Here is a 53,237-nt window from a genome sequence, read left to right as displayed (position 1 = left end):
CAGCAGGAAGCTCAGGCAGAGAATGACAATGGTCGGGTGGTCGTTAACAAAGCGCGTCAGCGCCTTGCTGGCCATCACCATCAGCGCAATGGCAATAATGACGGCGGCCATCATGACGGGCAGATGATCGACCATCCCCACGGCGGTGATGACTGAATCCAGCGAGAAGACGGCGTCCAGCACCACGATTTGCGCCACCACCGCCCAGAACTTCGCCCCACGGCGTTGGGTGGGGTTCTCGCTGTCCTTGCCTTCCAGCCTTTCGTTGAGTTCGACAGTGGCTTTGAAGATCAGGAAAAATCCCCCAAACAGCATGATCAGATCGCGGGCGCTGAAGCCAAAGCCGTGGACGGTAAACAGCGGGCGGGTGAGGGTCACCAGCCAGGAGATAGAGGCCAACAGCAGCAGGCGCATGACCATCGCCATTAACAGACCGGTGATGCGGGCGCGGTCGCGCTGAGCAGGGGGCAGTTTTTCGGCGAGAATGGCGATAAAGACCAGGTTATCGATACCGAGCACAAGTTCCAGCACCACCAGGGTGACCAGACCGGCCCATATTGATGGATCTGCTATCCATTCCATAGTGAGCGTAATACCTTTCGTTATATGACAATTGTCACATTTCGATCATGGATACTGCGCCAGAAAAATGCAATGCCGGCCAGGCATTTATCTGCATAGATTTTCCTTATCTGGCCGGTAATAAACCCTGCATTCTGTGCGTTAATATCGGAATAACTCCGAATCAATAAAAATAAGAAATATCGCAGGGTCAATGGTGTTATTTAATAATGTCAATATAAAGCTATTCCTAAAAACACGGAAATGCGACCGTTAATATTATTCTTAAAAGCCACGCCTTCGTTGATGATTCCTTGCCTGCTTTTCAGATAGCTGCAACAATTCTTTCAGCATCAAATAGCGGTCGTTTTTGGTGCTATTTCTGTGTCGGTTTAATGACCTGAAAAATGTATATCGTGTTCGGATTAATCCTGCCCGTTATATTTTCTCATTAAACCCTGTCAAAGAGGGTGCTTGCCCCTAACTAGCTGTTTAAACAGTAGATTGGTAACTGAAAGCCAAGGGCGGTAGCGTGCCTGAAAGCGTGTTAATCAGCCTCGATTATTCTGTCAATAGCCTGAGAGCGAATAAGCTTCTTTTAGGACTGATGCCAGTTATATTTCTCTTTTATTGACTGCATGCTAAAAGTAATACGCCTTCGCACTTATTTAAATGCACAGGATAATTACTCTGCCATAGTGATAAATAATCAATGATGAAATCCAAAATGAAATTGATGCCATTATTGGTCTCTGTGACCTTGATGAGTGGTTGTACGATCTTCCCCGGCAGCAATATCTCAACTTCCGGTAAGGATGTGATTAAACAGCAGGATGCTGATTTTGACATCAACCGCATGGTTAACGTTTATCCCATGACCCCGCAGCTGGTTGAACAATTACGCCCTCGCCCGATTGTCGCACGGCCGAATGTCGATCTCGACCAGGAGATCGCCAACTACCAGTACCGCGTCGGGCCCGGGGACGTGATTAACGTCACCGTCTGGGATCACCCGGAGCTGACCACCCCGGCGGGGCAGTATCGTAGCTCCAGCGATACCGGTAACTGGGTTCAGGCAGATGGCACCATGTTCTATCCCTATGTCGGCAAACTTCGCGTGGCGGGCAAAACGCTCGCACAGATCCGTAGTGATATTACCGGCCGTTTAGCGCAGTACATCGCTGACCCGCAGGTGGACGTTAATATCGCCGCATTCCGTTCGCAGAAAGTCTATGTCTCCGGCCAGGTGAATAAATCCGGCCAACAGCCGATCACCAACGTGCCGCTGACGGTGCTTGACGCCATCAACTCCGCGGGCGGGCTCACTGATGGCGCCGACTGGCGCAATGTGGTGCTGACCCATAAAGGCAAAGAGGAGCGTATCTCCCTGCAGGCGCTGATGCAGAACGGCGATCTGAGCCAGAACCGTCTGCTCTATCCGGGCGACATCCTGTTCGTGCCGCGCAATGACGACCTGAAAGTGTTCGTGATGGGTGAAGTGAAGAAACAGAGCACCCTCAAGATGGACCTGAGCGGTATGACCCTGACCGAAGCGCTGGGCAACGCGGAAGGGCTGGATATGAGCACCTCCGACGCCAGCGGTATCTTCGTGATCCGTCCGATTACAGGAAACAATGCGAAGGGCAAGATTGCCAACGTCTACCAGCTGGATATGTCTGATGCCACCTCACTGGTGATGGCGACCGGCTTCCGCCTCCAGCCGTATGACGTGGTCTATGTCACCACCGCGCCGATAACGCGCTGGAACCGTGTGATGAACCAGCTGATGCCGACCATCAACAATATCCATACCATGACCGACACGGTACATCAGTACCACAACTGGTGATAACGATGTTTAACAAAATTCTGGTGGTTTGTGTGGGGAATATCTGCCGTTCCCCTACCGCTGAGCGGCTACTTAAGCAGTACCAACCGCAGCTCACCGTGGCGTCAGCCGGGTTGGGCGCGCTGGTGGGCAAAGGGGCCGATGAGCGTGCAAGTCAGGTTGCGGCAGAGCATCAGCTTTCACTCGACGGGCATTGCGCCCGTCAGGTGACGGCCAGCCTGTGCCGGGACTACGACCTGATCCTCGCGATGGAAAAACGCCACATTCATGCCCTGTGCGATATCGCACCGGAGATGCGCGGCAAAGTGATGCTGTTTGGTCACTGGGACAACGAGCGTGAGATCCCCGACCCGTACCGCAAAAGCCATGAAGCGTTTGAGGCGGTTTACACCTTACTCGACCAGTCTGCCCGCCAGTGGGCAGAGGCACTGAACGTTCAGCAGGGATAATAATGACAGCAAACGTAAAACCTTCTGCCGCCCCGAGTGCGGGCAGTGATGAAATTGATATTGGTCGTCTGATCGGAACCGTGGTCGAGGCGCGCTGGTGGGTGATTGGCATCACCGCGCTCTTTGCCGTTGCGGCGGTGATTTACACCTTTTTTGCCACCCCGATCTACAGCGCCGACGCGCTGGTACAAATAGAGCAAAACACCGGCAATTCGCTGGTGCAGGACATCGGTTCGGCGCTGGCAAACAAGCCGCCCGCCTCACAGGCGGAAATTGAGCTGATCCAGTCCCGCCTGGTGCTGGGAAAAACCGTGGACGATCTGGATCTCGACATCGGCGTCACTAAAAACACCTTCCCGGTGTTTGGTGCGGGCTGGGACCGGTTGATGGGCCGTCAGAATGATACGGTTAAAGTGACCACCTTCCAGCTTCCTGCCGGGGGTGCCAGCCAGGAGTTTACCCTTGAAGTGCTGGGGAAAGATCAGTATCAGCTTACCAGCGACGCCGGGTTTAGCGCCCGCGGCAAGGTGGGGGAGATGCTGAATAAAGATGGCGTCAGCATGATGGTCAGCGACATCCATGCCCAGAGCGGCAGCGAGTTCACCGTCAGCAAATTCTCAATGCTCGGGATGATCAATAATCTGCAGGGCAACCTGTCGGTCACCGAAACCGGAAAGGATACCGGGGTGCTGAGACTGACCTTTACCGGCGAGGATAAGGACAAGATCCGCGACATTCTCAACAGCATTACCCGCAACTACCAGGCGCAGAACGTGAAGCGTAAGTCGGAAGAGGCGTCAAAAAGCCTCGACTTCCTCGCGAAACAGCTCCCGGAAGTGCGCGCCCATCTGGATCAGGCCGAGAACAAGCTCAACGCTTTCCGTCAGGATAAAGACTCCGTCGACCTGCCGCTCGAAGCGAAGTCGGTGCTGGATTCGATGGTCAATATCGACGCCCAGATCAACGAGCTGACCTTTAAAGAGGCGGAAATTTCCAAACTCTACACCAAACGCCATCCGGCCTACCGTACGCTGCTGGAAAAACGCCAGACGCTGGAAGAGGAAAAAGCCAAACTCAATAACCGCGTCACCGCGATGCCAAAGACTCAGCAGGAGATCCTGCGTCTGACCCGCGACGTGGAGTCTGGCCAGCAGGTCTATATGCAGCTGCTGAACAAACAGCAGGAGCTGAAGATCACCGAGGCGAGCACCGTTGGCGATGTGCGTATTGTCGACCCGGCCATCACCCAGCCGGGCGTGCTGAAGCCGAAGAAGGCGCTGATTATTCTCGGCAGCATTATTCTCGGTCTGATGCTCTCCATCGTCGGCGTACTGCTGCGCTCCCTGTTTAACCGTGGGATCGAAAGCCCGCAGGTTCTGGAGGAGCACGGCATCAACGTCTACGCCAGCATCCCGCTGTCGGAGTGGCAGAAATCGCGTGACAGCGTCAAAACGTCCAATGGCATCAAACGTTACAAGCAGAGCCAGCTGCTGGCAGTCGGCAATCCGACGGATCTGGCTATCGAGGCTATCCGCAGCCTGCGCACCAGCCTGCACTTCGCCATGATGCAGGCCAGCAACAACGTATTGATGCTCAGCGGGGTCAGCCCCTCCATCGGCAAGACCTTTGTCTGCGCCAACCTGGCGGCGGTAGTCAGCCAGACCAACAAGCGCGTGCTGCTGATCGACTGCGATATGCGTAAGGGCTATACCCACGAGCTGCTCGGCACGAACAACGTAAACGGTCTGTCGGACATCCTGCTGGGCAAGGGCGATATCAGCCAGTGCGCGAAGCCGACCTCCATCCCTAACTTTGACCTGGTCACGCGCGGACAGGTGCCGCCGAACCCATCGGAACTGCTGATGAGCGAACGCTTTACCCAGCTGGTGAAGTGGGCCAGTGAAAACTATGACCTGGTGCTGATCGACACCCCGCCAATCCTCGCGGTAACGGATGCGGCAATTGTCGGTCGCCATGCGGGCACCACGCTGATGGTGGCGCGCTACGCGGTGAACACCCTGAAAGAGGTCGAAACCAGCCTCAGCCGCTTCGAACAGAACGGCATTGCGGTGAAAGGGGTGATCCTCAACTCCATCTTCCGCCGCGCCACCGGGTATCAAGATTACGGGTATTACGAGTACGAATATAAGTCGGACAGCAAGTAATGAGCCATTCGGGGAACACCATGACACCACGTCCTTTGATTTCCATTTATATGCCGACATGGAACCGTCAGCAGCTGGCGATCCGTGCGATAAAATCGGTATTACGCCAGGATTATGACCACTGGGAATTAATCATCGTCGATGACTGCTCCTCCTCGTACGAGCAGCTCCAGAAGTTTGTCGCTGACCTGGACGACCCGCGGGTGATCTACACCCATAACGCCATTAACTCCGGCGCCTGCGCGGTCCGCAATCAGGCTATTTTGCAGGCCTCTGGCCAGTATCTGACCGGTATTGACGATGACGACGAGTGGACGCCAAACCGGCTGTCTACCTTCCTGGCGCATCAGCATCACCTGGTTACCCACGCCTTTTTGTACGCCAACGACTATGTTTGCGAGGGGGAGGTCTACTCTCAGCCCGCCAGCCTGCCGTTGTACCCAAAATCGCCGTACTCCCGCCGCCTGTTCTACAAGCGCAACATTATCGGCAATCAGGTCTTTACCTGGGCGTGGCGCTTCAAGGAGTGCCTGTTCGATACGTCACTGGCCGCCGCCCAGGATTACGACATCTTCCTGCGGATGGTGGTGGAGTATGGCGAGCCGTGGAAGGTAGAAGAAGCCACCCAGATCCTGCACATCAATCATGGTGAAATGCAGATCACCTCGTCGCCGAAGAAGTTTTCCGGCTACTTCCACTTCTACCGCAAGCACCGGGATAAGTTCGACCGCGCCAGCCGCAAGTATCAGCTCTTTACGCTGTATCAGATCCGCAATAAGCGGATGAACTGGCGCACCCTGTTGACGCTGATTTCGGTTCGTAACGGTAAGCGTCTGGCCGACGGACTGCGGGGGAAATAATGGTGCTGGAAGATTGTCGCGCAAACAGCTGGAGCTTGCGCCCCTGCTGCATGGTTCTGGCCTACCGGGTGGCCCATTTTTGCTCGGTGTGGCGCAAAAAAAACGTCCTTAACAATCTCTGGGCGGCGCCGGTTCTGGTGCTTTACCGCCTCATCACCGAGTGCATTTTCGGCTACGAAATCCAGGCTGCGGCCACCATCGGCCGCCGCTTCACCATTCACCACGGCTATGCCGTGGTGATCAATAAATTCGTGGTCGCCGGGGATGATTTTACCATCCGCCACGGGGTGACCCTCGGTAACCGCGGCCCGGACAGCCTGGCCTGTCCGGTCATCGGCAATAACGTTGAGCTGGGTGCCAACGTGGTGATGATCGGTGATATCACCGTCGGTAATAACGTCACCGTGGGGGCAGGAAGCGTAGTGCTGGACAGCATCCCCGACAACGCGCTGGTGGTGGGCGAGAAGGCCCGCGTGAAGGTGATCAAATGAACATTCTGCAATTTAATGTCCGTCTCGCCGAGGGCGGGGCGGCGGGAGTGGCGCTGGATCTGCACCAGCGCGCGCTGCAAAAAGGACTTCAGTCGCGCTTTATCTACGGCTACGGCAAGGGCGGTAAAAAAAGCGTCAGCCACGATCGCTATCCGCAGGTGGTGAAACATACCCCGCGCCTGACCTCGGTGGCCAATATTGCCCTGTTCCGTCTGTTTAACCGCGATCTCTTTGGCAATCTTAACCGCCTCTATCGCACCGTTACCCGCACGCCGGGCCCGGTAGTGCTCCATTTTCACGTCCTGCACAGCTACTGGCTGAAACTGGAAGAGGTCGTGGCGTTTTGCCAGAAGGTGCAGGCGCACAAACCCGACACCACGTTCGTCTGGACCCTGCACGATCACTGGAGCGTCACTGGCCGTTGCGCCTTTACCGACGGCTGCGAAGGCTGGAAAACGAACTGCCAGAAGTGCCCGTCGCTCAGCAATTATCCGCCGGTGAAGGTGGATCGCGCCCATAAGCTGGTAGATGGCAAGCGTCAGCTGTTCCGTGACATGCTGGCGCTGGGCTGTCAGTTCATCTCTCCCAGCCAGCACGTGGCCGATGCCTTTAACAGCCTGTACGGGGCAGGGCGCTGCCGGATCATCAATAACGGTATCGACGTGGCGACAGAGGCGATTCTGGCAGAGCTGACCCCGGTCGCCGTTACCGCCGGCAAGCCGAAAATTGCCGTCGTCGCTCACGATCTGCGCTACGACGGCAAAACCAACCAGCAGCTGGTGCGGGATATGATGGCGCTTGGCGACAAGATCGAGCTGCATACCTTCGGCAAATTCTCGCCGTTTGAAGGGCCGAACGTGGTGAACCACGGCTTCGAAACCGACAAACGCAAACTGATGAGCGCCCTGAACGGGATGGATGCGCTGGTGTTCAGCTCCAGGGTGGATAACTACCCGCTGATCCTGTGCGAAGCGCTCTCCATCGGAGTACCGGTGATCGCCACCCACAGCGACGCCGCGCGGGAAGTACTGGAAAAATCGGGGGGCAAAACCTTCAGCGAAGAGGAAGTGCTGCCTCTGGTGCAGCTGGCGAAAGCGGATATCGCCCAGGCGGTATTTGGCACCTCCCTTGAGGCATTCCGCACCCGCAGCCGCCAGGCCTACAGTGGACAACAGATGCTGGAGGAGTATGTCTCGTTCTATCAGAATCTGTAGCTATCTGCTGCTGCCGCTCATCTACCTGCTGGTCAACGTCAAGATTGCCCAGCTGGGAGAGAGCTTCCCCATCACTATCGTGACCTTTTTACCGCTGCTGCTGTTGCTGTTTGTCGACAAAATCAGCGTGAAAAAGCTGATGATAGCGCTGGGGCTGGGGGCGGGGCTGACGGCCTTCAACTACATTTTTGGTCAGTCGCTGGATGCCAGTAAATACGTTACTTCCACCATGCTGTTTGTTTATATCGTCATCATTATCGGCATGGTGTGGAGTATCCGCTTTAAAACCGTCTCGCCGCACAATTATCGGAAGATCCTCAGGTTCTTTTATCTGGTCATTGGAATCATTGTCACCCTCGCCGCACTGGAGATGGCGCAAATTATTCTGACCGGTGGCAGTAGCCTGATGGAAATAATTTCGAAATATCTTATTTACAGTAATAGCTATGTACTGAATTTCATTAAATTTGGCGGCAAACGTACCACAGCGCTCTATTTTGAACCGGCATTCTTCGCTCTGGCGTTAATCTCAATTTGGCTCAGCATCAAACAGTTTGGTATCAAAACGCCCAAGAGCGATGCTATGATTCTTACAGGAATCGTTCTGTCAGGATCGTTCTCCGGGGTTATGACGTTTATTCTGTTTTACCTTCTGGAGTGGGCGTTCCAGTATCTGAATAAAGAGGCGATCAGGAAAAAGTTACCTTTAGCGATCATTTCATTGTCCGTCTTTTTAGTCGGGGTGGTATTTGCCTTTCCGTATATTTCCGAGCGTCTGGGTGATTTGGGCACCGAAGGATCATCCTCTTATTACCGTATTATCGGTCCGCTGGTGATGGTGGGGTACTCTTTAACCCATATTGACGGTGTAGTCAGATTTGGCTCACTTTATGAATATGTCGCATCATTCGGAATCTTTAACGGTGCGGACGTCGGAAAAACAATAGACAATGGCTTGTATCTGCTGATTATTTATTTTTCATGGTTCGCAGTATTATTAACGGCGTGGTATCTGTTTAAAGTTTTCAAAATGATGATCAGCGCCTTTGGTGATAATCAGAATTTTCGCGTACAGCTTTACCTCTTTACGCCAGTATCGCTGTTTTTTACCGGGTCAATATTTAGCCCAGAGTATGCATTTTTGATTGTATGCCCGTTTATTTTGCGCAAGGCGCTTAATATTACGCATTCATAACGAGGTGGTTTATGTTACTAAGCGTTATTACTGTCGCCTTTCGTAACTACGAGGGCGTGGTAAAAACCTGGCGGTCGCTGCGTAATCTGGCAGGCGATCCCAGCCTCAACTTTGAATGGATTGTGGTGGATGGTGGTTCGAACGACGGCACCGCAGAATTCCTCGAAAAACTGAATGGTGAGTATAACTTACGCTACATCAGCGAGAAAGATCGCGGTATCTACGATGCCATGAATAAAGGTATCGACATGGCGCAGGGGCGCTATGCCATCTTCCTTAATTCTGGCGATATTTTTCATGACGACGTAGCGCAGTTTGTCCGTCAACTCGTTCGAGTCCAGGATAACGCCATGTACATGGGCGATGCGTTACTTGATTTCGGTGATGGAAATAAAGTACGCCGTACGGCGAAACCGGGCTGGTATATTTATCACAGCCTGCCGGCCAGCCATCAGGCGATTTTCTTCCCGCTGAGCGGGTTAAAAACGTACCCGTACGATCTGCAGTACCGCGTTTCATCGGATTACGCACTGGCCGCTCGGCTGTATAAAGCCGGATATCCTTTTAAACGTCTGCCAGGTCTGGTTTCTGAATTTTCGATGGGCGGCGTGTCAACGTCGAATAATCTGGAATTATGCCAGGATGCCCGCAAGGTGCAGCGCGACATATTACGCGTGCCGGGCGTATGGGCGGAATTATCTTATTTATTGCGCCTTAAAACCACGGGTAAAACCAAAGCCTTATATAACAAAGTCTGAATATAAGGAAAAAGTATGCAGGAATTAAGCGGCTTCTCTGTGCCAAAAGGATTCCGTGGCGCAGGGGGGATTAAAGTGCAGTTATGGTGGGCGGTACAGGCGACATTATTTGCCTGGTCCCCACAAATTATGTATCGCTGGCGCGCATTTTTATTACGCAGCTTCGGTGCAAAAATCGGAAAAAACGTAGTGATTCGCCCGTCGGTAAAAATTACTTACCCATGGAAATTAACCCTTGGGGATAACGCCTGGGTTGGTGACGGCGCGGTGTTATATACGCTGGGTGAAATTTCGATTGGCGCGAATGCAGTGGTATCTCAGAAATGCTACCTCTGTACCGGCAGCCACGATTATATGAGTCAACATTTTGATATTAACGCGCAGCCAATCACCATTGGCGAGAAATGCTGGCTGGCGACCGACGTATTTGTCGCCCCCGGCGTCTCCATTGGCAATGGCACCGTTATTGGTGCGCGCAGCAGTGTTTTTAAGTCGCTACCGGCAAACAAACTTTGCCGTGGCAATCCCGCAGTGGTGATACGCGAACGCGTTGAAACTGAATAACTTCTGATAAGTCTGGAGAAAATAAACATGTCTAAAGTCGCTCTCATCACCGGCGTAACCGGACAGGATGGTTCTTATCTGGCGGAACTCCTGCTGGAAAAAGGCTACGAAGTGCACGGAATCAAACGTCGTGCCTCCTCTTTTAACACCGAGCGCGTGGATCATATCTATCAGGATCCGCACGCGGCGAACCCGAAATTCCATCTGCACTACGGCGATCTGACCGATACCTCCAACCTGACCCGTATTCTGCAGGAAGTCCAGCCGGATGAAGTCTATAACCTGGGCGCGATGAGCCACGTGGCCGTCTCCTTCGAATCCCCGGAATATACCGCTGACGTGGATGCCATCGGCACCCTGCGTCTGCTGGAAGCGATTCGTTTCCTCGGTCTTGAGAAGAAAACCCGTTTCTATCAGGCCTCCACCTCCGAGCTCTACGGCCTGGTGCAGGAGATCCCACAGAAAGAGACGACGCCGTTCTACCCGCGCTCCCCGTATGCAGTGGCAAAAATGTACGCCTACTGGATCACCGTTAACTACCGTGAATCCTACGGCATGTACGCCTGCAACGGCATCCTGTTCAACCACGAGTCTCCGCGCCGTGGCGAGACCTTCGTGACCCGTAAGATCACCCGCGCGATCGCCAACATCGCCCAAGGCCTGGAGAAGAAGCTCCACCTCGGCAATATGGACTCCCTGCGTGACTGGGGCCATGCCAAAGACTACGTAAAAATGCAGTGGATGATGCTGCAGCAGGAAAAACCGGAAGACTTCGTTATCGCCACCGGCGTGCAGTACTCCGTGCGTCAGTTCGTTGAGATGGCCGCTGCTCAGCTGGGCATCAAGCTGCGCTTCGAAGGCACCGGCGTGGACGAGAAAGGCATTGTGGTCTCCGTCACCGGCCACGACGCACCGGGCGTACAGCCGGGCGACGTGATTGTGGAAGTTGACCCGCGCTACTTCCGTCCTGCCGAGGTAGAAACCCTGCTGGGCGACCCGACCAAGGCGCACGAAAAACTGGGCTGGAAACCAGAAACCACGCTGCAGGAGATGGTCTCCGAGATGGTGGCAAAAGATCTCGAAGCGGCGAAAAAACACTCCTTGCTTAAATCCCACGGCTACGAGGTTGCCATCGCGCTGGAGTCCTGAGAATGACCAAACAACGTATTTTTGTTGCCGGACATCGCGGGATGGTGGGTTCGGCGATTGTTCGCCAGCTGGAGCAGCGTGGCAACGTCGAGCTGGTGCTGCGCACCCGTGACGAGCTTAACCTGCTGGATGCGCAAGCAGTCGAGGCTTTCTTTGCTGAACAGCGCATCGACCAGGTCTATCTGGCGGCGGCAAAAGTGGGTGGGATTGTCGCCAACAATACCTACCCGGCGGATTTCATCTACGAGAACATGATGATCGAGAGCAATATCATTCACGCGGCGCACCTGCACAACGTGAACAAGCTGCTGTTCCTCGGCTCATCCTGTATCTACCCGAAGATGGCGAAGCAGCCTATTGCCGAGAGCGAGCTGCTGCAGGGCACGCTTGAGGCAACCAACGAGCCCTACGCGATTGCCAAGATTGCCGGGATCAAGCTGTGCGAGTCCTACAACCGCCAGTATGGCCGCGACTATCGTTCGGTGATGCCGACCAACCTGTACGGCCCGAACGATAACTTCCACCCGAGCAACTCCCATGTGATCCCGGCGCTGCTGCGCCGGTTCCATGAAGCCACCGTCAGCAACGCACCGGAAGTGGTGGTGTGGGGCAGCGGTACGCCGATGCGCGAATTCCTGCACGTGGATGATATGGCTGCCGCCAGCATTCATGTGATGGAGCTGGCCCGCGAGGTGTGGCAGGAGAATACCGAGCCGATGCTGTCGCATATCAACGTTGGCACCGGGGTGGACTGCACTATCCGCGAACTGGCTGAAACCATCGCTGAGGTGGTGGGGTACAAGGGCCGCGTGGCCTTCGATGCCACTAAACCCGACGGCACCCCGCGCAAGCTGCTGGACGTGACCCGTCTGCACCAGCTGGGCTGGTTCCACGAGGTGACGCTGGCCCAGGGGCTGGCCAGCACCTATCAGTGGTTCCTGGAAAATCAGCACCGCTTCCGGGGGTAACTATGTTTTTAAGTCAGGAAGATTTTGCCACGGTAGTGCGTTCCACGCCGCTGATCTCCATCGATCTGATTGTGGAGAACGAGCGTGGCGAGTTCCTGCTCGGACAGCGCACCAATCGTCCGGCACAGGGCTACTGGTTCGTGCCAGGTGGGCGGGTGCAGAAAGATGAGACGCTGGAAAATGCCTTTGCGCGTCTGACGCAGGCGGAGCTGGGGCTCCGTCTGCCGATGACGGCAGGGCAGTTCTACGGGGTCTGGCAGCACTTCTATGACGACAACTTTTCCGGCACCGATTTCACCACCCACTATGTGGTGCTCGGTTTTCGCCTGAAGGTCAATCAGGCAGAGCTGCATCTGCCTGATGCGCAGCATGACGACTATCGCTGGCTGACGCCCGACGCGCTGCTGGCCAGCGATAACGTCCATGACAACAGCCGGGCCTATTTTCTGAAGCAGGCCGGAGTGCCGGGTTTATGAAAATTCTCGTATACGGCATTAACTACTCGCCGGAGCTGACCGGGATCGGTAAGTACACCGGCGAGATGGTGGAGTGGATGGCCCGCCAGGGTCATGAGGTGCGGGTCATTACCGCACCACCTTATTACCCGGAGTGGCAGGTGGACGAGCACTATTCCAGCTGGCGCTACCGCCGCGAAGAGGGGGCCGCGACCGTCTGGCGCTGTCCGCTTTACGTGCCAAAGCAGCCCTCGACCTTAAAGCGGTTGATTCATCTGGGCAGCTTTGCCCTGAGCAGTTTCTTCCCGCTGATGGCGCAACGTCGCTGGAAGCCGGATCGCATTATCGGCGTGGTGCCGACCCTGTTTTGCACCCCAGGTATGCGCCTGCTGGGCAAGCTCTCAGGCGCCCGCACCCTGCTGCACATTCAGGATTACGAAGTGGACGCCATGCTGGGCCTGGGAATGGCCGGGAAAGGCAAGGGCGGCAAAGTGGCGAAACTGGCCAGCGCCTTCGAGCGCAGCAGCCTGCATAACGTCGATTACGTCTCGACCATCTCCCGCTCGATGATGAACAAAGCGCAGGAGAAGGGCGTGGCAGCGGAGAAGGTGATCTTCTTTCCAAACTGGTCGGAAGTGGCCCGTTTTCGCGATGTGACTGCTGTTGAGGCGGCGGCCCTGCGCGAGCAGCTGGGTCTGCCAGAAGCCAAAAAAATCATTCTCTATTCGGGCAACATCGGTGAGAAGCAGGGGCTTGAGAACGTTATTGATGCCGCTGAGCAGCTCCGCGACCAGCCCTGGCAGTTTGTGATTGTCGGCCAGGGGGGTGGCAAAGCGCGGCTGCAAAAGATGGCCCAGGAACGTGGCCTGCAGAACATCACTTTCCTGCCGCTGCAGCCCTACGAGGCCTTACCGGCGCTGCTGAAGATGGCCGATTGCCATCTGGTTGTGCAAAAGCGCGGCGCGGCGGATGCCGTTCTGCCCTCCAAGCTGACCAACATTCTGGCGGTGGGCGGCAACGCGGTGATCACCGCCGAGGCCCATACCGAGCTGGGCCAGCTGTGCGACACCCTGCCGGGGATCGCGGTGTGCGTCGAGCCGGAGTCGGTATCCGCCCTGGTGGGCGGGATCGAACAGGCGCTGAATATGCCCAAAGAGAACGCCATCGCGCGTGACTATGCCGAACGCACGCTCGAGAAAGAGAACGTGCTGAACCAGTTTATTGCAGATATTCGGGGATAAATCATGAATAAGAATACGTTGTACCCGGTTGTGATGGCGGGTGGCTCAGGTAGCCGGTTATGGCCACTCTCCCGCGTGCTCTATCCGAAACAGTTCCTCTGCCTGAAAGGGGAGCTCACCATGCTGCAGACCACGGTAAACCGTCTTAATGGCGTCGATTGCGAAAGCCCGGTGGTGATCTGTAATGAACAGCACCGCTTTATCGTCGCCGAGCAGCTGCGACAGCTGAACAAGCTCACCGAAAATATCATTCTTGAACCGGCCGGACGCAATACCGCCCCGGCCATCGCTCTCGCCGCGCTGGCGGCGAAGCGCAGCAGCCCGGATTGCGATCCGCTGATGCTGGTGCTGGCGGCGGATCACGTCATCCAGCAGGAAGAGGCGTTCCGCGATGCGGTGCGTGCCGCCATCCCTTATGCCGAAAGCGGCAAGCTGGTCACCTTCGGCATCGTGCCGGACCTGCCGGAGACCGGCTATGGCTATATCCGTCGCGGTAACGTCACGCCGGGGGAGGGCGACAGCCTGGCCTTTGACGTCGCGCAGTTCGTTGAGAAACCGAATCTGGAAACCGCGCAGGCCTACGTCGCCAGCGGCGAGTACTACTGGAACAGCGGTATGTTCCTGTTCCGCGCCGGACGCTATCTGGAAGAGCTGCAAAAGTATCGCCCGGACATCCTGGAAGCCTGCGAACGCGCAATGGCCTCCGTCGACCCGGATCTGGACTTTATCCGCGTGGACGAAGCCGCGTTCCTTGCCTGCCCGGAGGAGTCGGTGGATTACGCGGTAATGGAACGTACCGCCGATGCGGTGGTGGTGCCGATGGATGCGGGCTGGAGCGACGTCGGCTCCTGGTCATCCCTGTGGGAGATCAGCGCGCACACGCCGGAAGGTAACGTCCATCACGGGGATGTGATCAGCCATAAAACCGAGAACAGCTATGTCTATGCCGAATCGGGCCTGGTCACCACCGTCGGCGTTAAAGATCTGGTTGTAGTACAGACCAAAGACGCGGTGCTGATTGCCGATCGCAACGCGGTGCAGGACGTCAAAAAAGTGGTGGAGCAGATCAAGGCCGATGGCCGCCATGAGCACCACATTCACCGCGAAGTCTATCGTCCGTGGGGCAAATATGACTCCATCGACGAAGGTGACCGTTATCAGGTGAAACGCATCACCGTTAAACCGGGCGAGGGGCTGTCGGTGCAGATGCATCATCACCGGGCGGAACACTGGGTAGTGGTGGCAGGTACCGCCAAAGTCACTATCGACAATGTTGAAACCCTGCTCGGTGAAAACGAATCGATTTATATCCCGCTGGGGGCGACGCACTGCCTGGAAAACCCTGGGAAAATCCCTCTCGATCTGATTGAAGTGCGCTCCGGCTCCTATCTGGAAGAGGACGATATCGTCCGATTTGAGGACAGATACGGCAGGGTGTAGCACTCACGCATTTTGCCCGGTGGCGCTGCGCTTACCGGGCCTACGAAAACAAAAAAATCAAATTGGCCTGTATATCGGGCGGGCCAACTGTTGCCTGAAAAAGGGGTAATGATGCAAAAGTTAACCTGTTTTAAAGCCTACGACATTCGCGGCAAGCTCGGTGAAGAGCTGAATGAGGACATTGCGTGGCGCATTGGCCGCGCGTATGGCGAATATTTAAAGCCGAAAACCATCGTGCTGGGCGGCGACGTCCGTTTGACCAGCGAAGCGTTAAAACTGGCGCTGGCTAAAGGGTTGCAGGACGCGGGTGTGGATGTGCTGGATATCGGCCTTTCCGGTACCGAAGAGATCTATTTTGCCACCTTCCATTTAGGCGTGGACGGCGGGATCGAAGTGACCGCCAGTCATAATCCGATGGACTATAACGGCATGAAGTTGGTGCGCGAGGGTGCGCGCCCGATCAGCGGCGATACCGGCCTGCGCGACGTACAGCGTCTGGCGGAAGCCAACGACTTCCCACCGGTGAACGAGTCAACGCGCGGGAGCTATAAGAAAATCGATCTGCGTGATGCTTACATCGATCACCTGCTGGGCTACATCAATGTGGCGAACCTCAAACCGCTGAAGCTGGTCATCAACTCCGGCAACGGCGCCGCAGGCCCGGTGGTGGATGCCCTGGAAGCGCGCTTTAAGACGCTTAACGTGCCGGTCACCTTCGTCAAATTGCACAACACCCCGGACGGCACCTTCCCGAACGGTATTCCAAACCCGCTGCTGCCGGAGTGCCGCGACGATACCCGCAATGCAGTGATTGAACATGGCGCGGATATGGGCATCGCCTTTGACGGCGACTTCGACCGCTGCTTCCTGTTCGACGAAAAGGGGCAGTTTATCGAGGGCTACTATATCGTCGGCCTGCTGGCGGAAGCCTTCCTTGAGAAAAACCCCGGCTCGCGCATCATTCATGACCCGCGCCTCTCCTGGAATACGGTGGATGTGGTCTCCGCGGCAGGCGGCACACCGGTGATGTCCAAAACCGGTCACGCCTTTATCAAAGAGCGGATGCGCGAAGAAGACGCGATTTATGGCGGCGAGATGAGCGCCCATCACTACTTCCGCGATTTTGCCTACTGCGACAGCGGGATGATCCCGTGGCTGCTGGTGACCGAGCTGCTGTGCCTGAAGGGCCAGTCGCTGGGTGAACTGGTGCGCGACCGCATGGCGGCCTTCCCGGCGAGCGGCGAGATCAACAGCACGCTGGCGGCACCTGCCGAGGCGATTGCCCGGGTGGAGCATCACTTTGCCCTGCACGCGCTGGAGATCGACCGTACAGACGGTATCAGCATGACCTTCCCGCAGTGGCGCTTCAACCTGCGCTCGTCCAACACCGAGCCGGTGGTGCGCCTGAACGTAGAATCCCGTGCCGATGCGGCGCTGATGGCGGCGCGAACACAGGACATTATGGCGCTGTTGAATCAGTAACCTTTCCCCCTCTCCCGTTGGGGGAGGGGGCCCTGAAACAGGAACAACGATGACAAATCTAAAAAAGCGCGAGCGAGCCAAAACGAATGCATCGTTAATCTCTATGGTGCAGCGTTTTTCTGATATCACCATCATGTTCGGTGGGTTGTGGATGGTGTGTAAAATCAGCGGGCTGCCGTTCCTCTACATGCATCTGCTGATGGCGCTGATCGCGCTGGTCGTCTTCCAGATGATCGGCGGCATGACCGACTTCTACCGTTCATGGCGGGGCGTCAAAATCACCACCGAGCTGCAACTGCTGTTGCAGAACTGGACCTTAAGCCTGGTCTTCAGCTTCGGGCTGGTGGCCTTCAACAACGACTTCGATAATCGCTTTGCTACCTATTTTGCCTGGTATCTGCTAACCAGCGTGGGGATGGTGGTCTGTCGCTCTCTGATCCGCTTTGGCGCGGGCTGGCTGCGTAACCGGGGTTACAACACCCGCCGGGTGGCGGTAGCCGGGAGCCTGCCGGCCGGACTGGCGCTGCTTGACGGTTTTCGCAAAGAGCCGTGGCTGGGCTTTGACGTGGTGGGCGTTTATCACGACGCGCAGCCGGGTGGCGTCTCTTCGGACTGGGCCGGTAACTATTCGCAGCTGATTGACGATGCCAAAGCGGGCAAGATCCATAACGTCTACATTGCCATGCCGATGAGCGACGAGGCCCGTATCAAAACCCTGATGCGTAAGCTGGCAGACACCACCTGCTCGGTGATCCTCATCCCGGACGTGTTCACCTTTAACATTCTGCATTCCCGTATCGAAGAGGTGAACGGCGTACCGGTAGTGCCCCTGTATGACACGCCGCTCTCTGGCCTCAACCGGGTGCTGAAGCGCGTGGAGGACATCGTGCTGTCATCCCTGATCCTGCTGCTGATCTCCCCGGTGCTGTGCGCCATTGCGCTGGCGGTGAAGCTCACGTCAAAGGGGCCGGTGATCTTCCGCCAGACCCGTTACGGTATGGATGGTAAGCCGATCATGGTGTGGAAATTCCGCTCCATGAAGGTGATGGAAAACGACAACGTGGTGACCCAGGCGACGCAAAACGATCCGCGCGTCACCCGCGTGGGTAACTTCCTGCGCCGCACCTCGCTTGATGAACTGCCGCAGTTTATCAATGTGTTTACCGGTGGGATGTCCATTGTCGGCCCACGCCCGCACGCGGTAGCGCATAACGAGCAGTATCGTCAGCTTATCGAAGGTTACATGCTGCGCCACAAGGTGAAGCCGGGTATCACCGGCTGGGCGCAGATCAACGGCTGGCGCGGCGAAACTGACACCCTGGAGAAAATGGAAAAACGCATTGAGTTCGACCTCGAGTACATCCGCGAGTGGAGCCTCTGGTTCGATATCAAGATCGTCTTTCTGACCATCTTCAAGGGCTTTGTGAACAAAGCGGCGTACTGACATGAGCTTACGTGAAAAAACCCTCAGCGGGGCAAAGTGGTCGGCTATCGCGACGGTGATCATCATCGGCCTTGGGCTGGTGCAGATGACGGTGCTGGCGCGCATTATCGATAGCCACCAGTTTGGCCTGTTGACCGTCTCGCTGGTGATCATCGCCCTCGCCGATACACTGTCTGATTTCGGCATCGCCAACTCGATTATTCAGCGCAAAGAGATTAGCCAGCTGGAGCTAACCACCCTCTACTGGCTTAATGTCGGCCTCGGTATTCTCGTGTTCGTGTCGCTGTTCCTGCTGAGCGATCTTATTGCCCGGGTATTGAATAACCCTGAGCTGGCGCCCCTGATGCGCGCGCTGTCGTTCGCGTTTGTGGTGATCCCTCACGGACAGCAGTTCCGCGCGCTGATGCAAAAGGAGCTTGAGTTCAGCAAGATCGGCATGATCGAGACCAGCTCGGTGCTGGCCGGATTTACTTTTACCGTGATCAGCGCCCACTTCTGGCCGCTGGCGTTAACCGCCATCCTCGGCTACCTGGTCAACTCTGTCGTGCGCACGCTGCTGTTCGGCTACTTCGGGCGCAAAATCTACCGTCCGGGCTTCCACTTCTCGCTCGCATCGGTGTCCTCCAACCTGCGCTTCGGCGCCTGGCTGACCGCCGACAGCATCATCAACTATGTGAATACCAACCTCTCTACCCTGGTGCTGGCGCGTATTCTCGGTGCCAGCGTCGCCGGGGGCTATAACCTGGCGTACAACGTGGCGGTCGTTCCGCCAATGAAGCTCAACCCGATCATCACCCGGGTGCTGTTTCCGGCGTTCGCCAAAATTCAGGATGACACCGACAAACTCAGGCTCAACTTCTACAAGCTGCTGTCGGTGGTGGGGATCATTAACTTCCCGACCCTGCTGGGGCTGATGGTGGTCTCCGGCAATCTGGTGCCGCTGGTATTCGGTGAGAAGTGGTTGAGCATAGTTCCGATCCTGCAACTGCTGTGCGTGGTGGGGCTGTTGCGCTCCGTCGGCAACCCGATCGGATCGCTGCTGATGGCAAAAGCCCGCGTCGATATCAGCTTTAAATTCAACGTCTTCAAAACCTTTCTGTTTATTCCGGCGATCGTTATCGGCGGCCATCTGGCAGGCGCGATGGGCGTCACGCTGGGCTTCCTGCTGGTGCAGATCGTCAACACCATCCTGAGCTACTTCGTGATGATTAAGCCGGTGCTGGGCTCCAGCTACCGCCAGTACATCCTGAGCCTCTGGCTGCCGTTTTACCTCTCACTGCCAACCCTTGCCGTGAGCTATGGCTTAGGGCTGGCCCTGCAAGGCCATCTGCCGCTGGCGGCGTTGCTGGCGGTGCAGGTCGCCGCGGGCGCCCTGGCCTTCGCGGTGATGATTGTGCTGTCGCGGAACGCGCTGGTGGTGGAGATCAAGCGCCAGTTCTGCCGCAACGAAAAGATGAAAACGCTGCTTCGCGCAGGTTAATTATTTCCTCCCCCTCTCCGTTGGGGAGGGGAATTTTTTAAGAGGTTATTATGAAATTATTGATTCTGGGCAACCATACCTGTGGCAACCGCGGTGACAGCGCCATTCTGCGCGGCCTGCTGGATGCGATTTACACCCTCTTCCCTGAGACAGAAGTGGATGTGATGAGCCGTTATCCGGTCAGCTCCTCCTGGCTACTGAACCGCCCGGTGATGGGCGATCCGCTCTACAGCCAGATGAAGCAGCATAACAGCGCCGCGGGCGTGATGGGCCGGGTGAAAAAGGTGCTGCGCCGCCGCTATCAGCACCAGGTGCTGCTGTCACGTGTGACCGACACCGGCAAGCTGCGTAATATTGCCATTGCCCAGGGCTTTACCGATTTTGTCCGTCTGCTCTCCGGCTACGACGCCATTATTCAGGTGGGCGGATCCTTTTTTGTCGACCTTTACGGCGTGCCGCAGTTTGAGCATGCGCTCTGCACCTTTATGGCGAAAAAGCCGCTGTTTATGGTCGGTCACAGCGTCGGTCCGTTCCAGGATCCCCAGTTCAATCAGCTGGCAAACTACGTGTTTGGTCACTGTGACGCGCTAATCCTGCGCGAGTCGGTGAGCCTGAATCTGATGCAGCGTAGCGAGATCGACACAAGCAAGGTAGAGCAGGGAGTGGATACCGCCTGGCTGGTGGATCATCAGGAGGCGAATTTTACCCCCAGCTATGCCGTGCAGCACTGGCTGAACGTGGCGGCGCAGCAGAAGACCGTCGCCATTACCCTGCGCGAGCTGGCGCCGTTTGATAAGCGTCTTGGCACCACCCAGGCGGCCTATGAGAAAGCCTTTGCTGAGGTGGTCAACCGGGTGCTGGACAGCGGCTATCAGGTGCTGGCGCTCTCTACCTGTACCGGCATCGACAGCTACAACAAAGATGACCGGATGGTGGCGCTGAATCTGCGCCAGCACGTCAGCGATCCGTCCCGCTACCACGTGGTGATGGACGAACTTAACGATCTGGAGATGGGCAAGCTGCTGGGGGCGTGCGATCTGACCGTAGGCACCCGTCTGCATTCGGCCATTATCTCTATGAACTTCGGCACCCCGGCCATCGCGATTAACTACGAACACAAGTCTGCCGGGATCATGCAGCAGCTGGGCATGCCGGAGATGGCGGTGGATATTCGTCATCTGCTGGATGGCTCCCTGGGGGCAATGGTCGGCGATACCCTCGGCCAGCTGCCAGCCATCAACGAACGCCTGGCGGTAGCGGTGAAAGCCGAACGTGAAAACGGCATCAAAATGGTGAAATCGGTACTGGATCGGGTAGGGGAGGGCAAATGAAGGTTGGTTTCTTCTTACTGAAATTCCCGCTCTCCTCTGAAACGTTTGTGCTTAACCAGATCACCGCCTTTATCGATATGGGATATGACGTGGAGATTATCGCCCTGCAAAAGGGCGATACGCAAAATACCCACGCCGCATGGACGCAGTATGACCTCGCCAGCAAAACCCGCTGGCTGCAGGATGAGCCCCAGGGCCGGCTTGCGAAACTGCGTTACCGCGCCCGCCAGACTCTGCGCGGGCTGCACCGCCCTGGCACCTGGAAGGCGCTGAATATCTCCCGCTATGGCGCCGAGTCGCGCAATCTGATCCTCTCCGCCATTTGCGGCCAGACGCAGCGTCCCTGGCGTGCGGATGTGTTTATCGCCCACTTCGGTCCGGCAGGCGTGACGGCGGCCAAGCTGCGCGAGCTGGGCGTTATTGAGGGGAAAATCGCCACCGTCTTTCACGGCATTGATATCTCCAGCCGTGAGGTGCTGAACCACTATACACCTGAATACCAGCGGCTCTTTCAGCGCGGCGACATGATGCTGCCCATCAGCGAACTGTGGGCCGGGCGGCTCAAAACCATGGGCTGTCCGCCGGAGAAAATCACCGTTTCGCGCATGGGCGTGGATATGCAGCGCTTTACCCAGCGGCCGGTTAAAACGCCGGGAAGCCCACTGCAAATCATCTCTGTTGCACGTCTGACGGAGAAAAAAGGGCTACACGTGGCAATCGAAGCCTGCCGCCAGCTGAAAGCGCGTGGGGTGGATTTTCGCTACCGTATTCTGGGCATTGGCCCCTGGGAGCGCCGGCTGCGCACCCTGATCGAACAGTATGAGCTGGAGGCGCATGTCGAGATGCCAGGGTTCAAGCCCAGCCATGAGGTCAAAGCCATGCTCGATGCCGCCGATATCTTTTTACTTCCCTCCGTTACCGGCGCAGACGGTGATATGGAGGGGATCCCGGTTGCGCTGATGGAAGCCATGGCGGTGGGCATACCGGTTCTGTCCACGGTGCATAGCGGTATTCCTGAACTGATCGAACCAGGCCATTCCGGCTGGCTGGTGGAGGAGAACAATCCGGAGGCGCTGGCTAACCAGCTTGAACAGTTTGCCGCGATTGCCCATCAGGAGCTCTCGCCTGTGCTGCACAATGCGCGCAAAAAGGTGGAGACCGATTTCAATCAACACCTTATCAACCGACAGTTAGCCACTCTGCTACACACGCTTTAAACGGAGGCGATATGCCGAAAGAGATGACGCGACGCGCGTTTGTCACCACCTGTTCCGTGCTGGCGGCCGCGCCGCTGGTCGGCGTTCGGGCCGCCAAAAACGCTGCCACAGTGGAGATCAGCCGGTATGACCTTCGTGACGGAATTGCCGCATTTAAGAAGGCCTTTAACGAGGGTGATACCGTCGTGGTACCTGCGGACGTCACCTGCGAGAACATCAACGCCGCCATTTTTATTCCCGAGGGCAAAACCCTGCGCATTCTCGGTGCGATGACCGGCAATGGCCGCGGGCGGCTGGTATTGCAGGATGGCAGCAAGGTAATCGGGGAAGGGAAGGGGCGCAGCGAAAACATCACCCTCGACGTGCGCGGTTCTGACTGCGTGATCCAGGGCCTGGCGATGAGCGGCTATGGCCCGGTGACCCAGATCTACATTGGCGGTAAACAAAAGCGGGTGATGCGTAATCTGCTGATCGACAACCTGCGGGTCACTAAAGCCAACTATGCAATCCTGCGCCAGGGGTTTCATAACCAGATGGATGGCGTAAAGATTACCAACTGTCATTTCAGCTACCTGCAGGGTGACGCCATCGAATGGAACGTGGCGATTAATGACAAAAACATCCTCATCTCAGACCACGTGATCGACCATATCGACTGCACTAACGGGAAAATTAACTGGGGTATCGGCATCGGTCTGGCGGGCAGCACCTACGACAATAACTACCCTGAAGACCAGACGGTAAAGAACTTTGTGGTGGCCAATATTACCGGGAGCAATTGCCGTCAGCTGGTGCACGTTGAAAACGGCAAACACTTTATCATACGTAATGTTAAGGCCCGCAATATCACCCCGGACTTTAGTAAGAAAGCGGGTATTGATAACGCAACGGTCGCGATATATGGCTGCGATAATTTTGTCATCGATAATGTTGAGATGACCGACAGCGCCGGGATGTTAATTGGTTACGGCGTGATTAAAGGCGACTATTTGTCGATACCGCAGAATTTCCGCCTCAACAATATTCATCTGGATAACCAGAAACTTGCACGAAAATTGCGCGGAATACAGATCTCCTCCGGCAATAAAACCTCGTTCGTAGCCCTCACCAACCTTGAGATGAGGCGCGCTTCTCTGGAGTTCCATAATAAACCTCAGCATCTTTTTATGCGTAATATCAACGTGATGCAGGATGCAGACAGGGGCCCAGCCCTGAAGCTGAATTTTGATCTGCGCAAAGATGTGCGCGGCAAGTTTATGGCGCGGGACGAAACGCTGCTCTCGCTGGCGAACATTAACGCGGTTAATGAAAAGGGGCAAAGTTCGGTCGATATCGACCGAATTGACCATCATACGCTCAATACGGAACGGCTGAATTTTAACCTGCCGAAGCGCTAAATATTAACCAGCCGGCATTTTGCGAGGATTCCTGGAATTAAAGCGCGACTATTCGGATTGCATCCGCTGAAATTTACGCTGTAATTGCGTAACATCGTCTCCAGATTTGTAGCAATTCGTGCTGGCGAAACCAGGCTAAAGGGCTATAATTCGGCAACCATTTTAAGGTGGAAGAAATATGATTAATTTGAAAGCAGTCATTCCGGTAGCCGGTCTGGGCATGCATATGCTCCCGGCCACAAAAGCCATTCCTAAAGAGATGCTGCCGATCGTTGACAAGCCGATGATTCAGTACATCGTCGACGAGATTGTTGCTGCAGGGATCAAAGAAATCGTTCTGGTTACGCACTCCTCCAAGAATGCGGTGGAAAACCACTTCGACACCTCCTACGAACTTGAAGCCCTCCTGGAGCAGCGCGTTAAGCGTCAACTGCTGGCGGAAGTGCAGTCCATCTGCCCACCGGGCGTGACCATTATGAACGTTCGCCAGGCGCAGCCGCTGGGGCTGGGCCACTCTATTCTGTGCGCGCGTCCTGTAGTGGGGGATAACCCGTTCGTGGTCGTCCTGCCCGATATCATTCTGGACAATGCTTCTGCCGATCCGCTGCGCTATAACCTGGCGGCCATGGTGGCGCGTTTCAACGAGACGGGCCGTAGCCAGGTGCTGGCGAAGCGCATGAAAGGCGATCTGTCTGAATACTCCGTTATTCAGACCAAAGAGCCGCTGGATACCGAAGGTAAAGTCAGCCGTATCGTTGAATTTATCGAGAAGCCGGATCAACCTCAGACGCTGGATTCCGATCTGATGGCCGTCGGCCGCTATGTGCTGAACGCGGAAATCTGGGCTGAACTGGAACGTACCGAGCCAGGCGCCTGGGATCGTATTCAGCTGACGGATGCTATTGCTGAACTGGCGAAGAAGCAGTCTGTAGACGCTATGCTGATGACCGGCGACAGCTACGACTGCGGCAAGAAACTGGGATACATGCAGGCCTTTGTTCAATATGGCTTGCGTAATCTGAAAGAAGGGCAGAAGTTCCGCGAAAGCATGATGAAACTCTTAACTAACAGCTAATAGTTGTTCGTCGTTATCTGAACGGCAGTGGTTCATTCCGGGCTAACCCTGGCCAGGCGAATGACACTGCCGTTTCTTTTTTTTTAATAAATTCCTAATTTTCAGTAAGTTAACATCTGGCTTTTTGTTTCATTAGCCCTATTTTTCCCTTGTTTCTGTCAGCGTTTAAGACGACAATTATTAATTGATTTGCGCGCTACCCTGTTGCCATTATGCTGGGCTCTGGCGGCAAAAAACCTCTATTAAGACCACGTTCAGTGCACTGGTAGCTGTTAAGCCAGGGGCGGTAGCGTGTCTGCTTTCTGAATTTCTACTATGAAAATTTTCAGAAACCCAATAACTCTATGAATCATTTAACGGAAATTAACGCGTGAAAATTCTTGTTACTGGTGGTGCCGGTTTTATCGGCTCTGCGGTTGTCAGACATATTATTCAGAACACCCAGGATTCAGTGGTTAATGTCGATAAATTGACCTACGCCGGTAACCTGGAATCTCTGGCTGACGTGAGCGACAGCCCGCGTTACGCTTTTGAACATGCGGACATTTGCGACAAAGCGGCGATGGAGCGTATTTTTGCCGAGCACAAGCCTGATGCGGTAATGCATCTGGCGGCTGAGAGCCACGTTGACCGCTCCATTACCGGCCCGGCTGCGTTTATCGAGACTAATATCGTCGGTACCTACGTGCTGCTGGAGGCGGCCCGTGCTTACTGGTCTACGCTTGGCGAAGAGGCGAAAAGAGCTTTCCGCTTCCATCACATCTCCACGGATGAAGTTTACGGCGATCTGCCGCATCCGGATGAGCATTCTGCCTCGACAGCACTGCCATTATTTACTGAAACGACGGCGTATGCCCCGAGCAGTCCTTATTCGGCTTCAAAGGCATCCAGCGATCACCTCGTTCGCGCCTGGTTACGCACCTACGGATTCCCGACCATCGTGACTAACTGCTCTAATAACTATGGTCCGTATCACTTCCCGGAAAAACTGATCCCGCTGGTTATCCTCAATGCGCTTGATGGCAAAGCGCTGCCGATTTATGGCAAAGGCGATCAGATCCGCGACTGGCTCTATGTTGAGGATCACGCTCGCGCGCTCTACACCGTGGTGACCCAGGGTAAACCGGGCGAAACCTACAACATCGGCGGTCATAACGAGAAGCAGAACCTGGATGTGGTGCATACCATCTGCGATTTGCTGGATGAGATCGTGCCTAAAGAGGGCTCGTATCGCGATCAGATCACCTACGTGACTGACCGTCCGGGTCATGACCGTCGTTACGCCATCGATGCCGATAAGATTAGCCAGACGTTGGGCTGGAAGCCGCAGGAGACTTTTGAGAGCGGCATCCGCAAAACGGTGCAGTGGTATCTGGCGAACAGCCAGTGGGTTGAGAACGTGAAAAGCGGCAACTATCAATCCTGGATTGAACAGAACTATGGAGAACGGCAGTAATGAATATCCTTCTGTTCGGCAAAACAGGGCAGGTGGGTTGGGAGCTACAGCGCTCGCTAGCGCCCCTGGGTAATCTGATTGCCCTGGATGTTCGCTCCACCGAGTATTGCGGGGATTTCAGCGATCCTGAAGGGGTGGCTGAGACCGTCCGTCGCATTAAGCCTGATGTCATCGTGAATGCGGCTGCCCATACCGCCGTAGATAAAGCCGAGTCAGAGGCAGAATTTGCGCAGTTGCTGAATGCTACAAGCGTTGAAGCCATTGCCAAAGAAGCCGCCAAAATCGGTGCCTGGGTTGTGCACTATTCCACCGATTATGTTTTCCCGGGCAACGGCGAAAAACCATGGCGGGAGACAGATGCCACTGCGCCGCTGAATGTCTATGGCGAAACCAAACTGGCTGGTGAGAAAGCTTTGCAGGAAAATTGTGCCCGACACTTAATTTTCCGTACCAGTTGGGTATATGCCGGCAAAGGAAATAACTTCGCGAAAACCATGCTGCGTTTTGCAAAAGAACGCGCAGAAATGTCGGTTATCAACGATCAGTTTGGCGCACCGACAGGCGCGGAATTGCTGGCCGACTCTACGGCGCATGCGATCCGTGTGGCGATGAAACAACCCGAAGTTGCAGGCCTTTACCACCTTGTTGCGAGCGGTGTGACCACCTGGCACGACTATGCTGCACTGGTGTTCGACGAAGCACGTAAGGCAGGTATTGAACTGGCGATTACTAAGCTTAACGCGGTGCCTACCAGTGCTTACCCAACTCCTGCTCGCCGACCAAATAATTCTCGTCTGAATACTGAGAAATTCCAGCAGAACTTCGACTTGGTATTACCTGCATGGGAAACCGGTGTGAAACGAATGCTGGCTGAGCTATTTACGACCACTGCGGTCTGACTTTTAATTAAATGCCCGTTTACGGGCATTTTGCACATTAAAGAGATGATGAAATGAAAACGCGTAAAGGGATTATTTTAGCCGGTGGCTCAGGAACCCGACTGTACCCGGTGACGATGGCTGTCAGCAAACAGCTGTTGCCTATCTACGACAAACCCATGATTTACTACCCGCTGACGACGCTTATGCTGGCGGGTATTCGTGACATCCTGATTATCAGTACTCCCCAGGACACGCCACGGTTTGAGCAGCTGCTCGGTGATGGTAGCCAGTGGGGGCTTAACCTGCAGTATAAAGTCCAGCCGAGTCCGGATGGGCTGGCCCAGGCGTTTATCCTTGGTGAAGAGTTCATTGGCGATGATGACTGTGCGCTGGTACTGGGCGACAATATCTTCTATGGTCACGACCTGCCGAAACTTATGGATACAGCCGTTAATAAAGAGAGCGGTGCAACCGTCTTTGCTTACCATGTTAACGATCCTGAGCGTTATGGCGTCGTTGAGTTTGATAAACAGGGCACGGCCGTTAGCCTGGAAGAAAAACCCGCTGAACCAAAAAGTAACTACGCCGTGACCGGTCTTTATTTTTATGACAACAGCGTGGTTGAAATGGCAAAGAGCCTGAAACCGTCGCCACGTGGGGAACTTGAAATCACTGATATTAACCGTCTGTATATGGAGCAGGGCAATCTGTCCGTTGCCATGATGGGACGCGGTTTTGCCTGGCTGGATACCGGTACACATCAGAGCCTCATTGAGGCCAGTAACTTTATTGCGACCATTGAAGAGCGTCAGGGACTGAAGGTAGCGTGCCCGGAAGAGATTGCTTATCGCAAAGGGTTTATTGATGCGGAGCAGGTGAGGGTGCTGGCAAAACCGCTTGCGAAGAATGCTTATGGTCAGTATTTGTTGAAGATGCTAAAAGGCTACTGATATTTAAAGTCAGATTATTTCACACCAACCCCGAATGATGACAATCGAGGCGGGGGATTAATGCATCATATTTTGCTTATAGTTATTAAAAGGGGCTAAAAGCCCCTTTATTTATTAAGATGAGATAATGTAAACGGAATGGGATTAATTAAAAATAGTGTCTGGAATTTAGCAGGTTATGTTGTACCTACTGCTATAGCTATCCCGGCCATGGGTTATCTTGCTCGGGTACTAGGGGTTGAACTTTTTGGTGTTTACACTTTAGCAATTGCCATTGTAGGTTATGCAGGCATATTTGATATTGGTTTGACTCGCGCAATTGTCCGAGAAATTGCGGTGTATCGGGGCGATATCGATGAACGTAAAAAAATAATTTCTACAGCAACAATATTTTTATTTTTATTTAGCGTTTTTGGCGCAATTCTCATATCACTTTTCACGCCAAATATTATTTCTCTCTTGAATATCACAGCATCCAATCATACTGATGTTCAAAATTCCATTCGCGTCCTGGTCTGGACTATACCCGCTTTTCTGCTTAATCAGTTATGGATGTCTATACTTGAAGGCGATGAACGTTTTGCAATATTAAATATACAAAGAAGTTTCGGTAGTTCTATAATTGCTGGCTTACCGGCTTTGTTTGTATTGGTTTCACCATCGCTATTCTCTGCAATCCTTGGCTTAGCAGTTGGTAGATTATTGTCATTAATAATTGCATTTGTGATTGTTCGGAATGAAATCATTAATGCCGGTTTTATATTTTATAGAGAAACATTCAGACGAATGATTTTCTTCGGAGGATGGATCACTGTTAGCAACATCATAAGCCCGGTGATGGTGTACTTCGACCGGTTCGTTATATCAGGCTCATTGGGTGCTGATAAGGTCGGTTATTACACCGCTCCCTCTGAAATCGTATCGCGTTTAGGTCTCCTTCCCGGAGCGCTTTCCAGAGCCGTTTTTCCTAAGCTGAGCGCAGCAAAAACGTATGATGAGTTGAAAAAAAATATCAGATTCGCCTATCTGATAATGGGGCTGGGATGTTTACCATTAGTTCTTATCCTGATCTTCCTGGCTAAACTGATTATGCAGCTTTGGCTCGGCGATGAGTATGCCCTCCATTCACAGGCCATTTTCCAGATTTTGTTAGTGGGCTTTTTCTTTAACTCTATCGCTCAAATTCCTTTCACCGTCATACAGTCTCTGGGTAAAGCGAAATATACCGCTTTTTTACACTGCATTGAGGTAATACCCTATTTGGCCCTGCTGTATTTTTGTGTGAATGCATATGGCGTGCTTGGTGCTGCTTATGCGTGGACAATTCGCGTATTTGTAGATTGCATTTTACTTATTATTGTTTCCCGGGAATGTATAAATAAACATAGAGGGAAGATATGAGTTACGAAGTTATTCTTGCGACTTACAATGGTGAGCGCTATATCAGAGAGCAGGTTGTAAGTATCCTTGCACAATCCATAAAACCTTCCCGGATTATTATACGAGATGATGGATCGACTGATAGTACCCTCGCCATACTTGAGGCGTTAAAAACAGAAACGGATATTAAAATTGATATCATCCATGATGGGCTCAATTTAGGCTATATCAAGAATTTTGAAAAATTAACGGAGCACGTCACATCTGAGATTGTGTTTTTTTCAGATCAAGATGATATTTGGGTCGAAAACAAAGCAGAAACACTACTGGCGGTTTTCTCAAATCAAAGTTATGCCAATGTTGTTTTCTCTGATGCCTGGCTGATAAACAATGCCATGGAGAGGCTGGGGACGCTCTGGCAGCATGTGAACTTTACGCCAGCCAACGGCGATATAGCATTAGAAAAAATTCTCATAAATAATGTTGTTACCGGCGCCACTATGGCTGTACGAAAGGTTTTCCTTAATTCCGTTATGCCTTTCCCGGAAAAAATTCCGCATGACTATTGGCTCGCAAGCAATGCATGTGCGCTTGGGTCATTAGTCCCGGTCGAAGACAAATTGATACTGTATCGTCAGCACGAAAATAATCAAATTGGTGCAAAAAAGAGTACTTTTGCAGGGAAGTTAAAAGCTGCGTTTGATAGAAAAAAAAGAGATAAGCGCATCGCCCATTATCGGGAGATCTATGATTTAACTCATGCACTACGTAAATCACAGCAGACCTCACAGATGAGAGAAATATCTGAATACATCCTAAATTATCTGGGCTGTGTTAATACAATTTACAGAGGCAGTATCTTTGCTGGCGGGGAAAGAAAAGGTCTTGTGTCAGCATTATTGAGTTCTAGTTATATGAAATACTCAACTAAAAAATCAATTATAAGGGATTTACTTGATGGATTATTTATTAGATTGAATTTTTCATAATGTTATATTGAGTCCAGGATGAGATTTGAGTAAATAAAATGAATAATATAAACGAAATTTGCGCTATTATAGTAGCCTATAACCCGGTGCTCTCCGATTTAACACAAACCATTATGTCTTTAAAAAATCAGGCATGTGATATTGTGGTCGTGGATAATAGCCCTTACGAAACAGAAGAGCTTAAGGAAATGGGGGTTGAGTACCGCTGGTTGCAAGGTAATAAGGGAATTGCTTTAGCGCAGAACATCGGTATTGAATATTGTATTGAAAATGGATATGAAAATGTCATTTTCTTTGATCAGGATAGCAAAATTCCTGATACTTTTATCCATGATATGCTCAAATTTGCCGTGGAAAATAACGCGCTTATATCAGCCCCAGTTTTTTATGATGAGGCTCGCGGCTTTGAATATGCGATAACGCACATTAAAAAGAACGGCTTTCGTGAAAAGCTTTATTCTCGTGGCGAGAAAAAAACTTTCACTTCATCTGTGGTTATTTCATCCGGTTCAATGGTTAAAACCTCACTCTTCGACCAGGTGGGCATGATGGATGACTCATTATTTATCGATTATGTTGATACAGAGTGGTGTCTTCGCTGTTTCGATAAAAACCATTTGGTGTATATAAACCCGAATGCTGTCATGATTCATTCTATCGGTAATTCATCTTTTTCGGTCTTTGGATTTACTGTACCCGTCCACTCGGCGGCAAGACGATATTATCGTGTGAGAAATGCAATTCGTTTGCTACGTTACCCTCATGTTCCTAAACTGCTCGCGCTTCGCGAAATTACGTTTTGCGTTGTGCATAGTGTCATTTTAATTATTCATGAAAATGACAAGAAAAACTACTTCAAATCCTTTGTCTCTGGCGTTTGGGATGGTATCCGAAATGTAGCAGGTGAAAATCCTCGCACGTCTAATAAAGAACATAAGTAATTTTGAGAATTTATAATGAATAAAGTGGCAGTTTTACTTGCAGTTTATAATGGTAGGACCTGGATTGATGAACAATTAGAATCTATCTTAGTTCAAACTGGGGTTATCGTTGATGTTTTTATCAGTATTGACCTCTCAAATGATGGTTCATGGGAATATCTGACGGAAAAATATAATAACTTCAAAAATATCTTTTTTTTGCCTTATGGTGATAAATATGGTTCGGCTGGAAAGAACTTCTACCGTTTGGTAATGGATGTGAATTTTGACGGTTATGACTATATTTCCTTTGCCGATCAGGACGATATTTGGTATGAAAATAAACTCCAGCGCGCAATTAATGCTATTGCGAGTAAACAAGTAGATGCCTATTCGAGTAATGTACTTGCTTTTTGGGAAGATGGCAGGACATGTTTGATTGATAAAGCGCAGCCTCAGACTTTATTTGATTATTACTTCGAAGCAGCAGGCCCCGGTTGTACGTATGTTTTTTCCAATAAATTGGGAACTGCATTCCGCGAATTTCTTTTATCGAATGAATTAGCTCGAAGTGTGTCTTTACATGACTGGCTGCTTTATGCATATGCGCGTACTCACAACTATAACTGGTATATTGACCCTATACCAGGAATGAAATATCGTCAGCACTCTTCAAATCAAGTTGGGGCAAACATTTCATATAAAATGTGGGTCAAGAGAATTAAGTTGGTTAATTCAGGCTGGTATAGGAAAGAAGTTTTTACAATAATTACACTCTTCAAAACTGAATATCGGCCTCTTTGTAATATTTCAAACAAACGAGCTTTTAAAACGAATCTTATGCTCATTCCCGTTGTATCCAATCTCAGACGTCGAATGAGGGATAAAATGGTTTTGGGGGTTTTATTAATTCTTAATTTGTTTTAGGTGTTATTTTCCATGAAAAAAATGTTAATTAACCCCTTTCTTATGTTTGGTTTGACTTTTCTTTCGGTTTTATTTTTTTATCAATTAGGATTGTCCGGGCTTTATTTTAAAGATGAGGGAAGTGTAACCGTTTTTCTAATGGTTATTTTTGCGATTATTTCCATGGCTATTGGTTTTGTTTTTCATCCCTTGTCAAGGTTTTTTATTGAAAGAAAATTAATAAACTTTAGTTTGAAATATAAAAAAAATTATTCCTTATACATTTTGCTAATAGGTTTTGCTCTTGAATGTCTCAACAATGGAGGTATCCCACTTTTAATGGTTTTAAAAGGCCAGGTATATGATTATACTCAGTTTGGTATAAAAACCTTTCATGTTTTTTACATGGGGTATCTCTCTGCTGCTGCTGTTATCAATATTGAAAGGTATGCATATACTAAAGATAAAAAATATCTGAAAATCCCTGCTGTAGCGATTTTAGTTACTATTTTAATTTTAAATAGAGGTGCCACTCTTTTAATAGTCTTCCCTATGGGGCTTATGCTTATTGCTTTAATGAGAAGCAAGTTGACATTCCGGCATATTTTTTTGACGTTTATAGCCATCATTGCTTTTATAATAATGTTCGGTGTTTTAGGAGATAAGCGGATGTCTTCCTCCGGATATGATGATCCTAAAGCCATACTACAGATAGGTGAAGCCGATCCTGTATTTAATGTTCTACCCTCAGGCTTTTTTTGGACGTATTTATATGCAACTTCTCCGATGGCAAACTTGATACATCAGGAGAGTGTTGCAAACCTATCTATGGGAACCGTAGATGATTTTTTAGCTGCTACCATTTATCCTGATTTTGTATCTAAATACACGGATGCCGAGTTATCAGAAAAATATGATCTAAAGAAAATCACTCCAGAATTGAATGTGGGAACTGGATTTAGCATGGCATTTATAATTATGGGGTTTGCAGGAGGATGGTTTCTTTTTCTTTGGTTTATACTAATTACTGCATTTTTTATGTATGCAAACAGGTATACCTATTTTTCATCTGCATGCGCCACGTTGACATCTATGGCAATATTTATGTCTTTTAATAATATGTTAGTATTTAGCTCGTGCGTCTTGCAATTGATTTTTGTCACAGTATTAACCCGCTTTAGATTTAATAATACATTAATAATTTAGTTTTTAGCTATGATAGGCAATAAATACTGATACCCGAACTAATATTAGGATGCCTTATAAGGTTGGCTAATTTTATAAAGTTAGAACGTATGATGCCTATTTTAATTGTAGTTGAATCTTGTATGTGTTCGTTTATCAACCCTTTTCATTATTTTCTTGGTCACATTTAGACCATAATTATTTTTTACTGTTGAAAATGCTTATTTTATTATTGTGATTCAGCATGTAGAATCATCTTAAACACACCTGACAGGAGTAAATAATGTCCAAACAACAGATCGGCGTCGTCGGTATGGCCGTGATGGGGCGCAACCTGGCGCTGAACATCGAAAGCCGTGGTTATACCGTCTCCGTTTTCAACCGCTCCCGTGATAAAACTGAAGAAGTAATTGCCGAGAACCCAGGCAAAAAACTCGTTCCGTTCTATACGGTTCAGGAGTTTGTTGAATCCCTGGAGACGCCTCGTCGTATCCTGTTAATGGTGAAAGCTGGCGCTGGTACTGATGCTGCCATCGACTCCCTGAAACCGTATCTGGAAAAAGGCGACATCATCATTGATGGCGGCAACACCTTCTTCCACGACACCATTCGTCGTAACCGTGAACTGTCAGCTGAAGGCTTCAACTTTATCGGTACCGGTGTATCCGGCGGTGAAGAGGGCGCGCTGAAGGGCCCATCTATTATGCCAGGCGGCCAGAAAGATGCTTACGAGCTGGTTGCGCCAATCCTGACTAAGATTGCTGCTGTTGCCGAAGATGGTGAGCCGTGTGTAACCTATATCGGTCCGGATGGTGCGGGTCATTACGTAAAAATGGTTCACAACGGTATTGAATATGGCGATATGCAGCTGATTGCTGAAGCCTATTCTCTGCTGAAAGGCGGCCTGAATCTCACTAACGACGAGCTGGCGCAAACCTTCACCGACTGGAACAACGGTGAACTGAGCAGCTACCTGATCGACATCACCAAAGACATTTTCACCAAGAAAGATGAAGACGGTAAATACCTCGTCGATGTGATCCTTGATGAAGCGGCAAACAAAGGTACCGGTAAATGGACCAGCCAGAGCTCCCTGGATCTGGGCGAGCCCCTGTCCCTGATCACTGAATCGGTCTTTGCACGTTATATCTCTTCCCTGAAAGAGCAGCGTGTCGCGGCTTCTAAAGTGCTGAGCGGTCCGCAGCCGAAACTGGCCGGTGATAAAGCGGAATTTATCGAGAAAGTTCGCCGTGCACTGTACCTGGGCAAAATCGTCTCTTACGCTCAGGGCTTCTCTCAGCTGCGCGCCGCGTCTGACGAAAACAACTGGGATCTGAACTACGGTGAAATCGCGAAGATCTTCCGTGCCGGTTGCATCATACGCGCTCAGTTCCTGCAAAAAATCACCGATGCCTATACTGAAAACGCGGACATCGCAAACCTGCTGCTGGCACCATACTTCAAGCAGATTGCCGATGATTACCAGCAGGCGCTGCGTGATGTCGTCGCTTATGCGGTACAGAACGGTATTCCGGTTCCAACCTTCTCTGCAGCCGTTGCTTATTACGATAGCTATCGTGCCGCCGTGCTGCCTGCCAACCTGATTCAGGCGCAGCGTGACTACTTCGGTGCACATACCTATAAACGCACTGATAAAGAAGGTGTATTCCACACCGAGTGGCTGGATTAATCTGATTTAACTCAGTCATGTAGCGAAGCCCGGTGAACATCACCGGGCTTTTTTTATGTGTAATACCCTGCATTACCTCGGCTGATTCAACCGACACGCTAGAGCGCAGCATAAACCACTGTATTTATGCCTTTCTGTAGCCAGCCATACGCCTTGACATCAACTCGGCATACGAGGTAAAACCCCCAAAAGTTGCTTATTGCGGTGGGGCGGTAGTCGCTCCCGGACACTTAATCTAAAGAAGTTAACTCAATGAAAATAACAATCTCCGGAACAGGTTATGTGGGTCTCTCAAACGGGATCCTGATCGCGCAACACCACGAAGTGGTCGCACTGGATATCGTGCAGGCCAAAGTTGATATGCTGAACCAGAAGATCTCTCCCATCGTGGATAAAGAGATCCAGGAGTACCTGAGCAACAAGCCGTTGAACTTCCGGGCCACCACGGACAAAGTTGATGCCTACACCGGGGCCGATTTTGTCATCATCGCCACGCCAACCGACTACGATCCGAAGACGAACTACTTCAATACTTCAAGCGTTGAGGCGGTGATCAAGGACGTGACGGCAATCAATCCGAATGCCGTGATGATCATCAAATCGACCATTCCTGTTGGCTTCACTCAGTCGATTAAAGAAGAGCTGGGTATCGATAATGTCATCTTCTCACCCGAGTTTCTGCGTGAGGGCAGGGCATTGTACGATAACCTGCACCCATCCCGTATTGTTATCGGTGAGCGCTCAGCGCGTGCGGAACGCTTTGCTGCGCTGCTCCAGGAAGGCGCAATCAAACAGAATATTGATGTGCTGTTCACGGATGCGACAGAAGCTGAAGCCATTAAACTCTTTGCTAACACCTATCTGGCTATGCGTGTTGCCTACTTTAACGAGCTGGACAGCTACGCAGAGAGCCTTGGGTTGAATACCCGTCAGATCATCGAAGGCGTGTGCCTCGACCCGCGTATCGGCAACCATTATAACAATCCGTCCTTCGGTTATGGCGGCTATTGCCTGCCGAAAGACACCAAGCAGCTGCTGGCTAACTATCAATCCGTACCAAACAATTTAATCTCTGCCATTGTGGATGCTAACCGGACGCGTAAGGACTTCATCGCCGACTCCATTCTGGCGCGTCACCCGAAAGTGGTGGGAGTGTACCGTCTGATCATGAAGAGCGGCTCGGATAACTTCCGAGCCTCCTCCATTCAGGGGATCATGAAGCGTATTAAGGCGAAGGGCGTACAGGTTATTATTTATGAACCGGTGATGAAAGAGGATGAATTCTTCCATTCACGTGTGGTTCGCGATCTGGAGGCCTTCAAAAAAGAGGCGGATGTGATCATCTCCAACCGGATGGCGGAAGAGCTCTCTGACGTGGCGGATAAGGTCTATACCCGCGATCTGTTTGGTAGCGACTGATACAGCAGTTAAAAAAGCCCGGCATTATCGCCGGGCTTTTTCTTATACCTTGTAAAATCCGCGGTACCAGTCAACGAAGTTTTTCACGCCATCCTTCACCGAAGTCTGCGGTTTAAAGCCGATGACCTCATACAGGGCGGAGGTATCCGCGCTGGTCTCCAGCACGTCGCCAGGCTGAATCGGCATCATGTTTTTGTCCGCTTCAATGCCTAACGCCTCCTCCAGCGCCGTGATGTAGTCCATCAGCTCCACGGGGGAGCTGTTACCGATATTATAAACGCGATACGGCGCGGAACTGGTGGCCGGAGAGCCAGACTCAACCGTCCATTCACTGTCTGCCTGAGGGATCACATCCTGCAGGCGAACAATGGCTTCAGCAATATCATCGATATAGGTGAAGTCACGCTTCATCTTGCCAAAGTTATAAACATCGATGCTCTTACCTTCCACCATGGCTTTAGTGAACTTAAACAGCGCCATGTCCGGACGACCCCAGGGGCCGTAAACGGTAAAGAAGCGCAGACCGGTCGTTGGCAGTCCGTAAAGATGTGAGTAGGTGTGCGACATTAATTCGTTGGCTTTTTTGGTCGCGGCGTAGAGCGATACCGGGTGGTCAACGGAATCGTCGGTTGAAAAAGGCATTTTACGGTTTAGTCCGTAAACAGAGCTGGAAGAGGCGTACAGCAGGTGCTGTACTTTATTGTGACGGCAGCCTTCCAGTATGTTCAGATGACCAACCAGGTTAGCTTCTGCATAGGCGTGCGGATTGTCCAGGGAGTAGCGTACGCCTGCCTGCGCGGCGAGATGAATGACGCGATCGAATTTTTCTTCAGCGAACAGGGTGGCCATACCTTCGCGGTCAGCCAGATCGAGTTTTTGGAAGGTGAAGTTAGCGGACGTCAAAAGATCAAGACGCGCCTGCTTGAGGTTCACATCGTAATAGTCATTGAGGTTGTCGATACCCACAACCTGATGACCCGCATCCAGAAGCCGCTTGCTGACATGTGCGCCGATAAAGCCTGCTGCGCCAGTGACCAGAAATTTCATAACTGTCCTCATCTATGACTTATCATGTCCGGTGCGTTAAGTACCGAATTTAGCGTATGATAACGCGATGCGCAGGGTTACCAAACATCATATTTTCGATATGCCTCATCGGATTCCTATAGATAATCCGAAAACAATCGATAAACTATATCCCAGACTTTATACTTTGCGCTTATTTGCATTCCAAGGACTATATGACTCACAACAATAACGTGGTCACGCGAAGCAGTGACCCTGAGCAGATTGATCTGATTGATCTTGTCGTCCAGCTGTGGCGGGGAAAATGGGTCATTGCTGCTTTTATCGCCATCGCATTGATTCTTGCAGGCGTGTACCTGGCTTTTGCTAAAGAGAAGTGGACTTCTACAGCAATCATTACTGAACCAGACGCTGCCCAAATAGGGAACTACAGTACTGCACTGAATATTCTTTTTGGTACCGCGGCACCAAAATTATCAGATATTCAGGAGACTGTAATTACCCGCTATAACGCCTCGTTCTCGGCGTTGTCCCAATCTCTTGAGAACCAGGTCGAACCGGAAAAGCTGACAATCGAGCCTACTGTTAAAGGCCAAAACTTCCCATTAAGCATTAACTATGTGAATAGTTCAGCCGAGTCGGCGCAAAAACAGGTGGCGAAGTATATCCAGCAAATTGATGAGCAGATTCAAAAAGAGCTTGAAGTTGACCTCAATGACAACATTAAACAGCAGGTTGCTACCCTGAAAGACGTGTTGAGTAATCAGGAAACTATTGCTCAGGAACAAAAAGACCTGCGCATCAAACAGATTTCAGAAGCGCTCAAGTACGCCGAGGCGGCAAATATTACCACTCCTAAAATTCAACAGACTCAGGATGTTACTCAGGAAACCATGTTTCTGTTAGGTACCGAAGCGTTGCAAGAAATGATCGCGCGTGAGACTTCACGTCCGCTAACATTCTCAGAAAGTTATTATCAAAACAAACAGAAACTGCTCGACATTCAGAAGTTGAAAATCGATCCAACCACCATTCATGCGTATCGTTACGTGATGAAGCCAGATCTGCCGATTCGTCGTGACAGTCCTAAACGCGCGCTAGTTCTGGTTCTGGCCGTATTACTCGGCGGTATCATTGGCTCCGGTGTGGTGTTAGGCCGCAACGCGCTGCGTAACTATAACGCCAGAGCCTGATACAGATTCAACAGCTAAAAAAACCGGGTTTCCCCGGTTTTTTTATTTGTGCCGCTGGCGCAGATTCTCAATCACCGTCGTTAAGTCCAGATCTTGATCCTGGAGCAGCACCAGCAGGTGATACATCAGGTCAGAGGCTTCATTGGTTAGTTCAGCCCGGTCGTTCACGGTGGCGGCCAGGGCTGTCTCAACGCCTTCTTCACCCACTTTCTGCGCGATGCGCTTGGTGCCGCTGGCATAGAGTTTCGCGGTATAGGAACTTTGTGGATCGGCCGTTTTACGTTCAGCCAGCAACTGCTCCAGCTGATAGAGGAATAGCCACTGGTGGCTGGCGTCGCCAAAGCAGCTGCTGGTGCCCAGGTGGCACGTAGGCCCGATAGGGTTAACCAGCACCAGCAGCGTATCGTTATCGCAGTCAGGGGTGATACTGACCACATTCAGGAAATGACCTGAGGTTTCGCCCTTGGTCCACAACCGCTGTTTGGTGCGTGAGAAGAAAGTCACTTTGCCGCTATCGACGGTCTTCGCCAGGGCGTCCTGATTCATATAGCCCAGCATCAGTACTTCACCGGACACCGCGTGCTGCACCACCACCGGCATCAGGCCGTCGGTTTTTTCCCAGTCCAGCTGCGCACGTTGTTGCTCTGTTAACATACCCTAATCTCCACGCCCTGATTCGCCAGGAACGTTTTTAACTCACCAATATTGATAATCTGCTTGTGGAATACCGAGGCCGCCAGCGCGCCGTCAACATCGGCATCACGGAAAGCTTCCAGGAAGTGCTCCATCGTGCCTGCGCCACCCGAGGCAATCAGCGGCACATGGCAGACGGCGCGCACCTTTTTCAGCTGCTCGAGGTCATAACCGTTGCGCACGCCGTCCTGGTTCATCATATTCAGGACAATCTCCCCCGCACCGCGCTTCTGCACTTCCTGTACCCACTCCAGTGTCTCCCACTGAGTCACGCGGGTACGGCTCTCATCGCCGGTGTACTGGTTAACGTGGTATTTGCCGGTGGCTTCATCAAACCAGGTGTCGATGCCGACCACAATGCACTGTACGCCAAACCGATCCGCGAGACGGGTAATCAGTTCGGGATCGGCCAGGGCAGGGGAGTTGATGGAGATCTTATCGGCGCCAAAGGAGAGAATTTTGGCCGCATCGTCCGCCGATTTAATTCCACCCGCCACGCAGAAAGGAATATCGATCACTTCCGCCACGCGCGCCACCCAGCTTTTATCCACCACGCGTCCATCGCTGGAAGCGGTAATATCATAAAAGACCAGCTCGTCAGCCCCTTCTTCCGCATAGCGTTTTGCCAGCGGAACGATATCGCCGATGATTTCGTGGTTGCGGAACTGCACACCCTTCACGACCTGACCATCCCGCACGTCGAGACAAGGAATTATCCGTTTTGCCAGCATTGAATCGCCTCCGTTACAGTAAATTTTTCTTCCAGCAGGGCGCGACCAACGATAACCCCACGAACGCCCGTACCGCGCAGGGCCGCGATATCATTTAAATCACCAATGCCGCCCGAAGACTGGAATGCCACCTGCGGGTAACGGGCGCACACCTCTTCGTACAGCGACACGTTAGAGCCCGCCAGGGTGCCGTCGCGGGAGATATCGGTGCATAAAACATGCTTCAGGCCCACCGGCAGGTAGAGATCGACCAGCGCCTCCAGCGTCACCCCAGAGTTCTCCTGCCAGCCGCTGACCGCAACCTTTTTTTGACCCTGGTCATCGATACGCACATCCAGCGCCAGCACCAGCGCGTCGGCGCCGAAGCGTGTGAACCAGCCTTTTACCGTCTCGGGATCGTTCACCGCGGTGGAGCCGACCACCACGCGCGCCACGCCCGCGTCGAGCAGCGCCGCCACATCTTCTTCGGTACGCACGCCGCCGCCAACCTGCACCGGAACATTAACGCCCGCGACCAGTTTTTTCAGCAGTGGGATCTGGCGTCTGGCCGGTTCTTTCGCCCCGGTGAGATCAACCAAGTGCAGCACCTCGGCGCCCTGGGCGGCATAGTCCTGCAGTCGGGGCAGCGGATCGTTGCCATAGTCGCGTTGCTGGCCGTAATCGCCCTGGTGCAGACGGACAACCGTGCCGTCAATTAAATCTAAAGCAGGAATAATCATCACATCTCCAGGAAGTTTTTCAGCAGCTGCGCGCCTGCGGCACCGGAGCGCTCTGGGTGAAACTGCACGCCGTAGAAGTTATCTTTCTGCACTGCGGCGGTGAAGGGCTCGCCGTAATGACACTGAGCGATAGTGTGTGTGTTCACCGGCATTGCGTAGCTGTGCACGAAATAGAAGTACGCCCCGTCCTCAATACCACGGAACAGGCGATCGCCCGCTTTCGGGTAGACGCGGTTCCAGCCCATGTGCGGCAGAGGTAAACCGTGATCGGTCATTTTCGGCACGTCTTCATCAATAATGCCCAGCAGGTCCACGCCGTTGGACTCTTCACTGCGGCGGCCCAGCAGCTGCATGCCCAGACAAATTCCCAGCACCGGCTGGGTACAGGCCTTAATCAGCTCGACCAGCTCACGCTGGTGGATCTGATCCATCGCCGCCTGCGCCGTACCGACGCCCGGTAAGAAAAGTTTGCTGGCGCGCAGTACCACATCCGGATCGCGGCTGACCAGCGGCTCGTAGCCATGGCGGGCAATGGCTGATTTTACGGAGTTAAGGTTGGCGCAACCGGTATCGAGGATCACCACGTTCATCACAGCACTCCTTTCGACGACGGCAGGGTATCGCCTTCCACGCGAATGGCCTGGCGCAGGGTGCGGCCAAAGGCCTTAAAGAGGCTCTCCACGCGGTGGTGATCGTTCTTACCTTTGGTTTTCAGGTGCAGCGTCAGGCCCATGGCGTAGGAGAGGGAGCGGAAGAAGTGCTCAACCATCTCGGTGCTCAGGTCGCCTACGCGCTGGTAGGTAAAGTCAGCTTTATATTCCAGGTGCGGACGGCCAGAGATATCCAGCGCGCAGCGCGCCAGGCACTCATCCATCGGCAGCACAAAGCCAAAGCGGTTAATCCCGCGCTTGTCACCCAGCGCGAGCTTCAGCGCTTCGCCCAGCGCCAGGCCGGTATCTTCCACGGTGTGGTGATCGTCAATGTAGAGATCGCCTTTCACGCCGATCTCCATACGGAATCCACCGTGGGTAGCGATCTGATCCAGCATATGATCGAAAAAGCCCACGCCGGTGTGGATTTTGCTGCCGCCTTCGCGATCCAGCCAGACCTTAACGTCGATCTGCGTCTCTTTGGTATTACGCTCCACGTGGGAGAAACGATCGCGTTTGGTCAGCTGCTCGCCAATCATCGCCCAGTTCAGGGCGTCACGGTGATAGCGCAGGCCCGTAATTCCCATATTAGCGGCCAGTTTTATGTCGGTAGCGCGATCGCCAATCACGTAGCTGTTGGCTTTATCCAGCGCCGCTTCGGCCAGATACTGCTCGACCAGCTTCACTTTCGGCTTACGGCAGTCGCAATTATCAGCGGGTAAATGCGGGCAAATCAACACTTCATCAAAGGCGACGCCCTGTGAGGTCAGGATCTGCATCATCAGATCGTGCGGGCCGTCAAAATCGGCCTGCGGGAAGCTGTCGGTGCCCAGACCGTCCTGGTTGGTGATCATTACCAGCTTAAAACCGGCTTTTTGCAGCTTAAGCAGCACCGGAATGACATCGGCTTCAAACGCCAGCTTGTCGAAACGATCGACCTGAAAATCCGAGGGTGGTTCCGAAATAATGGTGCCGTCACGATCGATAAAGAGGTACTTCTGGCTCATACTTTCTCCGCATTCAGGGCGTCGATAACGCGCTGGCTCTCTTCCCGGGTGCCTACGGTAATGCGTAAGCAGCCACTCAAAGAGGGTTGTTTGTTCTGGTCTCTAAGGATAATGCCCTGATCCCACAAAGATTTAAATACTGCACTCGAGGCGGTAAAACGCGCCAGAATATAGTTGGTTTCTGAGTCGAAAACCTGTTCAACGCAGGCAATGGTTTTAAGTGCGCTGACCAGATACTGACGCTCGTCAACGATCTGCGCCACGCGGCTGCGCATGGCCGTAATGCCGTCTGCCGACAGCGCCTGCGCGGCGATATCCGCCACTGGCGTCGAGAGCGGATAAGGCGCAATCACCTTCATCAGCAGATCGATCACCTCTTTATTCGCCAGGGTAAAGCCGCAGCGCAGCCCGGCCAGGGCAAACGCTTTTGACAGGGTCCGCAGGATCACCAGGTGCGGATACTCTGCCAGCCAGCCGGCCAGCGTCGCCTGGGGGCAAAACTCAATATAGGCTTCATCGGCGACCACCAGCGCTTTGCCGCGGGTCATCTCCAGCAGGGCGCGAATATCCTGCGGATTAATCAGCTGGCCGGTGGGGTTGTTCGGACTGCAGACAAACACCACCTTCACGCCGTCGAGATTATCGGCAATGCCCTGTAAATCAAGCTGCCAATTTTCCAGAGTTGGCACTTTACGTAGCTCAACGTTGAAGGTTTCGGCGCTGACGCTGTACATGCCGTAGGTCGGCGGGCAGTAGAGCACCGCGTCTTTGCCCGGCTCGCAGAAGGCGCGGATCAGTAGTTCGATACCTTCATCCGCACCGCGGCTCACCAGCACCTGCTCCGGTTGCACACCAGCGTAGGCCGCATAGTTTTCAATGACCGCTTTCGGCTGACACTCCGGATAGCGGTTCAGCGTCTGCTGGGTCAGCTCAAAGGCGACAGGCGTCGGAAATTCGTTGGCATTCAGCCAGACATCGCCATTGCCCCCCAGGCGGCGGGCAGACTGATACGGGGTCAGGGCGCGAACGTTGTCGCGGGCTAACTCTTCAATACTCATGCTTGCTCCTTCAGGGCGGCAACGCGCAGCGTCACGGCATTTTTGTGGGCGGTCAACCGTTCAGCGGCGGCCAGCGTTTCGATGGTCGCGGCGAGGGAGGCAAAGCCCTCGCGGGAGAGTTCCTGCACGGTCATACGCTTCTGGAAATCCGCCAGCCCCAGGCTGGAGCAGGTGGCGGTATAACCGTATGTCGGCAGCACGTGGTTCGTTCCGGAAGCGTAATCCCCTGCGGACTCCGGGGACCAGTCCCCAAGGAATACCGAACCGGCGCTGGTGATGCTGTCGACCAGCTCACGGGCGTTGCGGGTCTGAATGATCAGGTGCTCCGGGCCATAGAGATTAGAGATGGCGATGCACTGGTCCAGATCCCGGGCGACAATCAGGCGGCTGGCAGAGAGCGCCTGACGGGCAGTCTCTGCCCGGGGCAGATCCGCGAGCTGACGTTCTACGGCTTCACCCACTCGTTTTGCCATATCTGCATCCGGTGTCAGCAGGATAACCTGTGAATCCGGGCCGTGCTCGGCCTGGGAGAGCAGATCGGAAGCGACAAAATCCGGGGTCGCGCCGCTGTCTGCAATCACCAGTACCTCCGACGGACCGGCTGGCATATCGATGGCCGCACCGTCCAGCCGCTGGCTGACCTGGCGCTTGGCTTCGGTGACGAAGGCGTTGCCCGGGCCGAAGATTTTATCCACGCGCGGAACGGACTCCGTCCCCAGCGCCAGCGCCGCAATAGCCTGCGCCCCGCCGACGTTGAAGATCTCCTGTACCCCGCACAGCTGCGCGGCATAGAGGATTTCATCGGCAATCGGTGGCGGAGAGCAGAGCACCACTTTACGGCAACCGGCGATACGGGCAGGGGTCGCCAGCATCAACACGGTAGAGAAGAGCGGAGCGGAGCCACCCGGAATATACAAGCCCACCGAGTCGACCGGACGGGTCACCTGCTGGCAGCGTACGCCGGGCAGGGTTTCCACATCGACGGTTTGTAGCTTTTGCGCAGTGTGGAAGGTATCAATGTTCTGTACCGCGACAGCCATCGCCTGCCTTAACTCATCGCTCAGACGCGCTGCGGCCTCGGTAATCTCCTGCTCGCTGACCTTCAGCGCCGCGACGTCGGTTTTATCAAACTTAGCGCTGTACTCCCGCAGGGCGTCGTCGCCTCGGGTTTTCACATTTTCCAGAATCTCCGCCACGGTGCGGGTAATGCTCTGTGACGCGGAGATAGCCGGGCGCATCAGCAGGGCGCGCTGCTGTTCCGCGCTACAGGTGTTCCAGTCGATCACGGTGTTAAAGCTCATGGTTGTTACTCCATCATCTTCTCAATCGGCAACACCAGGATAGAGCTGGCCCCCAGCGCTTTCAGTTTTTCCATAGTTTCCCAGAACAGGGTTTCGCTGCTGACCATGTGCATCGCCACGCGCTGCTGATCCCCTGCCAGCGGCAGAATAGTAGGGCGTTCAGCGCCCGGCAGCAGGGCAATCACTTCATCCAGGCGTTCGGTAGGCGCATGCATCATGATGTACTTAGATTCACGGGCCTGGATCACACCCTGAATACGGGTCAGCAGACGGTCAATCAGCTGCTGCTTGGCTTCCGGCATTTCGCCGTCGCGCTGGATCAGACAGGCTTTGGAGCGGTAGATCACTTCCACTTCGCGCAGGCCGTTCGCTTCAAGCGTGGCGCCCGTGGAAACCAGATCGCAAATTGCATCAGCCAGACCGGCACGCGGCGCAACTTCAACAGAACCATTCAGCAGACAGGATTTAAACTGCACGCCCTTCTGATCGAGGTAGCGCTTCAGCAGGTGAGGGTAGGAGGTGGCAATTCGCTTGCCGTTCAGGGAAGCCGGGCCGTCCCACGGTTCGTCAGCCGCGGTGGCCAGCGACAGGCGGCAGCCGCCAAAATCCAGACGGCGCAGCGTGAAGTAGCGCGGATCTTCGCCCTGGGCGCGGCGGGTCAGCAGCTCTTCTTCCAGCACGTTTTCGCCAATGATGCCCAGATCCACCACGCCGTCCATCACCAGGCCCGGAATGTCATCGTCACGCACGCGCAGAATATCAATCGGCATATTCTCTGCCAGCGCAATCAGACGCTGCGTGTGCAGGTTAATTTTTATGCCACAGCGCGCCAGCAGTTCGCGTGAATCGTCGCTAAGACGACCTGATTTCTGCATAGCTATGCGTAAACGTGAATTATCTAACATTGTCGGTTCCTCATGATCCTGTTGTAACTTGCCTGAACACGGTCCAAAAAAAAGCCCCCGGAAGATGATCTTCCGGGGGCTTTTTCTTGCGTTCATGCACCACTGGAAGATCTAACTGTCTTCCAGCACACATCGCCTGAAAGACTAGTCAGGATGATGGTGATGATGGTGGTGTTTAAATTGAACGCGTGTCATAAAATTCTCGATGAATGCTTATTCATGTGATGTCGTTTAACCTAAACCACTTGCGCTATATAAAGCAAGGGCTTTTTTTAATCATTAAATGATTTCATATTAGCGCTATCAATTGTCAGTTCAGCGTGGCTGGCGTAGCCTTACAGCAGAGGCGTAATAGTCAGGAGAAAACGCATGAAAAAGGTCGCAATTGTCGGTCTGGGATGGCTTGGAATGCCGCTGGCTATGTCGTTACAGGCGCGGGGCTGGCACGTCACTGGCAGCAAAACCACCGCAGATGGCGTCGAGGCGGCGCGGATGTGCGGTATTGAGAGCGTTGAGTTGCGCCTTGAGCCGGAACTGGTATGCGACGCCGATGACCTGGACGCTCTGATGAATGTGGATGCGCTGGTATTAACGCTGCCGGCACGTCGCACCGGTCCGGGTGAAACCTATTATCTGCAAGCGGTGCAGGAAATTGTCGACAGCGCGCTGGCACACCATATTCCGCGCATTATTTTCACCAGCTCAACCTCGGTATATGGCGATGTCGAAGGTGCCGTCAAAGAAAATATGCCGCGCCAGCCGGTAACCTCCAGCGGGCGTGTTTTAAAAGAGCTGGAGGACTGGCTGCATAATTTACCCGGCACCCAGGTGGATATATTACGGCTTGCGGGGCTGGTTGGGCCTGGCCGTCATCCGGGGCGCTTTTTTGCCGGAAAATCAGCGCCTGACGGACAACATGGCGTCAATCTGGTACACCTTGAAGATGTTATTGGTGCGATTACTCTGCTATTACAGGCTCCAAAGGGCGGGCACATCTATAATATATGTGCGCCCTCTCATCCGACACGCAGTACATTCTATCCGGTGATGGCTCGTCAGCTTGGCCTGGCACCACCGCACTTTCACGATGCCCCTGGAGAGGGGAAGGGCAAATTGATTGATGGGAACCGCATCTGTCATGAACTGGGATTTGAGTATCTCTTTCCCGATCCGCTGGTTATGCCTATGGAGTAACGCCGCTGGCGGAGCGTAAGCGCACCACAAGGGGGTGAGCATGAAACCGCTGCTGGATGTCCTAATCATCCTCGATGCCCTGGAAAAAGAGGGGAGCTTTGCTGCGGCGTCGGCGAAGCTCTTTAAAACGCCCTCCGCCCTCAGTTATACCGTTCATAAGCTTGAAAGCGACCTCAACATTCAGATCCTCGACCGTACCGGCCACCGGGCGCGCTTTACCCGCACCGGAAAAATGCTGCTGGAAAAAGGGCGGGAAGTGTTGCATTCAGTACGCGAGCTGGAAAAGCAGGCCGTCAAACTGCATCAGGGCTGGGAAAATGAGCTGGTAATCGGCGTAGACGACACCTTTCCCTTTTCACTGCTCTCGCCGCTGATTGAAGCCTTCTATCAGCGACACAGCGTTACCCGGCTTAAGTTTATCAACGGCGTCCTCGCGGGCTCTTGGGAAGCGCTGGTGCAGGGGCGGGCAGATATCGTCGTCGGCGCATTACACGAGCCGCCCCAGCTCAGTGAATTTGGTTTTGCCTGTCTGGGGCAGCTCGAACAGGTCTTCGTCATTGCCCCGCACCATCCTTTAGCCCAGGAGCCAGAGCCAATTAACCGCCGGGTCATTAAAAGCTACCGTGCCATCGTGGTGGGCGACAGCGCTTTGCCTGGCTGCACCGCGTCATCGCAGCTGCTCGACGATCAGGAAGCCATTACCGTTTTCGATTTTAAAACCAAACTGGAACTGCAAATAAGCGGCTTAGGCTGCGGTTACCTTCCGCGTTATTTAGCTCAGCGTTTTATCGAAAGTGGGGCGTTAATTGAGAAGCAGGTGATGGCGCAATCCAGTTATGATTCAGTATGGATAGGCTGGAATGAACAGACTGCTGGCCTCGCCAGTGCCTGGTGGCGGCAGGAAATTTTAGCAAATAGTGCTATTGCTGCTGTTTATGCCCAAAGCGAAGCCGGAAAATCAAGCAATTAGTATGAATTATTGTTTCAAATTGCCGTCGCACCCTTGCCTTTTCGCCTCAAACCAGGGCAAAATGCGCCGCTGCAAACATATAAATAATCGACGATATAAAAGGCGTCGGTTATTTTTTTTTGCATGTAAGAAAATCATTTAAATCCAAGAGGCCGGGCTTCGTACCGGATAGATATTTACTAAAATCCGACAGTTGTTGTCGCTGAGGAAGAAAGAAATGGGGCAATCATTCGCTTACGTGGCGGTATTCACCGTAAAGGAGAATAACTATGTCGCATAACGCAACTCCAAAAACCTCTCGCGTGGAATTACGTAAAACGCTTACGTTGATTCCGGTTGTTATGATGGGCCTTGCCTATATGCAGCCGATGACGCTGTTTGATACATTCGGTATCGTATCAGGCCTCACTGACGGTCACGTTGCAACGGCGTATGCCTTTGCGCTGGTCGCGATCCTCTTTACTGCGCTGAGCTACGGCAAGCTGGTTCGCCGCTTCCCGTCCGCAGGCTCTGCGTACACCTATGCTCAGAAGTCCATTAGCCCGGCTGTTGGCTTTATGGTGGGCTGGTCATCACTGCTGGACTACCTGTTCATGCCGATGATCAACATTCTGCTGGCAAAAATTTACTTCGAAGCGCTGGTGCCTTCCGTGCCGTCGTGGATCTTCGTTGTGGCGCTGGTGGCCTTTATGACCATCTCTAACCTGCGCAGCATCAAGACCGTTGCCAACTTCAATACCCTGATCGTTATCCTGCAGATGGCGATTGTGACGGTCATTGTCGGTCTGATCATTTACGGCGTTTCTCACGGTGAAGGTGCGGGTACGCTGGTAAGCTCACGTCCGTTCTGGTCTGAAGATGCGCATGTTGTGCCAATGATCACCGGTGCGACAATCCTCTGCTTCTCGTTCCTGGGCTTCGATGGTATCTCTTCTCTGTCTGAAGAGACGAAAGACGCAGAGCGTGTCATCCCGCGCGCTATCTTCCTGACGGCGCTGCTGGGCGGCATCATCTTTATCGGTGCGTCTTACTTCCTGCAGCTCTACTTCCCGGATATCTCTCGCTTCAAAGATCCGGACGCGTCACAGCCAGAAATCATGCTCTATGTTGCGGGTAAAACCTTCCAGTGGGGCGTGCTGATCTTCTCCAGCGTTACCGTACTGGCATCCGGCATGGCGGCGCACGCGGGCGTTTCTCGTCTGATGTATGTCATGGGCCGCGACGGCGTATTCCCGACGCGCTTCTTCGGTTATGTTCATCCGAAATGGCGTACCCCAGCATGGAACGTGCTGCTGGTCGGTGCGATTGCGCTGCTGGCGATTAACTTTGACCTGGTTACCGCTACCGCCCTGATTAACTTCGGTGCGCTGGTTGCCTTTACCTTTGTTAACCTCTCCGTGATCTCGCAGTTCTGGATCCGTGAGAAGCGCAACAAAACGCTGAAAGACCACTTCAACTATCTGCTCCTGCCGGTCTGTGGCGCGCTGACCGTGGGTGCGCTGTGGATCAACCTGGAAGAGAGCTCCATGGTTCTGGGTCTGATCTGGGGTGGTATTGGTCTGGTTTACCTGGCATGTGTGACTAAAAGCTTCCGCAACCCGGTACCGCAGTACGAAGACGTCGCCTGATTAATAGACCACAAAACCCGTAGGCCCGCGCCAGCGTAGTGCCGACGGGCAAAAAAAAGCCGGAGACATCGCCTCCGGCTTTTTTGCTTTCTCAGGTCACACAATCTCCTGCGCATACTGATACAGCGCTTTCAGCAGTGCCTGCTTCTCCGCATTGCCTTCGTACTCACCGTAGAGCATCTCCAGCTCCTGGGCATAAGCCTGTAAATACTCCGGCGTAAAGACGTTACGGCGATGCTGCAACCAGCGCTCCTGCTCGGCCTCATCCAGCGTGCCGGGGAAATTTCGCGCGCGGTAGTTAAACATCAGCTTCCTGATACGCTCATCCACAAAGGTAATGTCCAGTGCGGGCAGGTTGCGGGGATCGGTCTGCAAAACGATGTTCATGGCATTGCGGTCCGCATCGCTGAAAAAGCCGTTATAGAGCTGGGCATCGACATTCTCAGAAGGAATAAATGGTTCCGCTTCAGCGAAGATCGCCACCGCTTTTTCCCGCACCTGCGGGTTTTCCCGCAGCAGCTTCAGGTTAGCCAGGCAGCGTTGACGATCGATGCCCAACCGCTCGGCATCGATCGGGCGCAGGGTGTTGGCTGGCGCCAGCACCGGACACTTATTGATATGCACCAGCTTCACCGGTACGGCGGCATCGTCACCCAGCGCCTCTTTCGGCGTATACAAACGCTCGCGAAGCTGGTCGCTGTCGAGCGTCAGCAGCGGGGTAATATCGCCAGCCAGATCCACCATAATCACCGCGTTGCGGTTGTCCGGATGCCAGGCCAGCGGGGCGACCCAGCTGGTGTTGCCTCGCCAGGCGCCAAACATCCCGGAGATGTGCATCAGCGGTTTCATCTGCGGCACATCAATCAGAGTGGTTAATTTTTGCTTGCTGCGATGGCTAAGCAGATATTCAAACAGCTTCGGCTGTCGGGTCTTAACCAGCTTCGCCATCGCAATGGTGGCATACACATCCGCCATGGCATCATGGGCATTACTGTGTTCAATGCCGTTCGCGCGGGTCAGATGCTCCAGACGGAAGCTGGGCAGCCCGTCGTCGTTTTCCGGCCAGTTAATCCCCTCCGGACGCAGGGCGTAGCAGGCGCGCATCACGTCGAGCAGATCCCAGCGCGAATTACGGTTTTGCCAGCTCCAGGCGTAGGGATCGTAGAAGTTACGGTAAAAAATATGGCGGGTTACTTCATCATCGAAGCGTACGTTGTTGTAGCCCACCACGCAGGTGTTGGGCACGGTGAACAGGTCGTGAATGCGACGGGCAAACTCCGCCTCATTCACCCCTTTCTCGCGGGCCTCCTGCGGCGTAATACCGGTCACCATCACCGCCCCCGGCTGGGGTAAATAGTCATCGGCCGGTTTGCAATAGAATACCTCCGGCTCGCCAATAACGTTGAAATCCGCATCGGTGCGGATGGCAGCAAACTGGGCAGGGCGATCCAGCGAAGGGCTGGTGCCGAAGGTTTCGTAATCGTGGAATAAAAAAGTCGGGCGCGCGGCGGAGTCAGACACCAGTAATACCATCCTGTTAATGAGTGACACTGCTATGGTAAACCATCCGGCCAGGCACGCCGAAGAAAAAGCGCTGCCCACCTGCAAATTTGCGACCTGGTATCCGGGAAAAACATGCGTGCTGTCACATTTTTTTGCAATTATTCCAGGTATCCAGCGGGAAACTTCCGTAAAAAGGGCAACGATTTTAAATGACCTGAGGATATACCGTTGAAACGCCGTCTGTTTATTGCTGTTTCTTTACTCACTTTGAGCATTTCATCCGCGCTGGCTGCCGACCCGATTAATTATGCGCCGCAGCCGCCAGCTATCCAGGCGGGTTCCTGGGTGCTGATGGACTATACGACGGGACAAATTTTAACGGCGGGCAACGAACATCAGCAGCGCAATCCGGCCAGCCTGACCAAGCTGATGACCGGCTATGTGGTTGACCGCGCGATCGACAGCCATCGCATTACGCCGGACGATATGGTGACCGTAGGCCAGGACGCGTGGGCCAAAGGGAACCCGGTTTTTAACGGCTCCTCGCTAATGTTTTTGAAAGCGGGTGAACGGGTCTCCGTGCGCGACCTCAGCCGCGGACTGATTGTCGATTCCGGGAATGACGCCTGCGTGGCGCTGGCCGATTACGTGGCGGGCGGACAGCCGCAGTTCGTCAATATGATGAATGATTACGTTAAAAAGCTGAATTTGCGCGACACCCACTTTGAAACGGTAAATGGTCTCGATGCGCCGGGCCAGCACAGCTCCGCTTACGATCTGGCGGTGCTCTCCCGCGCCATCATCCACGGCGAGCCGGCGTTTTACCATATGTACAGTGAAAAGAGCCTGACCTGGAACGGTATCACCCAGCAGAACCGGAACGGTCTGCTGTGGGACAAGTCGCTCAGCGTGGATGGCCTGAAAACCGGACACACCTCTGGCGCCGGCTTTAACCTGATCGCCTCTGCTGTTGACGGTGAGCGCCGTCTGATTGCTGTCGTCATGGGGGCTGAAAGCCCAAAAGGCCGCGAGGATCAGGCGCGCAAACTGCTCCACTGGGGCCAGCAGAATTTCGATACCGTGCAGATCCTGCGTAACGGTAAGCAGGTGGGCAACGAGCGCATCTGGTACGGCGATAAAGAGCGTATCTCGTTAGGTACCGATCGGGACTTCTGGCTGGCACTGCCAAAGGCGGAGCTGCCGAACATCAAGGCGAAGTATGTCCTGGATAAGAAAGAGCTCGAAGCACCGATTGCCGCCCATCAGCGGGTCGGGGAGATCGAACTGTACGATCGCGATAAAGTGGTAGCCCACTGGCCGCTGGTGACGCTGGAGAATGTGGGTAAAGGCGGGATGTTCTCGCGGCTGAGCGACTATCTGCACCATAAGGCGTAGCGCCTGGAGGAGCAGGCTGGCGACAGTGCGAGCCTGCTCCCATAATAGACAGGCCATTATTGTTAAACCGCTTTTTTCTGCATTACAGTGTATGTATATACAGTAAACAATCGGAGGCAGCATGGACTACAGCATCACGCACCAGAATAAACGCAAAATTGCCGGTTTTCATATGGTTGGCCCGTGGGAGCAAACCGTTAAGCAGGGTTTTGAACAACTGATGATGTGGGTAGAGGGGCGTCAGATCCAGCCGCTGGAGTGGGTGGCGGTCTATTATGATAACCCTGACGAAGTGCCTGCCGAAAAACTACGCTGCGACACGGTTGTCACCGTGCCGGACGATTTTGTTATCCCTCCCAACAGTGAAGGGGTGATCCTGACCGAAGTGGCGGCAGGCGACTACGCGGTGGCGACGGCCCGCGTTGAGAACCATGATTTCGCCACGCCGTGGAATCGGTTTTTCGACAGTCTGCTTGAGGATGTCGATTACCAGATCGCGCCAAAAGCCTGTTTTGAACGTTATCTGAATGATGGGAATGTCGACGGCTACTGGGATATTGAGATGTTTATTCCTGTACAGAGCCGCATGGCATAACGGTTCCTTAATGCCCACACTTAACAGGGTTTTTCTGCCGGGGAGCACAACTCCGGCAGAAAACGCAGTACAATCAGGGTTTGCCGTAAAGCTGGAGAGCGTGTGCGC

General features: G+C 53.2%; 51 protein-coding genes and 1 other annotated feature (1 of these 52 cut by a window edge). Of the genes, 39 read left to right on the top strand and 12 right to left on the bottom strand.

Features of this window, described 5'->3' with window-relative positions; all coding sequences use genetic code 11:
• On the bottom strand, positions 1-582 hold a 582-nt coding region (locus tag B3X29_RS17225; protein ID WP_290559349.1), incomplete at its 3' end, for a TerC family protein.
• 691 nt (positions 583-1,273) lie between these two features.
• Between B3X29_RS17225 and B3X29_RS17220 the strand changes: the two genes are divergently transcribed.
• The 31 genes from B3X29_RS17220 to ugd all read left to right on the top strand — a co-directional run bounded on the left by B3X29_RS17220 (position 1,274) and on the right by ugd (position 36,561).
• Complete coding sequence (locus tag B3X29_RS17220) at positions 1,274-2,410, top strand: polysaccharide export protein (protein WP_103180227.1); 1,137 nt, start codon at positions 1,274-1,276, stop codon at positions 2,408-2,410.
• Between the two features lie 5 nt (positions 2,411-2,415).
• Positions 2,416-2,859: a low molecular weight protein-tyrosine-phosphatase Wzb gene (gene wzb, locus B3X29_RS17215; protein ID WP_103180226.1), complete on the top strand. Its 444-nt coding sequence runs from the start codon at positions 2,416-2,418 to the stop codon at positions 2,857-2,859.
• A 2-nt stretch (positions 2,860-2,861) separates the two neighbouring features.
• Positions 2,862-5,024 carry a tyrosine-protein kinase Wzc gene (wzc, locus tag B3X29_RS17210; protein WP_103180225.1) on the top strand — a complete coding sequence of 721 codons (2,163 nt, stop codon included), beginning with the start codon at positions 2,862-2,864 and terminating at the stop codon, positions 5,022-5,024.
• Between the two features lie 20 nt (positions 5,025-5,044).
• Positions 5,045-5,884, top strand: coding sequence for a colanic acid biosynthesis glycosyltransferase WcaA (gene wcaA, locus B3X29_RS17205; protein ID WP_103181110.1), 840 nt, complete (start codon positions 5,045-5,047; stop codon positions 5,882-5,884).
• A gap of 2 nt (positions 5,885-5,886) precedes the next feature.
• Positions 5,887-6,375 carry a colanic acid biosynthesis acetyltransferase WcaB gene (gene wcaB / locus B3X29_RS17200; RefSeq protein ID WP_103181109.1) on the top strand — a complete coding sequence of 163 codons (489 nt, stop codon included), beginning with the start codon at positions 5,887-5,889 and terminating at the stop codon, positions 6,373-6,375.
• Positions 6,372-7,589 (top strand): colanic acid biosynthesis glycosyltransferase WcaC, encoded by a 1,218-nt coding sequence (gene wcaC, locus B3X29_RS17195; RefSeq protein WP_159339564.1) that lies wholly within the window; start codon positions 6,372-6,374, stop codon positions 7,587-7,589. The genes wcaB and wcaC overlap by 4 nt, the downstream gene beginning before the upstream one ends.
• Positions 7,564-8,784, top strand: coding sequence for a colanic acid polymerase WcaD (gene wcaD, locus B3X29_RS17190; protein ID WP_156654874.1), 1,221 nt, complete (start codon positions 7,564-7,566; stop codon positions 8,782-8,784). The genes wcaC and wcaD overlap by 26 nt, the downstream gene beginning before the upstream one ends.
• An 11-nt stretch (positions 8,785-8,795) precedes the next feature.
• Entirely contained in the window at positions 8,796-9,542 is a 747-nt protein-coding gene (gene wcaE, locus B3X29_RS17185) for a colanic acid biosynthesis glycosyltransferase WcaE (protein WP_103180222.1), read from the top strand.
• A gap of 15 nt (positions 9,543-9,557) precedes the next feature.
• On the top strand, positions 9,558-10,106 hold the full coding sequence (wcaF, locus tag B3X29_RS17180) for a colanic acid biosynthesis acetyltransferase WcaF (RefSeq protein WP_103180221.1): 549 nt from the start codon (positions 9,558-9,560) through the stop codon (positions 10,104-10,106).
• Positions 10,107-10,133: 27 nt separating this feature from the next.
• Positions 10,134-11,255 carry a GDP-mannose 4,6-dehydratase gene (gene gmd / locus B3X29_RS17175; protein WP_103180220.1) on the top strand — a complete coding sequence of 374 codons (1,122 nt, stop codon included), beginning with the start codon at positions 10,134-10,136 and terminating at the stop codon, positions 11,253-11,255.
• A gap of 2 nt (positions 11,256-11,257) precedes the next feature.
• Positions 11,258-12,223 (top strand): GDP-L-fucose synthase, encoded by a 966-nt coding sequence (gene fcl / locus B3X29_RS17170; RefSeq protein ID WP_103180219.1) that lies wholly within the window; start codon positions 11,258-11,260, stop codon positions 12,221-12,223.
• A 2-nt stretch (positions 12,224-12,225) separates the two neighbouring features.
• Positions 12,226-12,699, top strand: a complete 474-nt coding sequence (locus B3X29_RS17165) for a GDP-mannose mannosyl hydrolase (RefSeq protein WP_103180218.1) — start codon at positions 12,226-12,228, stop codon at positions 12,697-12,699.
• Complete coding sequence (gene wcaI / locus B3X29_RS17160) at positions 12,696-13,919, top strand: colanic acid biosynthesis fucosyltransferase WcaI (RefSeq protein WP_103180217.1); 1,224 nt, start codon at positions 12,696-12,698, stop codon at positions 13,917-13,919. Before B3X29_RS17165 ends, wcaI begins: the two co-directional genes overlap by 4 nt.
• A 3-nt stretch (positions 13,920-13,922) precedes the next feature.
• The gene (gene cpsB / locus B3X29_RS17155) at positions 13,923-15,359 is read left to right on the top strand and encodes a mannose-1-phosphate guanyltransferase (RefSeq protein WP_159339563.1); all 1,437 of its coding nucleotides are present in this window, start codon (positions 13,923-13,925) and stop codon (positions 15,357-15,359) included.
• A 111-nt stretch (positions 15,360-15,470) separates the two neighbouring features.
• Positions 15,471-16,841, top strand: a complete 1,371-nt coding sequence (gene cpsG / locus B3X29_RS17150) for a colanic acid biosynthesis phosphomannomutase CpsG (RefSeq protein WP_159339562.1) — start codon at positions 15,471-15,473, stop codon at positions 16,839-16,841.
• Between the two features lie 49 nt (positions 16,842-16,890).
• A complete protein-coding gene (wcaJ, locus tag B3X29_RS17145; RefSeq protein ID WP_103180214.1) occupies positions 16,891-18,285 on the top strand; it encodes an undecaprenyl-phosphate glucose phosphotransferase in 1,395 nt (464 codons plus the stop codon).
• A gap of 1 nt (position 18,286) precedes the next feature.
• The gene (gene wzxC, locus B3X29_RS17140; protein WP_103180213.1) at positions 18,287-19,765 is read left to right on the top strand and encodes a colanic acid undecaprenyl disphosphate flippase WzxC; all 1,479 of its coding nucleotides are present in this window, start codon (positions 18,287-18,289) and stop codon (positions 19,763-19,765) included.
• Positions 19,766-19,815: 50 nt separating this feature from the next.
• Complete coding sequence (wcaK, locus tag B3X29_RS17135; protein ID WP_159339561.1) at positions 19,816-21,096, top strand: colanic acid biosynthesis pyruvyl transferase WcaK; 1,281 nt, start codon at positions 19,816-19,818, stop codon at positions 21,094-21,096.
• Positions 21,093-22,313: a colanic acid biosynthesis glycosyltransferase WcaL gene (gene wcaL / locus B3X29_RS17130; RefSeq protein ID WP_103180211.1), complete on the top strand. Its 1,221-nt coding sequence runs from the start codon at positions 21,093-21,095 to the stop codon at positions 22,311-22,313. The genes wcaK and wcaL overlap by 4 nt, the downstream gene beginning before the upstream one ends.
• A gap of 11 nt (positions 22,314-22,324) precedes the next feature.
• Positions 22,325-23,710, top strand: coding sequence for a colanic acid biosynthesis protein WcaM (gene wcaM / locus B3X29_RS17125; protein ID WP_156654868.1), 1,386 nt, complete (start codon positions 22,325-22,327; stop codon positions 23,708-23,710).
• 178 nt (positions 23,711-23,888) lie between these two features.
• Positions 23,889-24,785 carry a GalU regulator GalF gene (gene galF / locus B3X29_RS17120; protein ID WP_103180209.1) on the top strand — a complete coding sequence of 299 codons (897 nt, stop codon included), beginning with the start codon at positions 23,889-23,891 and terminating at the stop codon, positions 24,783-24,785.
• 370 nt (positions 24,786-25,155) lie between these two features.
• Positions 25,156-26,241, top strand: a complete 1,086-nt coding sequence (rfbB, locus tag B3X29_RS17115) for a dTDP-glucose 4,6-dehydratase (RefSeq protein ID WP_159339560.1) — start codon at positions 25,156-25,158, stop codon at positions 26,239-26,241.
• Entirely contained in the window at positions 26,241-27,140 is a 900-nt protein-coding gene (rfbD, locus tag B3X29_RS17110; RefSeq protein ID WP_159339559.1) for a dTDP-4-dehydrorhamnose reductase, read from the top strand. The genes rfbB and rfbD overlap by 1 nt, the downstream gene beginning before the upstream one ends.
• 53 nt (positions 27,141-27,193) lie before the next feature.
• Complete coding sequence (gene rfbA / locus B3X29_RS17105; RefSeq protein WP_159339558.1) at positions 27,194-28,072, top strand: glucose-1-phosphate thymidylyltransferase RfbA; 879 nt, start codon at positions 27,194-27,196, stop codon at positions 28,070-28,072.
• Positions 28,073-28,210: 138 nt separating this feature from the next.
• On the top strand, positions 28,211-29,473 hold the full coding sequence (locus tag B3X29_RS17100; RefSeq protein WP_103180205.1) for a flippase: 1,263 nt from the start codon (positions 28,211-28,213) through the stop codon (positions 29,471-29,473).
• Positions 29,470-30,441, top strand: a complete 972-nt coding sequence (locus B3X29_RS17095; RefSeq protein ID WP_103180204.1) for a glycosyltransferase family 2 protein — start codon at positions 29,470-29,472, stop codon at positions 30,439-30,441. The genes B3X29_RS17100 and B3X29_RS17095 overlap by 4 nt, the downstream gene beginning before the upstream one ends.
• A 38-nt stretch (positions 30,442-30,479) precedes the next feature.
• Positions 30,480-31,382, top strand: coding sequence for a rhamnosyltransferase (locus tag B3X29_RS17090; RefSeq protein WP_103180203.1), 903 nt, complete (start codon positions 30,480-30,482; stop codon positions 31,380-31,382).
• 15 nt (positions 31,383-31,397) lie between these two features.
• Entirely contained in the window at positions 31,398-32,288 is an 891-nt protein-coding gene (locus B3X29_RS17085) for a glycosyltransferase (RefSeq protein WP_290559337.1), read from the top strand.
• A gap of 12 nt (positions 32,289-32,300) precedes the next feature.
• Entirely contained in the window at positions 32,301-33,473 is a 1,173-nt protein-coding gene (locus B3X29_RS17080) for an oligosaccharide repeat unit polymerase (RefSeq protein WP_139156350.1), read from the top strand.
• A 262-nt stretch (positions 33,474-33,735) separates the two neighbouring features.
• Entirely contained in the window at positions 33,736-35,142 is a 1,407-nt protein-coding gene (gndA, locus tag B3X29_RS17075) for an NADP-dependent phosphogluconate dehydrogenase (protein WP_156654857.1), read from the top strand.
• Positions 35,143-35,394: 252 nt separating this feature from the next.
• Entirely contained in the window at positions 35,395-36,561 is a 1,167-nt protein-coding gene (gene ugd, locus B3X29_RS17070; RefSeq protein WP_159339557.1) for a UDP-glucose 6-dehydrogenase, read from the top strand.
• A 42-nt stretch (positions 36,562-36,603) separates the two neighbouring features.
• On the opposite strand, the gene B3X29_RS17065 is transcribed toward ugd, so the two are convergent.
• The gene (locus B3X29_RS17065) at positions 36,604-37,608 is read right to left on the bottom strand and encodes an NAD-dependent epimerase (RefSeq protein WP_159339556.1); all 1,005 of its coding nucleotides are present in this window, start codon (positions 37,606-37,608) and stop codon (positions 36,604-36,606) included.
• 194 nt (positions 37,609-37,802) lie between these two features.
• Between B3X29_RS17065 and wzzB the strand changes: the two genes are divergently transcribed.
• Complete coding sequence (wzzB, locus tag B3X29_RS17060) at positions 37,803-38,780, top strand: LPS O-antigen chain length determinant protein WzzB (protein WP_159339555.1); 978 nt, start codon at positions 37,803-37,805, stop codon at positions 38,778-38,780.
• Between the two features lie 42 nt (positions 38,781-38,822).
• Here wzzB and hisIE read toward each other — a convergent pair whose 3' ends face one another.
• The 9 genes from hisIE to hisL form a co-directional block, all read right to left on the bottom strand.
• On the bottom strand, positions 38,823-39,434 hold the full coding sequence (gene hisIE, locus B3X29_RS17055) for a bifunctional phosphoribosyl-AMP cyclohydrolase/phosphoribosyl-ATP diphosphatase HisIE (RefSeq protein ID WP_156654853.1): 612 nt from the start codon (positions 39,432-39,434) through the stop codon (positions 38,823-38,825).
• Positions 39,428-40,204, bottom strand: a complete 777-nt coding sequence (gene hisF, locus B3X29_RS17050) for an imidazole glycerol phosphate synthase subunit HisF (protein ID WP_159339554.1) — start codon at positions 40,202-40,204, stop codon at positions 39,428-39,430. The genes hisIE and hisF overlap by 7 nt, the downstream gene beginning before the upstream one ends.
• Complete coding sequence (gene hisA, locus B3X29_RS17045; protein ID WP_159339553.1) at positions 40,186-40,923, bottom strand: 1-(5-phosphoribosyl)-5-[(5-phosphoribosylamino)methylideneamino]imidazole-4-carboxamide isomerase; 738 nt, start codon at positions 40,921-40,923, stop codon at positions 40,186-40,188. Before hisA ends, hisF begins: the two co-directional genes overlap by 19 nt.
• Positions 40,923-41,513 (bottom strand): imidazole glycerol phosphate synthase subunit HisH, encoded by a 591-nt coding sequence (gene hisH, locus B3X29_RS17040; RefSeq protein WP_103180193.1) that lies wholly within the window; start codon positions 41,511-41,513, stop codon positions 40,923-40,925. The genes hisA and hisH overlap by 1 nt, the downstream gene beginning before the upstream one ends.
• The gene (gene hisB / locus B3X29_RS17035; protein WP_290559331.1) at positions 41,513-42,580 is read right to left on the bottom strand and encodes a bifunctional histidinol-phosphatase/imidazoleglycerol-phosphate dehydratase HisB; all 1,068 of its coding nucleotides are present in this window, start codon (positions 42,578-42,580) and stop codon (positions 41,513-41,515) included. Before hisB ends, hisH begins: the two co-directional genes overlap by 1 nt.
• Positions 42,577-43,638 carry a histidinol-phosphate transaminase gene (hisC, locus tag B3X29_RS17030; protein WP_159339552.1) on the bottom strand — a complete coding sequence of 354 codons (1,062 nt, stop codon included), beginning with the start codon at positions 43,636-43,638 and terminating at the stop codon, positions 42,577-42,579. Before hisC ends, hisB begins: the two co-directional genes overlap by 4 nt.
• On the bottom strand, positions 43,635-44,939 hold the full coding sequence (gene hisD, locus B3X29_RS17025; protein WP_103180190.1) for a histidinol dehydrogenase: 1,305 nt from the start codon (positions 44,937-44,939) through the stop codon (positions 43,635-43,637). The genes hisC and hisD overlap by 4 nt, the downstream gene beginning before the upstream one ends.
• Before the next feature lie 5 nt (positions 44,940-44,944).
• A complete protein-coding gene (hisG, locus tag B3X29_RS17020; protein WP_103180189.1) occupies positions 44,945-45,844 on the bottom strand; it encodes an ATP phosphoribosyltransferase in 900 nt (299 codons plus the stop codon).
• Between the two features lie 45 nt (positions 45,845-45,889).
• Positions 45,890-46,013, bottom strand: a sequence feature (His leader region).
• Positions 45,989-46,039, bottom strand: a complete 51-nt coding sequence (gene hisL / locus B3X29_RS17015; protein ID WP_001364200.1) for a his operon leader peptide — start codon at positions 46,037-46,039, stop codon at positions 45,989-45,991. It overlaps the preceding feature by 25 nt.
• 174 nt (positions 46,040-46,213) lie before the next feature.
• On the opposite strand from hisL, the gene B3X29_RS17010 reads away from it, so the two are divergent.
• The 4 genes from B3X29_RS17010 to B3X29_RS17000 all read left to right on the top strand — a co-directional run bounded on the left by B3X29_RS17010 (position 46,214) and on the right by B3X29_RS17000 (position 49,636).
• Positions 46,214-47,038, top strand: coding sequence for an SDR family oxidoreductase (locus tag B3X29_RS17010; protein ID WP_103180188.1), 825 nt, complete (start codon positions 46,214-46,216; stop codon positions 47,036-47,038).
• A gap of 40 nt (positions 47,039-47,078) precedes the next feature.
• On the top strand, positions 47,079-48,008 hold the full coding sequence (locus B3X29_RS17005; RefSeq protein ID WP_103180187.1) for a LysR family transcriptional regulator: 930 nt from the start codon (positions 47,079-47,081) through the stop codon (positions 48,006-48,008).
• Positions 48,009-48,225: 217 nt separating this feature from the next.
• On the top strand, positions 48,226-48,288 hold the full coding sequence (gene yoeI, locus B3X29_RS22610; RefSeq protein ID WP_138370007.1) for a membrane protein YoeI: 63 nt from the start codon (positions 48,226-48,228) through the stop codon (positions 48,286-48,288).
• Positions 48,278-49,636: an APC family permease gene (locus tag B3X29_RS17000; protein WP_201304732.1), complete on the top strand. Its 1,359-nt coding sequence runs from the start codon at positions 48,278-48,280 to the stop codon at positions 49,634-49,636. Before yoeI ends, B3X29_RS17000 begins: the two co-directional genes overlap by 11 nt.
• 96 nt (positions 49,637-49,732) lie before the next feature.
• Here B3X29_RS17000 and sbcB read toward each other — a convergent pair whose 3' ends face one another.
• Positions 49,733-51,157: an exodeoxyribonuclease I gene (gene sbcB / locus B3X29_RS16995; protein WP_103181108.1), complete on the bottom strand. Its 1,425-nt coding sequence runs from the start codon at positions 51,155-51,157 to the stop codon at positions 49,733-49,735.
• A 204-nt stretch (positions 51,158-51,361) separates the two neighbouring features.
• Between sbcB and dacD the strand changes: the two genes are divergently transcribed.
• From dacD to B3X29_RS16980, 3 genes are all read left to right on the top strand, one after another.
• Positions 51,362-52,534: a serine-type D-Ala-D-Ala carboxypeptidase DacD gene (gene dacD, locus B3X29_RS16990; protein WP_159339662.1), complete on the top strand. Its 1,173-nt coding sequence runs from the start codon at positions 51,362-51,364 to the stop codon at positions 52,532-52,534.
• A 121-nt stretch (positions 52,535-52,655) separates the two neighbouring features.
• Positions 52,656-53,129, top strand: coding sequence for a DNA gyrase inhibitor SbmC (gene sbmC, locus B3X29_RS16985; protein WP_156654847.1), 474 nt, complete (start codon positions 52,656-52,658; stop codon positions 53,127-53,129).
• A gap of 102 nt (positions 53,130-53,231) precedes the next feature.
• Positions 53,232-53,237, top strand: the 5' portion of a protein-coding gene (locus tag B3X29_RS16980) for an FUSC family protein (RefSeq protein WP_103180182.1). Its footprint extends 1,053 nt past the window's final position; only the first 6 of its 1,059 coding nucleotides appear in the window; its start codon is at positions 53,232-53,234; the stop codon falls past the right edge of the window.

The sequence above is a fragment of the Leclercia sp. UBA5076 genome, assembly GCF_002416465.1.
Lineage (GTDB): Bacteria > Pseudomonadota > Gammaproteobacteria > Enterobacterales > Enterobacteriaceae > Enterobacter.
Note: the sequence above shows the minus strand (reverse complement) of the source record. Positions and strands in the feature narration are given on the sequence as shown.

Excerpts from the sequence above, each read along its gene's own strand:
- B3X29_RS17220 (WP_103180227.1), top strand. The coding sequence starts at position 1,274 with ATGATGAAATCCAAAATGAAATTGATGCCATTATTGGTCTCTGTGACC.
- wzb (WP_103180226.1), top strand. The coding sequence starts at position 2,416 with ATGTTTAACAAAATTCTGGTGGTTTGTGTGGGGAATATCTGCCGTTCC.
- wzc (WP_103180225.1), top strand. The coding sequence starts at position 2,862 with ATGACAGCAAACGTAAAACCTTCTGCCGCCCCGAGTGCGGGCAGTGAT.
- wcaA (WP_103181110.1), top strand. The coding sequence starts at position 5,045 with ATGACACCACGTCCTTTGATTTCCATTTATATGCCGACATGGAACCGT.
- wcaC (WP_159339564.1), top strand. The coding sequence starts at position 6,372 with ATGAACATTCTGCAATTTAATGTCCGTCTCGCCGAGGGCGGGGCGGCG.
- wcaD (WP_156654874.1), top strand. The coding sequence starts at position 7,564 with ATGTCTCGTTCTATCAGAATCTGTAGCTATCTGCTGCTGCCGCTCATC.
- wcaE (WP_103180222.1), top strand. The coding sequence starts at position 8,796 with ATGTTACTAAGCGTTATTACTGTCGCCTTTCGTAACTACGAGGGCGTG.
- wcaF (WP_103180221.1), top strand. The coding sequence starts at position 9,558 with ATGCAGGAATTAAGCGGCTTCTCTGTGCCAAAAGGATTCCGTGGCGCA.
- gmd (WP_103180220.1), top strand. The coding sequence starts at position 10,134 with ATGTCTAAAGTCGCTCTCATCACCGGCGTAACCGGACAGGATGGTTCT.
- fcl (WP_103180219.1), top strand. The coding sequence starts at position 11,258 with ATGACCAAACAACGTATTTTTGTTGCCGGACATCGCGGGATGGTGGGT.
- B3X29_RS17165 (WP_103180218.1), top strand. The coding sequence starts at position 12,226 with ATGTTTTTAAGTCAGGAAGATTTTGCCACGGTAGTGCGTTCCACGCCG.
- wcaI (WP_103180217.1), top strand. The coding sequence starts at position 12,696 with ATGAAAATTCTCGTATACGGCATTAACTACTCGCCGGAGCTGACCGGG.
- cpsB (WP_159339563.1), top strand. The coding sequence starts at position 13,923 with ATGAATAAGAATACGTTGTACCCGGTTGTGATGGCGGGTGGCTCAGGT.
- cpsG (WP_159339562.1), top strand. The coding sequence starts at position 15,471 with ATGCAAAAGTTAACCTGTTTTAAAGCCTACGACATTCGCGGCAAGCTC.
- wcaJ (WP_103180214.1), top strand. The coding sequence starts at position 16,891 with ATGACAAATCTAAAAAAGCGCGAGCGAGCCAAAACGAATGCATCGTTA.
- wzxC (WP_103180213.1), top strand. The coding sequence starts at position 18,287 with ATGAGCTTACGTGAAAAAACCCTCAGCGGGGCAAAGTGGTCGGCTATC.
- wcaK (WP_159339561.1), top strand. The coding sequence starts at position 19,816 with ATGAAATTATTGATTCTGGGCAACCATACCTGTGGCAACCGCGGTGAC.
- wcaL (WP_103180211.1), top strand. The coding sequence starts at position 21,093 with ATGAAGGTTGGTTTCTTCTTACTGAAATTCCCGCTCTCCTCTGAAACG.
- wcaM (WP_156654868.1), top strand. The coding sequence starts at position 22,325 with ATGCCGAAAGAGATGACGCGACGCGCGTTTGTCACCACCTGTTCCGTG.
- galF (WP_103180209.1), top strand. The coding sequence starts at position 23,889 with ATGATTAATTTGAAAGCAGTCATTCCGGTAGCCGGTCTGGGCATGCAT.
- rfbD (WP_159339559.1), top strand. The coding sequence starts at position 26,241 with ATGAATATCCTTCTGTTCGGCAAAACAGGGCAGGTGGGTTGGGAGCTA.
- rfbA (WP_159339558.1), top strand. The coding sequence starts at position 27,194 with ATGAAAACGCGTAAAGGGATTATTTTAGCCGGTGGCTCAGGAACCCGA.
- B3X29_RS17100 (WP_103180205.1), top strand. The coding sequence starts at position 28,211 with ATGGGATTAATTAAAAATAGTGTCTGGAATTTAGCAGGTTATGTTGTA.
- B3X29_RS17095 (WP_103180204.1), top strand. The coding sequence starts at position 29,470 with ATGAGTTACGAAGTTATTCTTGCGACTTACAATGGTGAGCGCTATATC.
- B3X29_RS17090 (WP_103180203.1), top strand. The coding sequence starts at position 30,480 with ATGAATAATATAAACGAAATTTGCGCTATTATAGTAGCCTATAACCCG.
- B3X29_RS17085 (WP_290559337.1), top strand. The coding sequence starts at position 31,398 with ATGAATAAAGTGGCAGTTTTACTTGCAGTTTATAATGGTAGGACCTGG.
- B3X29_RS17080 (WP_139156350.1), top strand. The coding sequence starts at position 32,301 with ATGAAAAAAATGTTAATTAACCCCTTTCTTATGTTTGGTTTGACTTTT.
- gndA (WP_156654857.1), top strand. The coding sequence starts at position 33,736 with ATGTCCAAACAACAGATCGGCGTCGTCGGTATGGCCGTGATGGGGCGC.
- ugd (WP_159339557.1), top strand. The coding sequence starts at position 35,395 with ATGAAAATAACAATCTCCGGAACAGGTTATGTGGGTCTCTCAAACGGG.
- B3X29_RS17065 (WP_159339556.1), bottom strand. The coding sequence starts at position 37,608 with ATGAAATTTCTGGTCACTGGCGCAGCAGGCTTTATCGGCGCACATGTC.
- wzzB (WP_159339555.1), top strand. The coding sequence starts at position 37,803 with ATGACTCACAACAATAACGTGGTCACGCGAAGCAGTGACCCTGAGCAG.
- hisIE (WP_156654853.1), bottom strand. The coding sequence starts at position 39,434 with ATGTTAACAGAGCAACAACGTGCGCAGCTGGACTGGGAAAAAACCGAC.
- hisF (WP_159339554.1), bottom strand. The coding sequence starts at position 40,204 with ATGCTGGCAAAACGGATAATTCCTTGTCTCGACGTGCGGGATGGTCAG.
- hisA (WP_159339553.1), bottom strand. The coding sequence starts at position 40,923 with ATGATTATTCCTGCTTTAGATTTAATTGACGGCACGGTTGTCCGTCTG.
- hisH (WP_103180193.1), bottom strand. The coding sequence starts at position 41,513 with ATGAACGTGGTGATCCTCGATACCGGTTGCGCCAACCTTAACTCCGTA.
- hisB (WP_290559331.1), bottom strand. The coding sequence starts at position 42,580 with ATGAGCCAGAAGTACCTCTTTATCGATCGTGACGGCACCATTATTTCG.
- hisC (WP_159339552.1), bottom strand. The coding sequence starts at position 43,638 with ATGAGTATTGAAGAGTTAGCCCGCGACAACGTTCGCGCCCTGACCCCG.
- hisD (WP_103180190.1), bottom strand. The coding sequence starts at position 44,939 with ATGAGCTTTAACACCGTGATCGACTGGAACACCTGTAGCGCGGAACAG.
- hisG (WP_103180189.1), bottom strand. The coding sequence starts at position 45,844 with ATGTTAGATAATTCACGTTTACGCATAGCTATGCAGAAATCAGGTCGT.
- B3X29_RS17010 (WP_103180188.1), top strand. The coding sequence starts at position 46,214 with ATGAAAAAGGTCGCAATTGTCGGTCTGGGATGGCTTGGAATGCCGCTG.
- B3X29_RS17005 (WP_103180187.1), top strand. The coding sequence starts at position 47,079 with ATGAAACCGCTGCTGGATGTCCTAATCATCCTCGATGCCCTGGAAAAA.
- B3X29_RS17000 (WP_201304732.1), top strand. The coding sequence starts at position 48,278 with ATGTCGCATAACGCAACTCCAAAAACCTCTCGCGTGGAATTACGTAAA.
- sbmC (WP_156654847.1), top strand. The coding sequence starts at position 52,656 with ATGGACTACAGCATCACGCACCAGAATAAACGCAAAATTGCCGGTTTT.